Source organism: Streptomyces sp. NPDC051211 (assembly GCF_040689505.1).
GTDB lineage: Bacteria > Actinomycetota > Actinomycetes > Streptomycetales > Streptomycetaceae > Streptomyces.
The window spans coordinates 171,127-214,898 of the sequence record NZ_JBFBAV010000009.1 but is presented as its reverse complement, the minus strand read 5'-3'; the positions used below and the strand labels follow the sequence as shown (position 1 = coordinate 214,898).

Annotated in this window: 37 protein-coding genes (1 of these 37 running past the window's edge); 17 read left to right on the top strand and 20 right to left on the bottom strand. The window is 72.4% G+C overall.

The window, feature by feature from the left end; all coding sequences use genetic code 11:
• Positions 1-91: 91 nt before the first annotated feature.
• Entirely contained in the window at positions 92-937 is an 846-nt protein-coding gene (locus AB0447_RS12580) for an aldo/keto reductase (protein ID WP_366476577.1), read from the bottom strand.
• 44 nt (positions 938-981) lie between these two features.
• Between AB0447_RS12580 and AB0447_RS12575 the strand changes: the two genes are divergently transcribed.
• On the top strand, positions 982-1,983 hold the full coding sequence (locus AB0447_RS12575; RefSeq protein WP_366476576.1) for a 2-dehydropantoate 2-reductase N-terminal domain-containing protein: 1,002 nt from the start codon (positions 982-984) through the stop codon (positions 1,981-1,983).
• A 154-nt stretch (positions 1,984-2,137) separates the two neighbouring features.
• Here AB0447_RS12575 and AB0447_RS12570 read toward each other — a convergent pair whose 3' ends face one another.
• The 13 genes from AB0447_RS12570 to AB0447_RS12510 all read right to left on the bottom strand — a co-directional run bounded on the left by AB0447_RS12570 (position 2,138) and on the right by AB0447_RS12510 (position 15,750).
• Positions 2,138-2,899 carry a sirohydrochlorin chelatase gene (locus AB0447_RS12570; RefSeq protein WP_366476575.1) on the bottom strand — a complete coding sequence of 254 codons (762 nt, stop codon included), beginning with the start codon at positions 2,897-2,899 and terminating at the stop codon, positions 2,138-2,140.
• A 2-nt stretch (positions 2,900-2,901) separates the two neighbouring features.
• Entirely contained in the window at positions 2,902-3,786 is an 885-nt protein-coding gene (locus tag AB0447_RS12565) for an ABC transporter permease (protein WP_366476574.1), read from the bottom strand.
• Positions 3,773-4,567 carry an ABC transporter ATP-binding protein gene (locus AB0447_RS12560; RefSeq protein ID WP_366476573.1) on the bottom strand — a complete coding sequence of 265 codons (795 nt, stop codon included), beginning with the start codon at positions 4,565-4,567 and terminating at the stop codon, positions 3,773-3,775. Before AB0447_RS12560 ends, AB0447_RS12565 begins: the two co-directional genes overlap by 14 nt.
• Before the next feature lie 33 nt (positions 4,568-4,600).
• A complete protein-coding gene (locus AB0447_RS12555; protein WP_366476572.1) occupies positions 4,601-5,719 on the bottom strand; it encodes an aliphatic sulfonate ABC transporter substrate-binding protein in 1,119 nt (372 codons plus the stop codon).
• 214 nt (positions 5,720-5,933) lie between these two features.
• Positions 5,934-7,265: a GTP-binding protein gene (locus tag AB0447_RS12550; RefSeq protein ID WP_366476571.1), complete on the bottom strand. Its 1,332-nt coding sequence runs from the start codon at positions 7,263-7,265 to the stop codon at positions 5,934-5,936.
• 2 nt (positions 7,266-7,267) lie between these two features.
• Positions 7,268-8,209, bottom strand: a complete 942-nt coding sequence (gene cysD / locus AB0447_RS12545; RefSeq protein ID WP_366476570.1) for a sulfate adenylyltransferase subunit CysD — start codon at positions 8,207-8,209, stop codon at positions 7,268-7,270.
• Positions 8,206-8,808 carry an adenylyl-sulfate kinase gene (gene cysC / locus AB0447_RS12540; protein WP_366476569.1) on the bottom strand — a complete coding sequence of 201 codons (603 nt, stop codon included), beginning with the start codon at positions 8,806-8,808 and terminating at the stop codon, positions 8,206-8,208. The genes cysD and cysC overlap by 4 nt, the downstream gene beginning before the upstream one ends.
• Complete coding sequence (locus tag AB0447_RS12535) at positions 8,808-9,515, bottom strand: phosphoadenylyl-sulfate reductase (protein WP_366476568.1); 708 nt, start codon at positions 9,513-9,515, stop codon at positions 8,808-8,810. The genes cysC and AB0447_RS12535 overlap by 1 nt, the downstream gene beginning before the upstream one ends.
• Positions 9,512-9,691 (bottom strand): hypothetical protein, encoded by a 180-nt coding sequence (locus AB0447_RS12530; protein ID WP_150206678.1) that lies wholly within the window; start codon positions 9,689-9,691, stop codon positions 9,512-9,514. Before AB0447_RS12530 ends, AB0447_RS12535 begins: the two co-directional genes overlap by 4 nt.
• Positions 9,688-11,391, bottom strand: coding sequence for a nitrite/sulfite reductase (locus tag AB0447_RS12525; RefSeq protein ID WP_366476567.1), 1,704 nt, complete (start codon positions 11,389-11,391; stop codon positions 9,688-9,690). Before AB0447_RS12525 ends, AB0447_RS12530 begins: the two co-directional genes overlap by 4 nt.
• 504 nt (positions 11,392-11,895) lie before the next feature.
• Positions 11,896-12,471 carry a GNAT family N-acetyltransferase gene (locus tag AB0447_RS12520; RefSeq protein ID WP_366476566.1) on the bottom strand — a complete coding sequence of 192 codons (576 nt, stop codon included), beginning with the start codon at positions 12,469-12,471 and terminating at the stop codon, positions 11,896-11,898.
• Between the two features lie 4 nt (positions 12,472-12,475).
• Positions 12,476-13,777 carry a GAF domain-containing protein gene (locus tag AB0447_RS12515; protein WP_366476565.1) on the bottom strand — a complete coding sequence of 434 codons (1,302 nt, stop codon included), beginning with the start codon at positions 13,775-13,777 and terminating at the stop codon, positions 12,476-12,478.
• Positions 13,778-14,100: 323 nt separating this feature from the next.
• On the bottom strand, positions 14,101-15,750 hold the full coding sequence (locus AB0447_RS12510; RefSeq protein ID WP_366476564.1) for an acyl-CoA dehydrogenase family protein: 1,650 nt from the start codon (positions 15,748-15,750) through the stop codon (positions 14,101-14,103).
• Between the two features lie 17 nt (positions 15,751-15,767).
• Between AB0447_RS12510 and AB0447_RS12505 the strand changes: the two genes are divergently transcribed.
• From AB0447_RS12505 to AB0447_RS12495, 3 genes are read left to right on the top strand one after another with little or no spacing between them, the layout of a single operon-like run.
• Positions 15,768-16,901: a YihY/virulence factor BrkB family protein gene (locus tag AB0447_RS12505; RefSeq protein WP_366476563.1), complete on the top strand. Its 1,134-nt coding sequence runs from the start codon at positions 15,768-15,770 to the stop codon at positions 16,899-16,901.
• Between the two features lie 45 nt (positions 16,902-16,946).
• Entirely contained in the window at positions 16,947-18,182 is a 1,236-nt protein-coding gene (locus AB0447_RS12500; protein WP_366476562.1) for a glycosyltransferase, read from the top strand.
• Positions 18,183-18,186: 4 nt separating this feature from the next.
• Positions 18,187-18,924: a helix-turn-helix transcriptional regulator gene (locus AB0447_RS12495; protein WP_366476561.1), complete on the top strand. Its 738-nt coding sequence runs from the start codon at positions 18,187-18,189 to the stop codon at positions 18,922-18,924.
• Here AB0447_RS12495 and AB0447_RS12490 read toward each other — a convergent pair.
• Positions 18,864-19,268, bottom strand: a complete 405-nt coding sequence (locus AB0447_RS12490) for a VOC family protein (RefSeq protein ID WP_366476560.1) — start codon at positions 19,266-19,268, stop codon at positions 18,864-18,866. The two genes, AB0447_RS12495 and AB0447_RS12490, sit on opposite strands and share 61 nt — an antisense overlap.
• Positions 19,269-19,561: 293 nt before the next feature.
• Between AB0447_RS12490 and rsgA the strand changes: the two genes are divergently transcribed.
• A complete protein-coding gene (rsgA, locus tag AB0447_RS12485) occupies positions 19,562-20,665 on the top strand; it encodes a ribosome small subunit-dependent GTPase A (protein ID WP_366476559.1) in 1,104 nt (367 codons plus the stop codon).
• 151 nt (positions 20,666-20,816) lie between these two features.
• Here the strand turns inward: rsgA and AB0447_RS12480 are convergent, their stop codons facing one another.
• A complete protein-coding gene (locus tag AB0447_RS12480) occupies positions 20,817-21,794 on the bottom strand; it encodes a helix-turn-helix domain-containing protein (protein WP_366476558.1) in 978 nt (325 codons plus the stop codon).
• A 201-nt stretch (positions 21,795-21,995) separates the two neighbouring features.
• Between AB0447_RS12480 and AB0447_RS12475 the strand changes: the two genes are divergently transcribed.
• The 5 genes from AB0447_RS12475 to AB0447_RS12455 all read left to right on the top strand — a co-directional run bounded on the left by AB0447_RS12475 (position 21,996) and on the right by AB0447_RS12455 (position 30,091).
• Positions 21,996-25,784 carry a S8 family serine peptidase gene (locus AB0447_RS12475; protein ID WP_366476557.1) on the top strand — a complete coding sequence of 1,263 codons (3,789 nt, stop codon included), beginning with the start codon at positions 21,996-21,998 and terminating at the stop codon, positions 25,782-25,784.
• Between the two features lie 66 nt (positions 25,785-25,850).
• The gene (locus AB0447_RS12470; RefSeq protein WP_366476556.1) at positions 25,851-26,003 is read left to right on the top strand and encodes a hypothetical protein; all 153 of its coding nucleotides are present in this window, start codon (positions 25,851-25,853) and stop codon (positions 26,001-26,003) included.
• 105 nt (positions 26,004-26,108) lie between these two features.
• Positions 26,109-27,692: a protein phosphatase 2C domain-containing protein gene (locus AB0447_RS12465; RefSeq protein WP_366476555.1), complete on the top strand. Its 1,584-nt coding sequence runs from the start codon at positions 26,109-26,111 to the stop codon at positions 27,690-27,692.
• 108 nt (positions 27,693-27,800) lie between these two features.
• Entirely contained in the window at positions 27,801-29,543 is a 1,743-nt protein-coding gene (locus tag AB0447_RS12460; protein ID WP_366476554.1) for a pyruvate dehydrogenase, read from the top strand.
• A gap of 131 nt (positions 29,544-29,674) precedes the next feature.
• On the top strand, positions 29,675-30,091 hold the full coding sequence (locus AB0447_RS12455; protein WP_366476590.1) for an ATP-binding protein: 417 nt from the start codon (positions 29,675-29,677) through the stop codon (positions 30,089-30,091).
• Positions 30,092-30,131: 40 nt separating this feature from the next.
• On the opposite strand, the gene AB0447_RS12450 is transcribed toward AB0447_RS12455, so the two are convergent.
• Complete coding sequence (locus AB0447_RS12450; RefSeq protein ID WP_366476553.1) at positions 30,132-31,187, bottom strand: DUF2637 domain-containing protein; 1,056 nt, start codon at positions 31,185-31,187, stop codon at positions 30,132-30,134.
• A 215-nt stretch (positions 31,188-31,402) separates the two neighbouring features.
• Positions 31,403-32,269, bottom strand: coding sequence for a (2Fe-2S)-binding protein (locus AB0447_RS12445; protein ID WP_366476552.1), 867 nt, complete (start codon positions 32,267-32,269; stop codon positions 31,403-31,405).
• A 139-nt stretch (positions 32,270-32,408) separates the two neighbouring features.
• Between AB0447_RS12445 and AB0447_RS12440 the strand changes: the two genes are divergently transcribed.
• Positions 32,409-33,062: a GntR family transcriptional regulator gene (locus tag AB0447_RS12440; RefSeq protein ID WP_366476551.1), complete on the top strand. Its 654-nt coding sequence runs from the start codon at positions 32,409-32,411 to the stop codon at positions 33,060-33,062.
• A 98-nt stretch (positions 33,063-33,160) separates the two neighbouring features.
• Here the strand turns inward: AB0447_RS12440 and AB0447_RS12435 are convergent, their stop codons facing one another.
• Both AB0447_RS12435 and AB0447_RS12430 read right to left on the bottom strand, forming a co-directional pair.
• Entirely contained in the window at positions 33,161-33,922 is a 762-nt protein-coding gene (locus AB0447_RS12435) for a hypothetical protein (RefSeq protein ID WP_366476589.1), read from the bottom strand.
• 182 nt (positions 33,923-34,104) lie between these two features.
• Positions 34,105-35,781, bottom strand: coding sequence for a PucR family transcriptional regulator ligand-binding domain-containing protein (locus tag AB0447_RS12430; RefSeq protein WP_366476550.1), 1,677 nt, complete (start codon positions 35,779-35,781; stop codon positions 34,105-34,107).
• Between the two features lie 253 nt (positions 35,782-36,034).
• Between AB0447_RS12430 and AB0447_RS12425 the strand changes: the two genes are divergently transcribed.
• From AB0447_RS12425 to AB0447_RS12400, 6 genes are all read left to right on the top strand, one after another.
• On the top strand, positions 36,035-36,928 hold the full coding sequence (locus tag AB0447_RS12425; RefSeq protein ID WP_366476549.1) for a xanthine dehydrogenase family protein subunit M: 894 nt from the start codon (positions 36,035-36,037) through the stop codon (positions 36,926-36,928).
• A gap of 2 nt (positions 36,929-36,930) precedes the next feature.
• Complete coding sequence (locus tag AB0447_RS12420; protein ID WP_366476548.1) at positions 36,931-37,557, top strand: (2Fe-2S)-binding protein; 627 nt, start codon at positions 36,931-36,933, stop codon at positions 37,555-37,557.
• A gap of 2 nt (positions 37,558-37,559) precedes the next feature.
• Entirely contained in the window at positions 37,560-39,959 is a 2,400-nt protein-coding gene (pucD, locus tag AB0447_RS12415) for a xanthine dehydrogenase subunit D (RefSeq protein ID WP_366476547.1), read from the top strand.
• A gap of 264 nt (positions 39,960-40,223) precedes the next feature.
• Positions 40,224-41,687 carry an NCS2 family permease gene (locus AB0447_RS12410; protein WP_366476546.1) on the top strand — a complete coding sequence of 488 codons (1,464 nt, stop codon included), beginning with the start codon at positions 40,224-40,226 and terminating at the stop codon, positions 41,685-41,687.
• Positions 41,688-41,760: 73 nt separating this feature from the next.
• Positions 41,761-42,912: an XdhC/CoxI family protein gene (locus tag AB0447_RS12405; RefSeq protein ID WP_366476545.1), complete on the top strand. Its 1,152-nt coding sequence runs from the start codon at positions 41,761-41,763 to the stop codon at positions 42,910-42,912.
• Positions 42,913-43,051: 139 nt separating this feature from the next.
• On the top strand, positions 43,052-43,772 hold the 5' portion of the coding sequence (locus AB0447_RS12400) for a YncE family protein (RefSeq protein ID WP_366476544.1). The gene runs 518 nt beyond the window's last position; 721 of the gene's 1,239 nt are visible here — the first part of the coding sequence; it begins with the start codon at positions 43,052-43,054; its stop codon lies beyond the right edge, outside the window.

The window sequence follows — 43,772 nt, the reverse complement described above, 5'->3', positions numbered from 1 at the left end:
ACGATGCGACAAACCCGCCATCGCCTACCAGGCCGCACTCCACCTCGCCGCCATCCTCATCCGGGCACGACGCTGACCAAAGAGACAGAACCTAGGCGAGGACGTCGAGGAGCTCCAGCTCCCGCGGCGACAGGTGCACCGTGGCCGCGTCCAGGTTCTCCGCCAGGTGGGTGAGCGAGCCGGTGCCGGGCGTGGGGCAGAGCACCGGGGAGTGGTGCAGGAGCCAGGCCAGCGCGATCTGGCCCGGGCCCGCGCCGTGCGCCGCGGCCACCGCCGCCAGGCCCGCCGGGCTCTCCCGGCTGAACGAGCCCCGACCCAGCGGGTAATAGGGCAGGAAGGCGATCCCGCGCGCCTCGCACACCGCGAGCAACGCCTCCGAGGACCGGTCCAGGATGTTGTACGCGTTCTGGACCGACGCGACCGGCACCGTCCGCAGGGCGAGCTCCAGCTCCTCCACGGTGACCGTGTCCAGCCCGATGTGCCGGATCTTCCCCTCCGCCCGCAACTCCGCCAGCGCGCCCAGCTGTTCGGCCATCGGCACGTCCGGGTCGAAGCGGTGCAGCTGGTACAGGCCGATGCTGTCCACCCGCAGCCGCCGCAGGCTCGCCTCGCACATCGCCCGCAGCTGCTCCGGGCGGCCCGCCACGTGCCACTGGTCCGGGCCGGTGCGCACCACCCCGCCCTTCGTGGCGACGACCAGCCCCTCCGGGTACGGGTACAGGGCCTCGGCGATCAGCTCCTCCGCGAGGTCCGGCCCGTAGTTGTCGGCGGTGTCGATGAGCGTCACCCCGCGCTCGACCGCGGCGCACAGCAGCGCACGGGCCTCCGCGAGATCCCCGCGCGGCCCCCAGTACCCCTCTCCGACCAGGCCGCCCGTACCGAACCCGAGTCGCCGGACCGGAAGATCCCCACCGATGTGGAACGTCGAAGTAGCCATGCCCCGACCGTAACCCAGGCCGCAGGATGTGCCAGGCTCCCCCTATGCGGTACATCATCATCGGCGCGGGCGCGGTCGGCGCCACCATCGGCGGACGGCTCGCGCAGTCCGGCAACGAGGTCGTCCTGGTCGCGCGCGGCGCGCACGCGGAAGCCCTGCGGACCGACGGCCTGCGGCTCACCACCGCGGACGGCACCCGGGTCCACCGGCTGCCGGTCGTGACCGGCCCCGCGGAACTGGGCGAGCTGCGCCCGGACGACGTCCTGCTGCTCGGGGTGAAGACCCAGGACGCCATCGCCGCGCTCGACGCGTGGGGCGACGCCGAGGTCGCGGGCGGCGGCACGGCCGCACAGCGGCTGCCGGTGTTCTGCCTGCAGAACGGGGTGGAGGGCGAACGGCTGGCCCTGCGCCGGTTCGCCCGGGTGTACGGGGTGTGCGTGTGGCTGCCGTCCACCTTCCTGGAACCGGGCACCGTGTCGGCCCTGTGCGCTCCCCTCACCGGCATCCTCCACCTGGGCCGCGCGGCCGGCGGCACCGACGAGCGGGCGGGGCAGGTCGCCGCGGACCTGGCGAAGTCCGGGTTCGAGGCGCCCGTCGTCGAGGACGTGATGCGCTGGAAGTACGCGAAGCTGCTGGGCAACCTGGGCAACGCGATCCAGGCGACCACCGGCCCCGAACCGGCCCCGGCCAAGGCGGCGCTGCTGCTGCGGGCGATCCGGGAGGCGAAGGCGGCCTTTGCCGCGGCCGGGATCGCGTACGCGTCGGAGGCGGAGCAGGCCGCGGCGCGCGACGGCAAGGTGGACCAGCCGGCCAGTGTGCGCGGCGGCTCGTCCTGGCAGAGCCTGGCGCGGGGGACGGGATCGATCGAGGCGGACTACCTGAACGGGGAGATCTGCCTGCTCGGGCGGCTGCACGGGGTCCCGACCCCGGTCAACGAGGTTCTGCGGCACGCCGCGAACATCTTCGCCCGGGAGGGCCTGCCTCCGGGCGCCATGTCCATTGCGGACCTGACCGCCCTGGCGGACGAGGCCACCGCCCGCGCGTAGCCGCTGCGCGGGCTTTTCCCCTACCCGCCCCTTCCCGAACTGGGGCTCCGCCCCAGACCCCGCGCCTCAAACGCCGGCGGGGCTGGATGCCGCGCAGCGGCATTTCCAGCCCCGCCGGCGTTGAACGCACGGGCGCGAAGCGCAAGCCCCGCCGCTACGCCGACAGGGCCGGGAGGAGGGCCGGGGTTCGGAGGGACTCGTCGTAGCGGGTGAGGAGGAGGTGGGCCAGTTCCGGGGACGGGCCCAGGACGGGGGCCAGGATGTCCGCGCCGGCGGCTTCGGCGCCCGCCGCGATGCGGTCCGGGAGGCGCCCGGGGGCTATGACGTACGGGGCGACGGCGACACGCCGTACCCCCTCCGCCCGCAGCGCCCGCACCGCGGACGCCACGTCGGGCAGGGCAGCGGAGGCGAACGCAGGCCGCACGGCGCACCAACCGGTGTGCCGCCACTCCCGCGCGATTTCAGCGATCACTGCGATCGCCTCCGGGTCTGTGGAACCGGCGGATGCGAGCACCACGCCGGTGGTGGAACGGGAGGAGGGCTCCAGCCCTGCCTCCGCCAGCCGCCGCTCCAGCGCGGAGACCAGCAGCGGGGACGGGCCGAGGACCTCCGTCACCCGGACCGAGAGCCCGGGCAGTCGGGCCGTGGACTCGGCCAGGACCGCCGGGATGTCGGCCTTCGCGTGGAAGGCGCGGGTGAGGAGGAGGGGGAGGGCGATGACCTCCCGGACCCCGGACGCGTACAGCGAGGACAGCAACTGCGGCACCGACGGGGCGTTGAAGTCCAGGTACGCCGTCTCCACCCGCAGCCCGGGCCGCAGCGCCCGCACCCGCCCGGTGAGGGCGTGCACGGTCGCCGCGTGCCGCGGGTCGCGGCTGCCGTGGGCGATGACCACCAGGACGGGACGCGCAGTCATGGTCAGCTCTTGACCAGCAGGCCGCGCGAGCGCAGCACCCACCGCTCGAGCGGGCTGAAGATCAGCAGGTCGATGGCGATGCCGACGACCAGGATCAGCAGGATCGCGAGGAACACGCCCGGCAGGTCGATGTTGTTGCGGCCGTTCTCCAGGAGCTGGCCCAGGCCCAGACCCAGGTCGGGGGAGGAAGCGATGATCTCCGCGGCCATCAGCGAGCGCCAGGAGAACGCCCAGCCCTGCTTGAGGCCGGCCAGGTAGCCGGGCAGCGCGGCCGGCATGACCACGTGCCACACGCCCCTGATGCCCGTCGCACCCAGCGTGCGCCCGGCCCGCAGGAACAGCGGCGGCACCTGGTCCACGCCGGAGACGAGGCCGTTGGCGATCGACGGGACGGCGCCCAGCAGGATCACCGTGTACATCATCGCGTCGTTCAGGCCGAACCACAGGACGGCCGGCGGCACCCAGGCCACCGACGGCAGGGACTGCAGACCGGACAGGATCGGGCCGATCGCCGCGCGCACGAACTTCACCCGGGCGACCAGCAGGCCGAGCGGGGTGCCGATGGCCAGGGCCATCAGGAAGCCCAGCAGGCCTCGCGAGACGGAAGTCCAGATGACCTCCAGCAGCGTGCCCTGGAGCCACATGTCGGCCAGGCTGTCCCATACGGCGGACAGCGCGGGCAGCTTCGCCTCGTCGGTGACCTCGGCCGAGACCAGGATCTGCCAGACGGAGAGGACGAGGGTGACGGCGACGACCGGCGGGAGCACCTTCTTGAGGAGGACCTCCCGGACCGGCGTGCGGCGGATCTCGATCGCGTCCAGCGCGTCGAGGCCGGCCTCCAGGCCCGCGAGGTCGTCCGTCTTCGCCCGAGTTTCAGTGCTGGCCATGGCGGCGGATCTCCCCACGCAGTTCTTCGGTGATCTCAAGGGACAGCTCGGCGACGTCCGCGTCCTCGATGCGGCGCGGCTGCGGGATGTCCACGGTCCACTCCTTCGCCACCCGGCCGGGCCGGGAGGAGAGCAGGACCACGCGCTGGGCGAGGCGCACGGCCTCGCGCACGTTGTGGGTGACGAACAGGACGGAGAGGCTGGTCTCTTCCCAGATTCGGGTGAGCTCGCCGTGCAGTACGTCACGGGTGATGGCGTCCAGGGCCGCGAACGGCTCGTCCATCAGCAGCAGTTCGCTGTCCTGGGCCAGGGCGCGGGCCAGGGCGACGCGCTGCCGCATGCCGCCGGACAGTTCGTGCACCCGCTTGCCGTACGCGCCGCCGAGCCGGACCAGCTCCAGCAGCCGCTCGGCCTCCGGCTTGCGCTCGGACTTGGGCAGCCCGCGCAGCCGCAGGGCCAGTTCGATGTTCTTGCCCGCGGTCAGCCAGGGGAACAGGGCGTGCTCCTGGAACATCAGCGCCGGGCGGCCGCCCGGGGTCTCGATGGACCCCTGGGTCGGCTTGTCCAGTCCGGCGACCAGGTTCAGCAGCGTGGACTTTCCACACCCCGAGGCCCCCAGGATGGTGACGAACTCTCCGGGCGCGACATCGAGGCTGATGTCGTCCAGGACGAGCTGCGTACCGGCCGGGCCGGAGAAGGACTTCGAGACGTGCTCGATCCGGGCGGCGTGCGTCGCCGCCGCTACGGTGCCCTCGGCAGCCTTGGCAAGCGTGGTGGCCATGGTCGTCACCTCCTGGGGTTGGTTACCGGGTACTTACTTGGCGCCGAGACCGGCGTCGGAGACCTCGGGCTTGCCGGCGGCCTTCAGCACCTTGTTGAGGAGCGTCAGGTCGTAGATGCCGGACAGGTCGGGCTGGTCGATGAGCTTCGCCTTGACCGCGTAGTCGGCCTGCGTCTTCAGCGTGGCGGCCAGTGGGTCGTCGGTGATCGCGATGCTCGGCCAGGCCGGGTCGATGACCGCCGGGGCCAGCGCCTTGCCGGTCTCCGCCTTCAGCGCCGCGTTGGCGGACGCCTTCGCCTTGTCGGGGTTGGCGTTGATCCACTCGTTGGTCTTCACCGTGCCCGCCAGCACGGCCTCCACCACGTCCGGGTGCTCCTTGAGGAACTTCTGCGACACGATGACGTTCGTGATCACGAACTTCTTGTCGGGCCACAGGGTGGTCTCGTCCAGGAGGACCGATCCGCCCTCGGAGACCAGCTTGGAGGCCGTCGGCTCCGGTACCCAGGCGCCGTCGATGGAGCCCTGCTTGAAGGCGTCCGGGGTGACCTTGTTGTCCGTGCGGACGACGGAGACGTCACCCTTGCCGGACTCGGGGTCGACCTTCCAGCCCTTCTCGGCGATCCAGTTGAGGAACGCCACGTCCTGGGTGTTCCCCTTCTGCGGGGTGGCGATCTTCTTGCCCTTGAGGTCGTCCAGGGTCTTGATCTTGTCCGGGTTCACGACCAGCTTCACGCCGCCGGAGGCGGAGCCGGAAATGATCCGCAGGTTCTGGCCCTTGGACTTCACGAAGCCGTTGATCGCGGGCGAGGGGCCGATGAAGCCGATGTCGAGGGAGCCACCGTTGAGCGCCTCGATCTCGGAGGGGCCGGCGTTGAACGCCTGCGGCTTGATCTTGGTGCCGCCGAGTTCCTTCGCGATCAGGCCTTCCTGGAGGCCGACCAGCGCGGTGGCGTGCGTCAGGTTCGGGAAGTAGCCGATCCGGACCTCGGAGGCGGAGAGCTTCTCGCCGGTCGCGGCGACGTTGGACTTCTCGTCCTTCTCGGCCTCGGAGCCGTAGCCGCAGGAGGCGAGGGCGCCGATCAGGAGCGGCAGGGCGGCAGCGGTGGCGATGCTGCGGCGCAGAGTGTTTCGCGTGGTACCGGTGGCAGGCACGGGAGGTGTTCCTCTCGTCGTGTCGTCAGCTCATGACGCACGTCTTCGTCTGTGGAGCAGGGGCAGGTACAGCTCGTGGGGGGTGTGGGCGCGCATGCGGTGCGCGTACGTCATCGCGCACATCGCGCCACCCCTCCCTGGCCGCTGCCGAGGGCGCCGCTGCCGATGCGGCCGCCCTCCTTCGCGAAGGTGGAGTACACGTCGTCCGGCATGATCAGAAGTCCCACCCTTCTTCGTCCGCCTGCACGGTGGTCCGGGCCTGGGAGGCGAAGGACTCGCCCGCCATGCCCGCCGCCAGAGTGGTTCCGTCGGCCGGGTCGATCAGCAGGAAGGAACCGGTGCGGCGCGAGTCGGCGTACGCGTCGAGCGCCAGCGGCTCGGCGGTACGGACGACCACGCGGCCGATGTCGTTGGCCACCAGCTGCCCGGGGCTCGGGTGCTGGGACAGGTCGTCGAGGGTCAGCCGCGAGGGGATCTCCTTGACGATCGCCTTGACCGTGCGGGTCGTGTGCTTGAGCAGCACCCGGGCGCCGACGGAGAGGGGCTGGTCGGCCACGTGGCAGACCGTCGCCTCGATGTCCTGGGTGGTGGCCGGGGCACTCGCGGACGGCGCGATCAGGTCGCCGCGCGAGATGTCGATGTCGTCCGCCAGCCGGACCGTCACGGACTGCGGCGCCCAGGCGATGTCCACGCTCTCGCCGAGCGCGTCGATGCCCTCGATGACGGAGGTGCGGCCGGAGGGCAGCACGGTGACGGCCTCGCCGACGCGCAGCACGCCGGAGGCGATCTGGCCGGCGTAGCCCCGGTAGTCGGGGTGCTCGGCGGTCTGCGGACGGATCACGTACTGCACCGGGAAACGGGCCGGGCAGGAGGTGAGGTCGTGGCTGACCGGGACGGTCTCCAGGTGCTCCAGCACCGTCGGGCCGCCGTACCAGTCCATGTTGGCGGAGGGTTCCACCACGTTGTCGCCGGCCAGCGCCGAGATCGGGATCGCGGTGATCTCGGGGACGCCCAGCTCGGAGGCGTACGTGGTGAACTCCTCGGCGATGGCCGCGAAGACCGGCTCCCGGTAGCCCACCAGGTCCATCTTGTTGACGGCGAGGACCACGTGCGGGACGCGGAGCAGCGCGGCGACGGCCGCGTGCCGGCGGGTCTGCTCGACCACGCCGTTGCGGGCGTCGACCAGGACCACGGCCAGCTCGGCGGTGGAGGCGCCGGTGACCATGTTCCGGGTGTACTGCACGTGCCCGGGGGTGTCGGCGAGGATGAACCGGCGCCGCGCGGTGGCGAAGTAGCGGTAGGCCACGTCGATGGTGATGCCCTGCTCCCGCTCGGCCCGCAGGCCGTCGGTGAGCAGCGCGAGGTCGGGGGTGTCCTGGCCGCGGGCCTGGGAGACCGCCTCGACGTGCTCCAGCTGGTCCTCCAGGACCGACTTGGAGTCGTGCAGCAGACGGCCGACCAGGGTGGACTTGCCGTCGTCGACGGAGCCGGCGGTCGCGAAGCGCAGCAGCGTGGTGGCGCTGAGCTGCTCGGTGGTGGTGGTCATGTCTAGAAGTACCCTTCGCGCTTGCGGTCTTCCATCGCGGCCTCGGACAGCTTGTCGTCGGCGCGGGTCGCACCCCGCTCGGTGAGACGGGACACGGCGATCTCGGCGATCACGGCGTCCAGGGTGGTGGCGTCGGAGTCGACGGCACCGGTGCAGGACATGTCACCGACGGTGCGGTAGCGGATGAGCCGGGTCTCGACGGACTCGGTCTCCTTCGGGCCGCCCCACTCGCCGGCGGTCAGCCACATGCCGTTCCGCTGGAACACCTCGCGCTCGTGGGCGAAGTAGATCTCCGGCAGTTCGATGCCCTCCCGGTCGATGTACTGCCACACGTCCAGCTCGGTCCAGTTGGACAGCGGGAAGACGCGCACGTGCTCGCCGGGGGCGTGCCGGCCGTTGTACAGCTGCCACAGCTCGGGGCGCTGGCGGCGCGGGTCCCACTGGGAGAACTCGTCGCGCAGGGAGAACACCCGCTCCTTGGCGCGGGCCTTCTCCTCGTCGCGGCGGCCGCCGCCGAAGACGGCGTCGAAGCGGTGCTGCTGGATCGCCTCGGTCAGCGGGACGGTCTGCAGCGGGTTGCGGGTGCCGTCGGGGCGCTCGCGCAGCTTGCCGGCGTCGATGTAGTCCTGGACGGAGGCCACGTGCAGCCGCAGTCCGTGCTTGGCCACCGTGCGGTCGCGGTACTCGATGACCTCGGGGAAGTTGTGGCCCGTGTCGACGTGCAGCAGCGTGAACGGCACCGGCGCCGGCGCGAACGCCTTCAGCGCCAGGTGCAGCATGACGATGGAGTCCTTGCCGCCGGAGAAGAGGATCACCGGCTTCTCGAACTCGCCGGCCACCTCACGGAAGATGTGCACGGCCTCGGACTCGAGGGCGTCGAGGTGCGAGAGCGCGTAGGGCGCGTCGGAGTCCGACTCGGTGTGCAGGTGAGCGGCGGTGGTCATGCCAGACCCCTCTCGGTGAGCAGTGCGTGCAGGGAGTCGGCAGACTCCTGCACGGACTGGGTGTGCGACTCGATACGGAGGTCCGGGGACTCCGGGGCCTCGTACGGGTCGTCGACCCCGGTCAGCCCGGAGATCTCGCCCGCGGCCTGCTTGGCGTACAGGCCCTTCACATCACGCTCGGAGCACACCTCGACCGGGGTGGCCACGTGCACTTCGAGGTACGTCGTACCGGCGGCGGCGTGCCGCTTGGCGACCGCCTCCCGGCTGTCCGAGAACGGGGCGATCACCGGCACCAGCGCCTTCACGCCGTTGCTCGCGAGCAGTTCGGCGACGAAGCCGATCCGCTGCACGTTGGTGTGGCGGTCCTCGCGGGTGAAGCCCAGTCCGGCGGAGAGGAACTCGCGGATCTCGTCGCCGTCGAGGACCTCCACCCGGTGGCCCTCGCCGCGCAGCCGCTCGGCGAGCGCGTAGGCGATCGTGGTCTTGCCCGCGCTGGGCAGACCGGTCAGCCACACGGTGGCTCCCTGGCCGGTCACGCTCATCCGCTTCTCCGTAGGTTCCGTGTTGTCCGTGTTGTCCGTGGGTGTTGTGGTGGCCATCAGCCGTGCAGCCCGCACTCGGTCTTGGCCCGGCCGGCCCAGCGGCCGGCCCGCGCGTCCTCGCCCTCCGCCACGCGGCGGGTGCAGGGGGCGCAGCCGACGGAGGCGTAGCCGTCCATCAGCAGCGGGTTGGTGAGGACGCCGTGCTCGGTGACGTACGCGTCCACGTCGTCCTGGGTCCAGCGGGCGATCGGCGAGATCTTGACCTTCTGCCGCTTCTCGTCCCAGCCGACCACCGGGGTGTTCGCCCGGGTCGGGGACTCGTCGCGGCGCAGGCCGGTCGCCCATGCGTCGTACGCGGTCAGGCCCTCTTCCAGGGGCTTGACCTTGCGCAGGGCGCAGCACAGGTCGGGGTCGCGGTCGTGCAGCTTCGGGCCGTACTCGGCGTCCTGCTCGGCGACCGTTCGGCGCGGGGTCAGCGTGATGACGTTGACGTCCATCACGGCCTCGACGGCGTCGCGGGTGCCGATGGTCTCCTCGAAGTGGTAGCCGGTGTCGAGGAAGACCACGTCCACGCCGGGGAAGGCGCGGGACGCCAGGTGGGCGACGACCGCGTCCTCCATGGAGGAGGTCACGGCGAACTTCCGGCCGAAGGTCTCGGCCGCCCAGGTGAGGATCTCCAGCGGGGACGCGTCCTCCAGGTCGCGGCCGGCCTGCTCGGCCAGCGCCTTGAGGTCGCGCGTCCCGGTGTCCTGAACGGTGGTCATATCTCTTCCCCTCCAGCGGTGTTGGACTGAAGACCGCGGGCCAGCAGCCCGAGGTACTTCAGCTGGAAGGCTCGATTGCATGACCTGCATTCCCAGGCGCCGTGGCCCTGTTCGTTGGGGAACAGGTCCTCGTCGCCGCAGTACGGGCAGTAGAACGGGGCTGCGCGCTCGCTCACGAGAGGCTCTCGTCGCTCGCGCGGCCGACCCAGGCGGCGAAGCGCTCGCCGTCCTCGCGCTCCTCCTCGAAGCGCTTGACGACCCGCTCGACGTAGTCCGGCAGGCCGGCCGAGGTGACCTTGAGGCCGCGGACCTTGCGGCCGAAGCCGGCCTCCAGGCCGAGGGCGCCGCCCAGGTGGACCTGGTAGCCCTCCACCTGGTTGCCGTCGTCGTCCAGGACCAGCTGCCCCTTGAGACCGATGTCCGCCACCTGGATACGGGCGCAGGCGTTCGGGCAGCCGTTGATGTTGATGGTGAGCGGCTGCTCGAACTGCGGCAGGCGGCGCTCCAGCTCGTCGATCAGCGAGGCGCCGCGCGCCTTGGTCTCGACGATGGCCAGCTTGCAGAACTCGATGCCGGTGCAGGCCATCGTGCCGCGCCGGAACGGGGACGGCTTGACCCGCAGGTCCAGCGCCTCCAGGGCGGCGACCACCGAGTCGACCTGGGTCTCCTCGATGTCGAGCACGATCATCTTCTGCTCGGCGGTGGTGCGCAGGCGGCCGGAGCCGTGCTGCTCGGCGACGTCCGCGATCTTGGTGAGGGTGGCGCCGTCGACGCGGCCGACGCGCGGGGCGAAGCCGACGTAGAAGCGGCCGTCCTTCTGCCGGTGCACGCCGACGTGGTCGCGCCACTGGCCGGAGGGCTGCTCCGGGGCCGGGCCGTCGGTCAGCTTCCGCTTCAGGTACTCGTCTTCCAGGACCCGGCGGAACTTCTCCGGGCCCCAGTCGGCGACGAGGAACTTCAGGCGGGCGCGGGTGCGCAGCCGCCGGTAGCCGTAGTCGCGGAAGATCGAGATGACGCCCTCGTAGACGTCCGGGACCTCGTCGAGCGAGACCCAGGTGCCCAGGCGGACGCCCAGCTTGGGGTTGGTGGACAGGCCGCCGCCGACCCAGACGTCGAAGCCCGGGCCGTGCTCGGGGTGGTTCACGCCGACGAAGGCGATGTCGTTGATCTCGTGCGCCACGTCGAGCAGCGGCGAGCCGGAGATCGCGGACTTGAACTTGCGGGGCAGGTTGGAGAAGTCCTTGTTGCCCACGATCCGGCGGTAGATCTCGTCGATGGCGGAGGTGCCGTCGATGATCTCGTCCTCGGCGATGCCGGCGACCGGGGAGCCGAGGATGACGCGGGGCGTGTCACCGCATGCCTCGGTGGTGGACAGGCCGACGGCCTCCAGGCGGCGCCAGATCTCCGGGACGTCCTCGATCCGGATCCAGTGGTACTGCACGTTCTGCCGGTCGGTGAGGTCGGCGGTGCCGCGGGCGAACTCCTGGGAGATCTCGCCGATCACGCGGAGCTGCTCGGTGGTCAGCCGGCCGCCGTCGATCCGGACGCGCAGCATGAAGTACTTGTCGTCCAGCTCCTCCGGCTCCAGGATCGCGGTCTTGCCGCCGTCGATCCCGGGCTTGCGCTGGGTGTAGAGGCCCCACCAGCGCATGCGGCCGCGCAGGTCGTTGGGGTCGATCGAGTCGAAACCGGTCTTGGAGTAGATCGTCTCAATGCGTGTCCGCACATTGAGACCGTCGTCGTCCTTCTTGAACTGCTCGTTGCCGTTGAGGGGCGTGTGGTGTCCGACGGCCCACTGACCCTCACCGCGGTGACGGCCGGTCTTGCGGCGCGCGGCAGCGGGAGCGGCTGCGGGCTTTTCGGGGGTGGCGGCCATGGCGGTACGTCCTTCTTCGGCGGCTCAAGGCAAGGGCAGGTGACCTGCGGAAACGGGGGCAGGTGTGGCTCAACGGGCCCGTTGCCTGTGGGCATGGACCGATCGGCTTTCAAGGGTTCGACGCGTCCGCTACGGCGGGGACGGCGAGCGATGTGCGGCGGTGCTGGTTCCGTCAGCTCGCCGGACAGATGGCGCTGGACATGCGGCCGAGGTCGACGTGCCGCCGACTCACCAAGGCAATCCCAGCTCCATTCATGGGGGGAAGCGTGGCATGCAGGTCTTGGAGGAGTCCACTACTGTCCATAATCCGGACGGATCCGTCTCGAATCATGGGACGTGTGGCCCGTGTCACGCACGGGTCGGCTCCGCCGGGGCTCACCGGGGAGGGCGGGTACCGCCCGCGGGCCGCGCTGCCGCGGCGCGGCCCGTGCGGCCCGCGCGGCGTTCGGGACTCGTGCCCTGCCGGAGCCGCGCCGGGCCGCGGGCGGAGTCCCGCAGGAGAGGTTACGCGCCAGGCCAGGGGCCCGGCGTCGGGGTAAGCGGAGCCTGCTCGGACTCCGTGCGGAAGAGCTTGAAGCCGCGGCGGAGGTAGTTGTCCATCGCCGTCGGCCCGTCCTGGCTGCACGTGTGGAGCCACACCCGCCGGGTGGGCTCGCGGTCCGGCCAGCGGGTGGCCAGGTCCCATGCCCGGCGAATGCCCTCCGTCAGCAGGTGGCCCCCGATCCGCCGCCCCCGGAAGTCCGGCAGCAGGCCGAAGTAGACGATCTCCACCACACCGTCGGGCTGCGGGTCGAACTCCACGTACCCGGCCGGCGTGCCCCGGTCGTACGCGACCCAGGTCTCCACGCCCGGCCGGCCCAGCTGCGCGACCCACTCCGCGCGGGTCAGCGCCAGCCGGTCCGTCCAGTGGATGTCGCCGCCCACCGAGGCGTAGAGGAAGCGGCTGAACTCGGGGGAGGGCACCTCGGCGCGGACGATCCGGATGTCGTCGCCCGGCGGGGCCGCGGCCGGGACCAGGTCCTCCGGGGAGGTCATCTCCAGGGACCAGGTGGTGAGGGTGAAGGTGGTGGGCTCGCTCATGCTGTCAGGGAATCATGCCGGTCCCCGGCCGGCCCAGGCGGGCCCGGACCACCGCCGGCGCCGTGGAGTGGGGGAGCAGCCGGGCCGGATCGGCGGGGCGGATCAGCTCCACCTCCACGTCCTCCGCGAACCGGTACGGCCGGTGCGCCAGCACCCCCGCCAGGTTGCGCCGGACCCGCGACATCTCCGCCCGCACCGTGACCGTGCGGGTCGCGTCCCCGAACAGCTCCTCCGCCAGCTCCGCCGCCGACCGCCCGCGCGGACTCTCCGCCAGCAGGAACAGCAGCTCCGCATGGCGCGGGCTGAGCTCCTGCGACCAGCTGCCGGCCGCCCCGTACACGGTCGCCGACCAGGATCCGGGCCGGCTGAGGTCCAGCACCACCCGGCTCGCCGCCGCACCGGTGCGGGCCTCGTCGATCCGCAGCAGCCAGCCGCCCGGCAGCGGCTCCACCAGGCAGTCGCCCAGCTGCGGCAACCACATCCGGCCGGGCCCGAACGACTTCGGCAGCGGGATCCGGTCCGCGGGGGCCAGCCCGGTCACCGCCGCCGTCCAGCCGTGCGGGTCCACCGCCAGGGCCCGCCCCGGCAGCCGGGCCAGCAGCGGCGCCGCCACCGCCCGCAGCCGCTCCAGCGACTCCAGGTGCCGGATCCGCAGCTCCCGCTCCGCCAGCCTGGCCACCGAGCTCACCCAGGTCAGGGTCGCCGGGTGCATGGTGGCCAGCGGCCCGCTGACGTCCACCACCCCCAGCAGCCGCCCGTCCCGCGGGTCGTGCACCGGCGCGCCCGCGCAGGTCCAGTCGTGGTGCGAGGAGACGAAGTGCTCCGCGGAGAACACCTGAACCGGGCGCCGGGTCACCAGCGCGGTGCCCACCCCGTTGGTGCCGACCACCGCCTCGTCCCAGTCCGCGCCCACCCCGAACCCCAGCCGGTCCGCCTTCCGCAGGATCGAGGAGGCCCCTTCCCGCCACAGCAGCCGCCCGTCCGCGTCGGCGACCACCATGATGTGCAGGGCCTCGTCCAGGGCGGGCAGCAGCCCTTCCCGCAGTACCGGCAGGAGCTGCCGCAGGGGCGACAGCTGCCGCCGCTCCTCCATCTCCGCGGCCGACAGCATCCGCGAGCGGGTGTCCCGGTCGGGGTGCACCCCGCCTGCCAGCATCCGCCGCCAGGACTCGGCGATCTCCGGCCGCGGCGCGGCCGGCGGCCGGTCCCCGGCCAGCGCGGCCGCCCGTACCCCCTTGAGCAGGCGCGCCGCCTCGCGCGCGTCCATGGCCGAGAGCCGGGCCAGATCCACTGCGGTGTCGGCCACCGAAGCCTCCCCGTATGACAGGACTCAACCCCCGGACCACCGCCCGACGGGCCCGCCCGCCGTGCCGCTACCCCGCGGCGCGTCCGCGGCCGGATCCGGGACCTGCGATCCGGGACCGGCGATCCGGGACTACAGGTTGCAACGGTATGCAACTCTCGCCAAGCCCCGGTCGCCCGACCGAAACTGTGCGCAACGCCGCCGGGGGGCGGCGTTCGGCTCCTCCTCGGGGCTTTTCAGGAACAGGGGTGGTGCCGAGTCGGCGCGGCGCCACCCCGTTCCCGTAACGGGCCCGGATCCGGGCTCGGCGGGGTTTGGGGACTCCCCTAACCCGCGATCCGCGCCCGTTCCACCACTGCCCCCAGGTCGAGGCTGTGCGGCAGCGTCCCGAAGGCCGTGCCCCAGTCACCGCCCAGCCGGGAGGCGCAGAAGGCGTCCGCCACCGCCGGCGGAGCCCACCGGACCAGCAGCGAACCCTGGAGCACCAGGGCCATCCGCTCCACCAGCCGGCGGGCCCGGGCCTCGATGCCGTTCAGGTCGGCCAGCTCCGTCAGCAGGTCCTTGATGGCCGAATCCAGCCGGTGGTCCGCGCCGCGGGCCAGCCCGACCTCCTGGAGGAACGCGTTCAGCGCCTGCGGCTCCCGCTGCAGCGCCCGCAACACGTCCAGGGCCTGTACGTTGCCCGAGCCCTCCCAGATCGAGTTCAGCGGGGACTCGCGCAGCAGCCTCGGCAGCCCGGATTCCTCGACGTAGCCGTTGCCGCCCAGGCACTCCAGGGCCTCCGCGACAGTGGGCGTACAGCGTTTGGTCACCCAGTACTTCGCGGCGGGCACGGCGAGCCGCAGAAAGGCCCGCTCCTGCTCGGTACCGGCGTCGTACGCCGCGGCCAGCCGCAGCATCAGGACCGTCGCCGCCTCCGACTCCAGCGCCAGATCGGCCAGCACGTTCCGCATCAGCGGCTGGTCGATGAGCTTCGCTCCGAAAGCAGAGCGGTGCTCTGCGTGGTGCACGGCCTGCGACAGGGCCTGCCGCATCAGCGCGGCCGAGCCGATCACGCAGTCCAGCCGGGTCGCCGCGACCATCTCGATGATGGTCCGCACCCCGCGGCCCTCCTCACCGACCCTCCGCGCCCACGTCCCGTCGAACTCCACCTCGCTCGACGCGTTCGACTTGTTGCCCAGCTTGTCCTTCAACCGCTGGATCGCGAAGACGTTGCGCGTACCGTCCTCCAGCACCCGCGGCACCAGGAAGCAGGTCAGCCGCTCCGCCCCGGCAGGGGACGCCGCCTGCGCCAGCACCAGGAACCCGTCCGACATCGGCGCCGAGCAGAACCACTTGTGCCCGGTCAGCAGGTACTCCCCGGCCGCGTCCAGCGGCTTCGCCACCGTCGTGTTCGCCCGGACGTCGCTGCCGCCCTGCTTCTCGGTCATCCCCATGCCGAACAGCACCCCGGCCTTCTGCGCCGCCGGCCGCAGCCCCTCCTCGTACACGTGCGAGGTCAGCCGGGGCTCCCACTCGGCGGCCAGCTCCGGGTCCGTCCGCAGGGCCGGCACCGCCGCGTGCGTCATCGAGACCGGGCAGCCGTGCCCCGCCTCGGCCTGCGACCACACGAAGAACCCGGCGGCCCGCCGCAGGTGCCCGCCCGGACGCCCCCAGGCGTCGGTCAGCCCCGACGTCACGGCCTTGCCGAGCAGCCGGTGCCAGGCCGGGTGGAACTCCACCTCGTCGATCCGGTTCCCGTACCGGTCGTGCGTGCGCAGCTTCGGCGGATTTTCGTTCGCCTGGGTACCCCACTCCTGGGCCTGCGCGGAACCCGCGGCGTGCCCGAGGATTCCGAGCTCTTCCCGTACCTCGCCGAGCAGTTCGGGGGCCAGGTGCCGTTCCACGCCCTCGGTGAGGGCCCGGTCACCGCCGTAGACGTCGTACCCCACAAGGGGTGGGGCCTGGTTGCTGACTGTGTGGGTGGTGGCTGCCATGCCGATACCGTAAAGAGGTGCAGCCAGCAAAAGAAACACCTGAGCAGCCCCCGTGGGGGCGGCTCCACCGGGCACGTGCCCTCTACCGCAACGTCTCCAAGCGCAAGATGGCCTGGCTGCTGCTGAAGGACACCGTCAATTCGTGCATCGAGTACCGGATCCTGGGGCTCGCGGCCGAGGCGGCGTTCTTCACGCTGCTCTCGCTGCCGCCCCTCTTCCTCGGCCTGCTCGGGCTGCTCGGCTACGTGGACAACTGGACCGACACCCGGACCGTCGCCAGCATCGAGGAGAACATCCTGCAGGCCGTCGGCACGGTCCTGTCCGACCGGGGCGTCAACGACATCGCCAGGCCGCTCCTCGACGACGTCACCAGCCGGGGCCGGCCCGACCTCATCTCGCTCGGTTTCGCCTTCGCCCTCTGGTCCGGCTCGCGGGCCGTCAACGTCTTCATCGACACCATCACCGTCATGTACGGGCTCGACGGACACCGCGGCATCGTCAAGACCCGCCTGCTGGCCTTCCTGCTGTACCTGATCGCCCTGCTCATCGGCGCGATCGTGCTGCCGCTGATGGTGGTGGGTCCGGACGCGGTGGTGCGGCTGGTGCCGTGGGGGACCAGCCTGATCGCGGTGCTGTACTGGCCGACCGTCACCCTGCTCTCGATCGCCTTCCTGACCACCCTGTACCACGTGTCGGTACCGGTGCGCTCGCCGTGGATCGAGGACGTGCCCGGGGCCCTGGTCGCCCTCGCCATGTGGGTGCTCGGCTCCTTCCTGCTGCGCATCTACCTCACCAACACGGTGGAGGGGCCGACCATCTACGGCTCCCTGGCCGCCCCCGTGGCCGTCCTGCTGTGGATCGGCATCTCGGCCTTCGCGGTGCTGGTGGGCGCGGCCGTGAACGCGGCGATCGACCGGGTCTGGCCCTCGGTGGCCACGGCCGCCGCCCGCGAGGCCAACGAACGGGCCAGGGAGGCCGAGGCGGCCCAGCTGATCGCCCGCGCGGCGGCCTGGCGGGCCCTCGCCGAAGGCGAATCCGAGGACGACGAGGACGCCGGAATGCCCTCCGAATTCCCCGAACGCTGGTCCCGGTTCCTGCCCCCGGACGACTACACGGCCCGCCTCCGCAAGGAACGCCACCCGCACCCCTGATCCGCGCTTCGACGTACGCGCACGGCTCCCTGACAGAATGGAGGTGTGCGCGTACTGATCGTGACGGCAGGATCCTGGGGCGACGTCGCCCCCTACATCGGGCTGGGCGTGCGCCTGGCCGCCGCCGGCCACCGGGTGGCCCTCGCCACCCACGCCCGGTTCGAGACGCAGACGGCCGCCCACGGCCTCGAATTCCGGCCGCTCCCGGTGGACCCGCGCGACGAACTCGCCTCCGCCGCCGGGCAGGGTCTCGCCCGCGCCGTCAGCCCGCCGGTGGCCATGGCCCGCGTCGTCCGCATGGCCCGCACCTTCATGCCGCAGCTGACCGACGGGGTGCTGGCGGCCGTCCGGGCCGGCGCGGACGTCATGCTCGCCTCCACCCTCACCGAACCCATGTGCGCGGCCCTCGGCGAAGCCCTCCGCATCCCCTGCCTCGGCGTCCACCTCCAACCGATCGCGCCGACCGGCGAGTTCCCGCCCCTGGTCACCGGCGCCCGCTCCTACGGCGCCCCCGTCAACCGGCTGGCCGGGCACGCCCTGTGGGCCGGCGCCGAGCGGCTGTTCGCCCCCGCCGTCGGCGACCTCCGCCGCGAACTCGGCCTGCCGGTGCGCCGCTTCACCGGCCCGCTGGGACTCCCGCCCGAGCGCGTGGTCCTGCACGGCTTCAGCCCGTACGTGGTCCCGCGCCCGGCGGACTGGCCGGCCGGCCACCGGGTCACCGGTTACTGGTGGCCGCAGCCGCCGCCGTCCTGGCAGCCCGACCCCCGGCTCCTCGACTACCTCGACGCCGGTCCGCCACCGGTCCTCGCCGGCTTCGGCAGCTTCGTCGCGGCCGACCCCGCCCGGCTGTCCGCCCTGCTGGCCCGCGCCTTCCGGCTGGCCGGGGTCCGCGGCCTCGTCCAGTCCGGCTGGACCGGCCTGCACGCCGCCGGCGAGGACCTCCTCACCATCGGCGACACCCCGCACTCCTGGCTGCTCCCGCGCACCGCCGCCGTGATCCACCACGCCGGGGCGGGCACCACCGCCGCCGGACTGCGCGCCGGCATCCCCGCCGTTCCCGTCCCGGTCCAGCTCGACCAGCACTTCTGGGCCGCCCGCCTGCACCGGCTGGGGGTCGCCCCGCGCCCCCTGCGCTACCAGCGGCTGACCGCCGAAGCCCTGGCCGCCTCGATCCGCGCCGCCCTCGCCGTCCCCGCCCAGCGCCCCCGGGCCCTGGCCGCCGCCCTCGCCACCGAGGACGGCGCCGCCCCGGTCCTGGCCGCCCTGGCCCGGCTAGCCTGAGGACGTGTACACCGAACGGTCCTCCCGGCTCGTCCCCGGCGCGGTGCTCTGGCAGGCCGGGGCACCGGGCGGGGCCGTGCTGCCCGACGGCTGCATGGACCTGCTCTGGGTGGAGGGGCGGCTGCTCGTGGCCGGCCCCGACACCGGTCCGCACCCCGCCGGGGAAGTGCCCGGCTCCGGCTTCGCCGGGATCCGCTTCGCGCCCGGCACCGCGCCCGCGCTGCTCGGCGTACCGGCGTACGAACTCCGCGACCGGCGGGTGGAACTCGCCGACCTGTGGCCGGCCCGCACCGTCCGCGCCCTGGCCGGCACGGTCGCCTCGTACGCCGACCCGTCGGCCGGCCTCGAAGAGCTCGCCCGGCGCCACGCCCCGGCCCCCGACCCGCTCACCGCCGAGGTGGTGGCCCGGCTGCGGGCCGGCGAGACCGTCGCCCGCATCGCGGACGCCCTGGGCATGGGCCCGCGCCGGCTGCACCGGCGCTCGCTGACCGCGTTCGGCTACGGCCCGAAGACCCTGGCCCGGGTGCTGCGGCTGCAGCGGGCGCTGGCCGGGGTGCGCGCCGGCCGCCCGTACCCGGAGGTGGCCCACACCACCGGCTACGCCGACCAGGCCCACCTCGCCCGCGAGGTCCGGTCCCTGGCCGGCACCACCCTGACCGCCTACTCGGCCGGCCTGGCCGGCTACCCGGCCGCGGCGAACAGCGACACCCCGCAGCCGTCCGGGTCGAGCACCACCGCGTAACGCTGCCCCCATTCGGCGTCCCAGGGCTTCAGTCGGCCCGCGTACCCGGCCTCGGTCAACTCGGCGTACAGCGCGTCCACTTCGGAGGGGGAGCCGCACAGGAACGCCAGCCCGATCCGGTCGCCGCCGGCCGCGGGCCGGCTCCAGCCCGGATCGAAGGACCGCATCACCTCCTCGGTGTCCCAGCCGACCCGCATCCCGCCGGGCAGCACCACCTCCACGTGCGGCTGCGCCTCGGCCCCGGCCGGGATGTCCAGGCCGAGCCGGCGGTAGAAGGCGAGCGAGGCGGCCATGTCGGAGACGACGAGGCCGATCATGTCGAGTCGAGGAGTCGTGTCGGTCATACCGGCAGGCTAAGAGGGCCCCGGCGGCCCGGTCTTGAAGGAATCGGACAGCGCGGGAAAAGAACTGGCGCGGCCGATGGATCACCGGTTACCGTGATGCCGTTCACGTCGCCGCACGTACGACATGCGAAAGAGCCAGGAGGTGAGTCTTGATGACTGCCGTTGCGCAGGGCGCTGCCCGCACTCAGACGACCATCAACCTCATTCCTGTGGTCTCCGGCTGACCTGACACTCCGTCTGCTTGACCGCGCGCATCGGACGCGCCGCCGGGGCCACCCTGTGAAGGGCTCCCCTTGTCTCTCGCTTCTTCTTCCGCTTTCTCCTCTCTCGCCTCCCTCGGCTGGGACGACGCCTGGGCCGAGGAGTTCGCCCCGTACGCCGCGCAGGGCCTGGTGCCCGGCCGGGTCGTCCGGGTCGACCGCGGGCAGTGCGACGTGCTCACCGCGGACGGCATCGTCCGCGCCGACACGGCCTTCGTCACCCCGCACGACCCGCTGCGGGTCATCTGCACCGGCGACTGGGCCGTGGTCGACCCCGACGGGGCCGGCGATCCGCGCTACGTACGTACCTACCTGCCGCGGCGGACCTCCTTCGTCCGCTCCACCTCCTCGAAGCGGTCCGACGGGCAGATCCTCGCCGCGAACGTCGACCACGCCGTCATCGCGGTCTCCCTCGCCGTCGAGCTCGACCTCGGGCGGATCGAACGGTTCCTGGCCCTGGGCTGGGAATCGGGCGCGCAGCCGCTGATCGTGCTGACCAAGGCGGACCTGGTGCCCGACCCGGTCACCCTGGCCCACCTCGTACAGGACGTGGAGACCACGGCGCCCGGCGTCCAGGTGCTCCCCGTCTCCTCCAGGACCGGAGAGGGCATGGACGTCCTCGGCGCGGTCGTCGCCGGCGGCACCAGCGTCCTGCTCGGCATCTCCGGCGCCGGCAAGTCCACACTGGCGAACGCGCTGCTCGGCGCGGACGTCATGGAGGTCCAGGAGATCCGCGACGTGGACGGCAAGGGCCGCCACACCACCACCACGCGGAACCTGCTGGCCCTCCCGGGCGGCGGCGTCCTCATCGACACGCCGGGCCTGCGTGGTGTCGGGCTGTTCGACGCGGAGTCGGGCGTCGGACAGGTGTTCTCGGAGATCGAGGACTACGCCCGCGAGTGCCGCTTCCACGACTGCGCCCACGAGGCCGAGCCGGGCTGCGCGGTACGCGAGGCCGTCGAGCGGGGCGAACTGCCCGAGCGGCGCCTGGACAGCTACCGGAAGCTGGTCCGGGAGAACCAGTGGATCGTGGCGAAGACGGACGCGCGGGTGCGGGCGGAGATCCGCCGCGACTGGCGCCTGAAGGGCGCGGAGGGCCGCGCCAACTACGCTGCCAAGCGCGGCGGCCGCGCCTGACCCACCCCGGGCCCCGGCCCGGCCCCGGGGTCTGACCCACCCCTGCCCGTGGCCCCGGCCCCGGGCCTGACCCCGGCCCCGGGCCCCGGCCCGGCCCCGGCTCGCGTCCGGGGCCGGGCCGGGGCCCTCGCGCACGTCCGCCGCCGGACGGTCAGCGGGTCACCCAGCCGCGCTCGTAGGCGTGCCAGCCCAGTTGGAGCCGGGTGGCCACGTCCGCCAGCTCCATCAGGCCCTTCACCCGGCGTTGCACCGTCCGCAGGCCCAGCTCCAGGTGCTTGGCCACGCTCGCGTCCGTCATGCCCGCCAGCAGCAGCGAGAGGATCTCCAGGTCCGTCTCGTCCGGGCCGGTCTCCGCCTCGGCCACCGAGCCGCCCGCGCCCAGCCGCAGCGGCAGGGACTCCCGCCATACCGCCTCGAACAGGCCGAGCAGGGACTCCAGCAGCCCCGACGCGTGCACCACCAGCGCCGCAGGCTCCGCGTTCCGCCCGGTCAGGGGCACCATCGCCAGGGTGCGGTCCGCGATCACCAGCTTGGTGGGGACCCGGGGGATCACCCGGACCTGTTCGCCCCGGCCCAGCGCCACCTGCGCCTCCCGCAGCCCGCCGGCCTGGGACAGGACCTCCCGTTCGATCACCACCCGGTAGCCCACCCCCCGGCCCGCCGCCCGGTCCTCGGCGTCGTTCTCGGTACCGGTCACCACCTGGGGCCGGCCGGTCACCAGCGCGCACACCTCCTCCACCGCCCCCAGCTGCAGCTGCACGAAGCGGTGCGCCACCGCGCTCGCCCCGGTGACCACCTCCACCAGGTCGTGCACGGCCGGCTCGGCCGCCTCCGCCCGGTACTCCTCGGCCAGCAGCGCCGCCGCCAGCTCCGCCTGCTCCAGCTCGTGCCGCTGCTGGGTGAGGAGGGCGCCCAGGGCCACCCCCGGCGGCGCCGCCACCCACCGGCCGGGCCGGGCCGAGGACTGCGCGGCCAGCCCCTGCCGCTCCAGGTGCCGCAGCGCCCGCTCCGTCTGCGGCACCGGCAGGGTCAGCCGGTGCGCCAGGTCAGGGACCTCCGCCGCCCCCAATGCCACCAGCGCCCGGTACGCCGACTCCTGGCCCTCGTCGAGGCCTATCGCACCCAGCAACCCGTCCACCCCACTCTCGACCCGCCCGACTGGCGGGAATCGGCCACGGCGCAAACCCGCCGCGGACATCATCACCGCACCCACCGCCTCTCTGCCAAGGTGACGCCACCGCAGCACCGACATCCACCGGCCGAAAAGTCATTCATGCGGCAACTTTGCCGCGCAATGCCGAAGTTGGCCGGATTTCACCTGGGGAGAGCGATGCGCCCGATATCGCGTACGGCAGTCGGGGCGGCCACCGCCGCCGTCCTGGCCGTCACCGCCGTCGGCCCGTGCTCGGCACAGCCGAGCGACGCCACCGGAAAGAGACCGCTGACCGGCAGCGAGGCCGCGGCGAGAACCCCCTCCGGCCCGGTCACCGTCACCCTGGTCACCGGTGACCGGATCCTGGTCTCCACCGACGCCGCGGGCCGCACCGCGGCCACCGCGATGCCCCGCGAGGACGGCTCACAGCCGATCGTCCAGACCCGCCAGTCCGGCAAGGACCTGTACGTCTACCCCGAGGGCGCGGTCAAGGCCCTCGCCGCCGGCCGCGTCGACGCCGAGCTGTTCAACGTCACCGCCCTCATCCGGCAGGGCTACGACGACGCGCACGCCAAGAAGATCCCGCTGATCGCGGTCTACGACGGCTCCGTCGACGTCGCCCGCAGCGCCCCCGCCACCCCGCGCGGCGCAGAACGCTCCCTGGTCCTCGACTCCATCGGCGCGGTCGCCCTCTCCGCCGACAAGCAGCAGGCCACCGCCTTCTGGGCCGACGTCACCGCCCCCCGCTCCCGCGCGGCCGGCGGACTGAAGAAGCTGTGGCTGGACGGCAGGGTCCAGGCGAACCTGGAACGCTCGACCCGGCAGGTGGGCGCCCCCGCGGCGTGGGCCGCCGGCTACGACGGCAAGGGCACCAGGGTCGCCGTGCTCGACACCGGCACCGACCTCGAACACCCCGACCTGAAGGGCCGCGTCAGCGGCTCGAAGAACTTCACCGACTCCGACACCGACGGAGACCGGCAGGGCCACGGCACGCACACCATCTCCACCGTCGGCGGCTCCGGCACCGCGAGCGGCGGCGCGAAGAAGGGCGTCGCCCCCGGCGCCGGCCTCCTCTCCGGCAAGGTCCTCAACGACCAGGGATACGGCCTGGACTCGTGGATCATCGCCGGTATGGAATGGGCCGTCGACAGCAAGGCCGACATCGTCTCCATGAGCCTCGGCGACCCCTCACAGACCGCCTGCGACGACCCGCTCGCCGCCGCCACCGAACGCCTCTCCCGGCAGGGAACCCTGTTCGTGATCGCGGCCGGCAACTCGGGCCCCGGCAACAACACCGTCTCCTCGCCCGGCTGCGCCCCCAGCGCGCTCACCGTCGGAGCGGTCGACCGGGACGACACCACCGCCTCCTTCTCCAGCCGCGGCCCGGCCGGCCTCCAGCACACCCTCAAGCCCGAGATCGCCGCCCCCGGCGTCGGGATCTCGGCCGCCGCCGCGGGCGGCCGCGGGGTGTACGCGTACCAGGGCATGTCCGGCACCTCGATGGCCACCCCACACGTCGCGGGCGCCGCCGCCCTCGTCAAGCAGCGCCACCCCGACTGGACCGGCGCCCGGATCAAGGCCGCGCTCGTCGGCTCGGCCGCCACCACCGTGCCCGGCGACGTACGGGAGACCGGCGGCGGCCGCCTCGACGTCCCGGCCGCGCTCGCCGCCACGGTCACCGGCGCCCCCACGGTCCAGGGCGGCACCCACCACTGGCCCCAGGACCGCAGCGACCGCACCACCGTCGAGGTCCCCTACACCAACACGGGCAGCGCGCCGGTCACCCTGAACCTCGCCCTGCAGAAGGTCACCGGCAACGACGGCTCCGCCGTCCGGTCGGCCGTGGCCCGCCTCGACCGGCGCACCGTCACCGTCCCGGCCGGCGCCACCGTCAAGGTCCCGCTCGCCCTCGACCCGGCCGCCCGCCTGGAGCGCGCCCAGTACGGCGACATCACCGGCCGGGTCACCGCCACCGGCCCCGGGGGGATCCGCATCTCCACCCCCTTCTCCCTGTACGTGGAGCCGGAGACGGTCACCCTGCGCGTCAAGCTCCTCGACCGCGCCGGCAAGCCCGCCGCCGGACCCTCCTCCCTCGACGTGATCGGCACCGACACCGCCACCGGCGAACGCCGCTTCAACGAGGGCGCCGCCGACCAGCTCTACCGGGTCCGCCCCGGCTCCTACTTCCTGTCCGCCTTCGTCGGCACCCCCGACGCGGGCGAGGGCGCCGAGCTCATCGACTCCCTCACCTACCTGGGCCGCCCCCAGGTCGAGGTGAAGAAGGACACCACCGTCGTGCTCGACGCCCGGAAGGCGGGCCGGCTCGGCATCGCCGCCGACCGGCCCACCGAGAGCCGCAGCACCACCCTGTCCTTCGCCCGCGGCTGGGACGACACCTGGCTGCACGCCGGCACCGCCATGGGCGGCCGCACCGTACGCGGCTTCTACGCCTCCGTCGAAGGCCGGGCCGGCGAGGGCAGTTTCGAGTTCGGCAGCTACTGGCGGGCCGGCGCCCCGTTGATCTCCGAGCTGAAGGTCACCGGCGGACCCGCCCTGCACCCGATCACCGCCTCGCTGGGCAGCGACAACCTCGACGGCACCGACAGCGCCCCGCTGGTGAACGCCGGCACCGGCACCCCCGAGGAACTCGCCGCGGCGGGCGCCAAGGACGCCATCGTGCTGGTCAGGGCCACCGAGGGCGGATCCCTCTACCAGCAGGCGCAGAACGCGAAGGCGGCCGGCGCCAAGGCGGTCCTCGCCCACCGGGACGCCCCCGGACGCTGGACGGGCTTCACCGGCTACGCCGGCGGATCCCTGCCCGCGCTGACCGTCGACAGCGGGGAGGCGAAGACACTGCTCGACCGGCTGGCGGGCGGCAAGGTCACCCTCTCCTGGAAGGCCACGGCCCGGAGCCCGTACATCTACAACCTGGCGCAGACCGAGACCGGCACCGTGCACGGGGACCGCACCTACCGGGTCCGCGACCGCGACCTGGGCACCGTGCAGTCCACCTACCGGGCCATGGGTGTGGCCGCCGACTACGTCGACCTCGTCGGCGCGTACCGGCCGCTGGGCCACGCGGTGTTCTTCGGCTCGCTGGAGACCGTCGCGGTGCCGGGCAGCCGTACCGAGTACTACTCGGCCGGAGACGGCGGAGACGGCGGAGACGGCGGCGGTACGGCCTGGGAGCACCTGCTCTCCAGCAGCTTCCCGTGGGGTGAGTTCATGACCGACCGGCACCGCACCTACACCAAGGGCTCCCGGCGCAGCGAGAGCTGGTACGACGGGGTGATCGGCCCGGTCGCGCCCCGCGACAGCGCGGGCAAGCCGGTCCTGGCCGCCGAACGGCAGGGCAACCTGATCGGTTTCGCCTCCGCGATGTGGGGCGACAGCGGGCACCACGCGCAGCCCGGCTCCTTCGGCGACGTCGGCAGCCTGACGCTGAAGCGGAACGGAGAGCCGATCGGAGACAGCTGGTACCCGTCCGGGGTCTTCGAGGTCCCGGCCGAGGCAGGCACGTACGAACTGACCCAGCACATCCAGAAGTTCGGCGCGCCGGCCCGGGTCTGGCAGCGGTCGCAGGGGGTGCAGACCTCTTGGACCTTCCGTTCGCAGCTGGACGAGGCCGCCTACTCGCAGGTCCTGCCCATCCTGTTCCCCTCCCTCTCGCTCCCGGAGGACGGCGCGAAGACCGTGCCGGCCGCCGACGGGATCCGCATCGGCCTGGCGGCCGCCGGCCACGCCGGATACACGCCGGGCGCGCTGAAGTCCGCCAAGCTGTCGTACTCCTACGACGGCGAGCACTGGACTCAAGCGGAGGTGACCCGGCAGGGCGGTGCATGGACGGCGGAGGTCGACCACACGGGCGCCGCCGGCAAGCCGGTCTCGCTCAAGGTGGAACTCACCGCGGCCGACGGCGCGGCGGTCACCCAGACGGTGGCGCGGGCGTACGACGTGCGCGGCTAGCGGCACGGTGATGCAGGCGGCGGCCGCCGGGGGTGCACCCGCCCCCGGCGGCCGCCGCACTGTGCCGTGCGGGCCAAGTTCACCGAGAACCAGGCCGCAGACACCGGGGGCGGCCTCAACAACGAGGAGGGTGGCGTCGTCGAGATCGAGAAGAGCGAGATCGAGGACAACGTCCCGAACAACTGCTCGGGCAACGTGCCGGACTGCAACTCGCACTGAGCCGCGTGACCGATGGTGGGGCGCTGACGTACAGCGCCCCACCATCGGGTCCAATTCCCCGGAATCGGTGCGCCCGGCCGCAGGGCGCGGCCGACAATACGGGGCATGACTCAGCAGGGGGACGCGGACCCGCAGGACTGGTGGCAGCGGCTGTACGAGGACCCGCGCGAGGGTCCGCCGGGTGGCGGGGTGCCGGCCCCCCGAGGCACCGAGGACACCCTGGAGTCCCGGTACAGCACGGCTTCGGCCATGCTCACCGGCCCTCCCGAGCCGCCTGCGTCGGCGCCGCCTGCGCCGGAACCGCCCGCGCCGGCTCCACCCGCGCCGGCTCCACCCGCGCCGGAACCGCCCGAGCCGACGCCGCCCGCGGCGGCCCCACCCGAGCTGGCCCCGCCCGCGGCGGAGCGGCGCGAGCCGGGCCCGCCCGCGCCGACGCCGCCCGCGGCGGCCCCACCCGCGCCGGGCCCACCCGCGCCGGAGCGGCGCGAGCCGGCCCCGCCTGCGCCGGAGCGGCGCGAGCCGGAGTGGTTCCCGCCGGAGCCGCCACGCCCCGCCCCGGACCCGCCCGACCCCCGGGCCGGTCTGCTCCCGCGGCCGCGCCCGGCCGAGGACGACCTTCCGGAGGCGCCCGCCGAGCGGAAGCGTCCGCAGGGCACGCCGGGGTCGCCCGGCGCGGCGCTGCCGTCCTTGCCGCCGCTGCCGGCCGGCCCGCCGCCCGGGTCGACCCGGTACGCGCTGGGGCACCTGGCCGTGCCACCGGCTCCGCCGGCGGGCGGAGACCGGACCGGGCCCGCGACGACGGGCGGCGCGGACGACGGGGCGGAACGCCGGCCGGAGGTGCGGTACCTCGGGGACCGGCCGCCGACCTACGCCGCCGAGCCCGGCGCCCTCCCCGTCGCCGACCCGGCGGCGCTGGACGGCCTGGTGCCCGACACCGTGCTGGAGGGCGCCCGGTACGGCGGCAGCGTCCTGCGCGCCGGATCCGTACGCGGGGACTCCGCCCGCTACCGCGGCGAGGCACGCCGCGACTTCCTGCTCACCGCCCGCTTCGGCACCGGCGACGACTCCCTGGTGCTGGTCGCCTTGGCCGGCGGGGACCGCGCCGCGGAGGGCGCCCGGGAGGCCGCCGCCGAACTGTGCCACTGGGTGGGCGCCGCCGTCGGCCGCAGCCAGGGCCGGCTCGGCGAGGACATCCGGGCCGGCCGCCGGGACGCCCTGCGGTCCGGACTCCAGCGGCTCACCGACCGCGGGTACGGGCGGCTCCGCGCCCGGGCCGCCGAACTCGGACTCGACGACCCCGAGTACACGGCCGGGCTGCGCTGCCTGCTGCTGCCCATCGACCCCGAATGCCGCACCCGGGTGAGCTTCGGGACCGGCCCGGGCGGACTGTTCCGGCTCCGGGCGGGGGAGTGGCAGGATCTCGAAGCCGCCCCCGCCCCGGCCGGCGAGGACGGGGCCGCCGGCGGGTTCCGGTTCCGCGCGAGCGTGGCCCGGCCGGGGGACACCCTGCTGCTCTGCACCGCCGGGCTGGCCGAGCCCATGCGCGAGGAGCCGCTGCTGCCGGCCGAGCTCGCGGCCCGCTGGACCGGCACCGAGCCGCCCGGCCTCGCCGGCTTCCTCGCCGACACCCAGCTCCGGCTCAAGGGGTACGCCGACGACCGTACGGCGGCCGCGGTCTGGGAGGCGTGACGCAGGGGCGCCATCCCGGGGGAGGTGCCGGGAGGCGCGATCGAACGGATCATGGGTTGATGGGAGGCGCACACCCGCAGCAGCCGGACCGGAAAGGGCGCCCCCTCCATGGCCAAGCAGAACGTGGCGGAGCAGTTCGTCGACATCCTCGTGCGCGCCGGAGTACGCCGGATGTACGGAGTCGTCGGCGACAGTCTCAACCCCGTGGTCGACGCGATCCGCCGAACGGCGGACATCGAGTGGATCCAGGTCCGGCACGAGGAGACGGCCGCCTTCGCGGCCGGCGCCGAAGCCCAGATCACCGGCCGGCTCGCCGCCTGCGCCGGCTCCTGCGGCCCCGGCAACCTGCACCTCATCAACGGCCTCTACGACGCCCACCGCTCCATGGCCCCGGTCCTCGCCCTCGCCTCGCACATCCCGTCCAGCGAGATCGGCCTCGGCTACTTCCAGGAGACCCACCCCGACCAGCTGTTCCGCGAATGCAGCCACTACAGCGAACTGATCTCCAACCCGCGCCAGATGCCCCGGCTGCTGCAGACCGCCGTCCAGCACGCCGTCGGCCGCAGCGGGGTCAGCGTGGTCGCCCTGCCCGGTGACATCGCCGACCAGCCCGCCCCCGAGAAGGCGGTGGAGCACGCACTCGTCACCGCCCGCCCCACCGTCCGGCCCGGCGAAGGCGAGATCGAGAAGCTCGTCCGGCTGATCGACGAGGCCGACAAGGTCACGCTGTTCTGCGGCAGCGGCACGGCCGGCGCGCACGCCGAGGTGATGGAGTTCGCCGGCCGGGTCAACGCCCCCGTCGGGCACGCCCTGCGCGGCAAGGAATGGATCCAGTACGACAATCCGTACGACGTCGGGATGAGCGGACTGCTCGGCTACGGCGCCGCCTACGAGGCCACCCACGAGTGCGACCTGCTGATCCTGCTCGGCACCGACTTCCCGTACAACGCCTTCCTGCCCGACGACGTCAAGATCGTCCAGGTGGACATCCGGCCGGAACACCTCGGCCGCCGCTCCCAGCTCGCCCTCGCGGTCTGGGGCGACGTCCGGGAGACCCTGCGCGCCCTGAACACCCGGGTGAAGGCCAAGACGGACCGGCGGTTCCTGGACCGGATGCTGAAGAAGCACGCCGACGCCCTGGAAGGGGTGGTCAAGGCCTACACCCGCAAGGTGGAGAAGCACACGCCGATCCACCCCGAGTACGTCGCCTCCGTACTCGACGAACTGGCCGACGAGAACGCCGTGTTCACCGTCGACACGGGCATGTGCAATGTCTGGGCGGCGCGCTATCTTTCCCCGAACGGCAAGCGGCGCATCATCGGCTCCTTCAGCCACGGCTCGATGGCCAACGCCCTCCCGCAGGCCATCGGCGCACAGTTCACCGACCGCAACCGTCAAGTGGTGTCGATGTCCGGTGACGGCGGCTTCTCGATGCTGATGGGAGATTTCCTCACCCTGGTGCAGTACGACCTCCCCGTCAAAGTGGTTCTCTTCAACAACTCCTCCCTCGGCATGGTCGAGTTGGAAATGCTGGTTTCCGGCCTTCCTTCGTACGGAACCACCAACCGGAATCCCGACTTCTCCGCGATCGCCCGCGCGGCGGGCGCCTACGGGGTCCGGGTGGAGAAGCCCAAGCAGCTCAGCGGGGCTCTGAAGGACGCATTCAGCCATCGTGGACCGGCCCTGGTGGATGTGGTCACCGACCCCAACGCGCTGTCCATTCCGCCGAGGATCAGCGCCGAAATGGTGACCGGATTCGCACTTTCCGCCAGCAAGATCGTGCTGGACGGCGGGGTGGGCCGGATGCTCCAGATGGCTCGATCCAACCTGCGCAACGTTCCCCGTCCGTAACCCCGTTACAGGCGCGGAGGAGTGCGTTTCCGTCCGGCGGGCATGCATCCCGTAGGCCTGTTCGAAGGAGAAACGCACACGGGAGGTACATCGCCGTGCGGGTGGGGGCGAAGACCGAGATCACACGGACGGTGCGCCGGGCGGATCTCAAGGCTGTGGGCGAAGTCCGCAGAGACCTGCGGGAGATGCTCCGGCACCGGTGTCGAACGGACACCGCAGAGGTGGCGGAGCTGCTGGCCACCGAGCTGGTGACCAATGCGCTGGTCCACACGGACCAGGGCGCCGAGGTGTGCGTCCGGCTCGCCGACACCCGATTACGGGTGGAGGTGCGGGACTGCACCGCACGGCGGCCCCGGCCGTACGTACCGATCGCCGACGACGGTACGCACGGCCGGGGGCTGATGCTGGTGCAGGCGCTCGCCGACGCGTGGGGGGTCGATCCGGCCGGGGCCGGCAAGGTGGTGTGGTTCGAACTGGAGGGGGCCCGGCGGGACGGTGGCCGGCCCGCGACGGACGGCCCGGCCCGACCGGCCGGACCGCCCGCCTGAGGGGTGCGGGCACGGGTCACGGACATCCCGGCCGAACATCTCAGCCGAACTGCTGCTCGAGATCCTTCAGTTTGCGCTCCAGGGAGTCCAGCCGGGGGATGGTCTGGGTGTCGTCCTCGGCGGTGAGGTCCACGGTGCGGGCCTCACTCGTCTCGGTTCCATGAACGGCCTGCAGGGAGGGCCGGCGGCGTACGGGCAGCTGTCCCTGTTCCGCTATGGCGGGCTCCGCGCCGACCGGCGCGGAGCCAGAACCCGGGGCGAGGCCGGGCACCTCGACCTGACGGCCGCGCGTACGGGGCAGGCCGAAGGCCCGGTTCTGCCTCCCCAGCGCTCTGATGTGCGCACGCTCCCGACGCTGCTGTTCGCGCCGGCGGAGCCGGTCCTGCTCCTTCTCCCGCTTGTCCTCCCGCACCTCGTCCACTGCCTCGTCGAGGGTGCGGACCCCCTCCAGCAGCATCAGCGACCAGGCGCCGAAGGTCTCCCGGGGTGCCCGCAGCCAGCGGACGATCCGGATCTGCGGCAACGGACGGGGCACCAGGCCCTGTTCGCGGAGCGCGGCCCGGCGGGTCTGCTTGAGCGCGCGGTCGAACAGGACGGCCGCGGAGAGCGACATCCCGGCGAAGAACTGCGGTGCCCCGTCATGGCCCAGGCCGCGCGGAGCGTGCACCCAGTTGAACCAGGCGGCCGCGCCCGCGAACAGCCAGACCAGCAGCCGTGAGCCGAGGGCCGCGTCGCCGTGGCTGGCCTCGCGGACGGCGAGCACCGAGCAGAACATGGCGGCGCCGTCGAGGCCGAAGGGCACCAGGTACTCCCAGCCCCCGGAGAGGTTGAGGTTCTGCCGGCCGAAGCCGACCAGTCCGTGGAAGGAGAGCGCGGCGGCCACCGCCGCGCAGCAGAACAGCAGGATGTACGAGGCGGTGCCGTAGATGGCCTCCTTGCGGCGCCGGCGTTCCTCGCTGCGTTCCCAGGTGTCCTCCGCCGCGGCCTTCTCGCTGTCGCGCCTGCCCCGGGCCAGCACCGCCACTGCCGCAAGCACGCCCAGGATCAGCAGGCTGCCGGGAAGCAGCCAGTCCAGCGATATGTCGGTCAGTCTCATCCGGTGTCCCTTGCCTGAAGACTCGCGTCGCGTGAGCGGCTTTCCGGGCGCCATAGTGGCGGAACCGGTCCGGCCCGCACGCGGGTTTCGGGGCAAGAGGACTCTGATGGGGTGAGCGGCCCTCCGGATAGGGTGTTGTCAGTCGAACTGTCATATGAGTCTTATGAGTTGAGTTCGAATACACCCCACTCCTGTGGGTGGGTTGGAAACCGGTTCTACGAACTCGCCGCTTCGGCGGCCAGACGGGTGACGCGATCGGTGTCACAGGTGCGCGGGCAGGTGACGCAGGTGTCCTCGGGGCGGATGGTGTAGAAGAGGCAGCAGCTGATCCGGTCGCGGGTGGGGAACTCCCGGCCGTCCGGTCCGACGAGGCTCCGGAAGCCGCTGCCGCCCGTGTACGGGGCGGTCGCGCCGGGCAGCAGCAGGTCCAGCTCGGCCAGCGCCCGCTGCTCCTCGCCGAGCAGCTCGCCGACGTACCAGAGGCCCTCGGCGATGTCGTCGGTGACCATCCCCCACAGGGCCCGCCGGCCCCGCCGCATCCGGGGACCGAATCCGGCCAGTACGGGTTCCAGGTGCTCGGCCACCGCAGCCCGCACCTCCGCCCGCAGCGCCTCCTCGCCGGCCACGACCCTCGCTCCCGGCAGCGCCGCCGCCGGATCGTCCGGCAGGCAGGCGAAGCCGGCCGTGCGCACGGCCATCCGGCCGCCGGTCCGGTGGAAGGCCACCCGGGCGGCGGGCAGCCGGGGGACCCGGCGGTGCAGGAACCAGGGCACCGTGAAGAGCAGGCAGGCGGGCCAGACGTACCGGTGCAGGCCGAAGCCCGCGACCACGTCCGGGCGGGCCCGCTGCCCGTAGTCCTCCAGGACCTGGGCGCCGTCCCGGGCGAGGAACCCGTCCAGGGCCGCCCCGCCCGCCGCCAGCTCGTCCGCGCCGATCCACCCCACACCGCGAGGGGCCGGTTCGTGCACGGTGAGTTCGGTCACCCGGAGTCCGGGGAACACCTCGGCCAAGCAGGCGTACGCTGCCGCCACCGGAGAGCCGGCCGGGGCGGTGACGACGGGGAGCAAAGCCGGGACGGCCATGGGACCACCGAATCACACGATCGTTAACAGGTAAGCCTTACCTTACTCGATCACGCAAGGTCTGTATCCGGCCGGTTCTCGTACGGCCGGATTTCGTCGCTATCCTCTGGGAAAAGCCCAGACCAGCCAGGAGGACCGAGTGCACGACGCGGCCCGGGCGCGGTTGCCCCGCCAGAAGGTATTGCGCCACTCGGTCCGCGGGCAGATCCTCGAGGCGCTGCGCGCCGCGCTGGTCGACGGCGACCTCGTTCCCGGTGAGATCTACTCCGGGCCGGTCCTGGGGGAGCGCTTCGGGGTGTCCGCCACCCCGGTCCGCGAGGCGATGCAGCAGTTGGCCCTGGAAGGGGCCGTGGAGTGCCTGCCGAACCGGGGCTTCCGGGTTCTCAGCCGTACGGTGCGGGAGCGCGCCGAGCTGGCCGAGGTACGGGCCCTGCTGGAGGTCCCGGTGATGCTGCGGCTGGCCCGCACGGTGCCGGCGGACACCTGGGCCGGCCTCCGCGCGGCGGCCACGGCCACCGGCGAGGCGGCCGCCGCCGGGGACGTCCCGCGCTACGCGGAGGCGGACCGGGCCTTCCACCGGGCGGTGCTGTCACTGGCGGGCAACCAGCAGCTGGTCCAGGTCGCGGACGACCTGCACCGGCGGGCGCAGTGGCCGCTGCCGGGGGCTCCGCGGGTGCGGCAGGCCGATCTGGTGGCGGACGCGGCGGAGCACTCGGCGCTGTTGGAGGCGTTGATCGCGGGGGACCTCGCGGTGGTCGAATCCCTGGTCCGCGAACACTTCTCGTCCACCTGACCGGTCGTCCACCCGACCCGTCGTCCACCTGACCGGTCGTACAGCTGACCCGTCGTCCACCCGGCCCGCGCCGCCGCACGGAGGTCGGGTGGCCCGGCTCAGGTGGCCGGGGACGAGTGGAGCTGGTCGGCGAGCCAGGTGGGGATGCCGCCCAGGAGGTGGAACAGGCGCCGTGCCTCCGCACGTAGACGGGAGGCCTCCGGCTCCGGTTCCGCTTCCGCGAGGGCCGCCAGCGCCGGTGCCGTCCCCACCAGGAACCCCAGCTCCTCCCGGATGCGGAGGGACTCCGCGAAGCCGTGCCGGGCCTCGGCGAGCTCTCCGTCGCGGAGGGCCAGTGCGGCCAGGTGCCGCCAGGTGAAGGAGAGCAGCAGCTCGTCCCCGTTGTTGGCCGCGCCGGAGTGGGCGCGCCGGTATGCGGGGCGGGCGGACTGCGGGTCGTCGGCCAGGTGCTCCGCCACCAGGCCGCGGCGGAAGTCCAGCAGGGGGCGGGTCCGGGACCCCGGCGAAAGGAGGGCCGCGGCGCGGCCGAGCGCCGAGCGGGCCTCGTCGGCCCGGTCCCGGATCCCGAGCACGGTCGCCGCGTACGCCAGCTGCCCGCGCTCACAGGCCGCGGCGCCCCGCGCGTCGTCGTCCCGGGCCACCGCCTCCGCGATGCGCAGCGCGTCCTCCGCCTCGGCCCAGCCCTGCCCGGTGAACAGGCAGCGCTCCACGAGCAGCGCGGTGCGCTGCACCGCCGGCCCGGCGTCGTCCATGTGCGGTGTCAGCAGCGCCGCCGCGTCGGTCCAACAGCCGCGCGAACGCAGCCGCCATATCGCCCGCTGGAGGGGGTCGTCTCCCCCGGTAGTTCCGGCACCCGACATGGCGGTGTCCGCCACATTGCCCTCCCCAAGCAACCGAGCAGCACGTCGTTGAGCCCTGGGGCGAAATGACAGCACGGATCTGCTTGATCGGCCAAGGGGTCGGGTGAACTCTTTCACAAAGTTCGGACATCGCGTCAGGCGTGTCCGCCCACTGGTCCGGTCCACCCGTCCGGGGCGTTCGCTCAGCTCATCCGCAGTGCCAGGAAGAAGTCGAGCTTGTCCTCCAGGCGCGACAGGTCCCGCCCCGTCAACTGCTCGATTCGCCCGACCCGGTAACGCAGCGTGTTGACGTGCAGGTGGAGCCGGGTGGCGCAGCGGGTCCAGGAGCCGTCGCAGTCCAGGAAGGCCTCCAGGGTCGGGATGAGCTCCGCCCGGTGCCGCCGGTCGTAGTCCCGCAGCGGATCCAGCAGCCGGGCGGTGAAGGCCCGGCGGACGTCGTCCGGGACGAAGGGCAGCAGCAGCACGTGCGAGGCGAGCTCGTGGTGGCCGGCGGCGCAGACCCGGCCGGGGCGGGCGGCGGCGACCCGGCGGGCGTGCCGGGCCTCCTCCAGGGCGCCCCGCAGGCCCTCCGCGGAGTGCACGGCGGCGCTGACGCCCAGGGTGAGCCGCCCGTCGTCGGCGAGGCCGGCGGCCAGCGGCTCCCGTACGGACGCCAGCAGCGCGTCGGCGTGCAGGGCGGTGTCCGGGCCGGTCTCCTCGCCGCCGTCGCCGGGCAGCGCGGGCAGCGGCACCAGGGCGATGGCCTCGTCGCCGGCGTGGGCGACCGCGATCCGGTCCGAGGGCTCCGGGCCGGACACCGAGGGGTCGACCAGGATCTCCTCCAGCAGCGACTGGGCGACCGGTCCGCCGGAGATGTCCCCGCCCTCCCAGTCCACCCGGGCCACCACGACCTGCCAGTGCGGGGCGGTGCCCAGCCCCGGTAGCAGGACCGGGGCCGCGACCCGCAGGCGCGCGGCGATCTCGGCGGGCGCGGCGCCCGTCTGGACCAGTTCGAGGACCTCCTGGGCCAGCCGGCGGCGCACCGTGCGGGCCGCGTCGCGCCGGTCCCGCTCGACCGCGATCAGCTGGGTGACGCCCTGGAGCAGGTCGAGCCGCTCGGCCGGCCAGTCGCCCGCGTCCGCCTCCACGGCCAGCAGCCAGTCCGAGAGCACGCTCTCGCGCACGTCCCGGCCGCCGGGCCCGGCACCCCTGGCCACGCCCCTGATCGGGAACAGGGAGTAGGTAATACCCTGGATGGAGATCCGGTGCGGGCCCCGGCGGCCGGTCCGGACCGCCGCGAGATGCTCGCTCGCCAGTGCCGCGCAGATGCCCGGCGCGAGCGGCTCACCGGCCCCGGCGATCTGCCTGCCCGTGGGCGAGAGCACCCACGCACGCAGATCGAGGTCCGTGGTGAGCAGATCCAGCACCACATCCGGTCCGCCGCCCGCGGGACCCGAGGTCATGAGGCGGCGGTGCCGGTCCACGACGGCCGCCAGGTCCCCGGCACGCTCTCCGGACACCTGCCGGACCACATACTCGGTGATCGTGGCGAATGCAACGTCTTCGTTCACGGCGAACAGCGGCAGCCGGTTGCGAAGACAGGCCGAGACCAGATCGTCCGGGATCGCTCCCAGCTCCGCCTCGCCGGCCGCCAGCCCCGCCACGCCGGCACTGGCAAGGATTCGTACGAACGGCTCGGAATCGGCCGAATTTCGTCTCCAGGCCAGTCCGGTCAGGACAAGTTCCCCTCCGGAGAGGTATCGGCTGGGATCTCTCAGGTCCGTGGTCATGACACCGCGGACCGTACGGTCGAGTTCTTCCTCGCCGCCCAGCAGCCGCAGCCCCAGCGCCTCGGTCTCCAGCAGTGCGCGCAGCCGCATGATGTCGCCGCCGATCTGTCTCGATGTTGCCGTTGGAAATCGGGCAGGTCGTCGCATCCTGCCTTTCATACGAATCTACAAGACGAGGGAGGCCGCCAGCCAACTCCTTCATGGTTTCGGTGACTGCACCCGGGGGACGCGCGGCTTGTGTACTGGCTCCACACCGCGTTAACAGCACGTGAACGACCAGTCGAGGGCCTCTTGGCCTCCTGGCTTGAAGTGAACGACACGATGAAGAAGAAGAGAGCCGCACATGGACTTCCTTCGCCCCGCCAGCTGGGAGGAGGCGCTCGCCGCTAAGGCCGAGTACCCCACAGCTGTGCCGATTGCGGGTGGCACCGACATCATGGTCGAGATCAACTTCGACCACCGCCGTCCGGAATACCTCCTGGACCTCAACCGCATCGAACTGCTGCGGGAGTGGGAGGTCGGCGAGGAGGTCACCAAGCTTGGCGCCTCCGTCCCGTACACCCAGATCATGGAGAACCTGCGCGAGACGCTGCCGGGTCTCGCGCTCGCCTCGCACACGGTCGCGTCCCCGCAGATCCGCAACCGCGGCGGCGTCGGCGGCAACCTCGGTTGCGCCTCGCCCGCCGGTGACTCCCACCCCGCCCTGCTCGCCGCCGGCGCCCAGGTCGAGGTCGAGTCGGTCCGCGGTTCGCGTCTGATCCCGATCGACGAGTTCTACACCGGCGTGAAGCGCAACGCGCTCGCCGCCGACGAGCTCATCAAGACGATCCACATCAAGAACGCGACCGGCGCGCAGCAGTACTCCAAGGTCGGCACCCGCAACGCGATGGTCATCGCGGTCTGCGCCTTCGGTCTTGCCCTGCACCCCGAGACCCGCACCGTGCGTACGGGCATCGGTTCGGCCGCCCCGACCCCGATCCGGGCGCAGGCTGCCGAGGAGTTCCTGAACGCCGCTCTCGAAGAGGGCAACTTCTGGGAGTCCGGCAAGGTCATCACCCCGTCGATCGCCAAGCAGTTCGGTGAGCTCGCCTCCGGCGCGTGCAACCCGATCGACGACGTCCGTGGCACGGCGAAGTACCGCCGTCACGCGGTCGGCATCATGGCTCGCCGCCAGCTCGTCTGGACGTGGGAGCAGTACCGCGGCACCAACGGCCGCTCGCTTGAAGGGGCTGCGTAACCATGCGCGTCAATTTCACTGTCAACGGTCGTCCGCAGGAAGCCGACGACGTGTGGGAGGGCGAGTCCCTTCTCTACGTGCTGCGTGAGCGTCTGGGCCTGCCCGGCTCCAAGAACGCCTGCGAGCAGGGCGAGTGCGGTTCCTGCACCGTCCGTCTCGACGGCGTGCCGGTCTGTTCCTGTCTGGTCGCGGCCGGTCAGGTCGAGGGCCGCGAGGTCGTGACGGTCGAGGGTCTGGCCGACTACGCCAAGCAGCGCGCGGAGCACGGCGGTGCCTGCGGCACCGGCGGCGGCTGCGGCAGCAAGGGCGTCACCACCGACGAGGCGAAGCAGTGGTCCGCGCACGGGTCTGACAGCGGGCTCCGCCCGCGGGCAGCCGACTCGCAGACCGGTGAGGGCGTCGAGCTCTCCAACATCCAGCAGGCGTTCATCGACGCCGGCGCCGTGCAGTGCGGTTTCTGCACCCCGGGTCTGCTGGTCCAGGCCGACGCGCTGCTGGAGAGCAACTCGTCCCCGTCCGACCAGGACATCCGTGAGGCCCTGTCCGGCAACCTCTGCCGCTGCACGGGCTACGAGAAGATCCTCGACGCGGTCCGCCTGGCGGCCGCCCGTCAGGGAGAGGCTGTCTGATCATGGCCAACACCCGCACCGCGCCTTCCGGCACCCCGACGAACGTCACCCAGAAGCACACCAAGGGCGGCATCGGCGAGTCCACGCTGCGCCCCGACGGCACCCTCAAGGTCACCGGCGAGTTCGCCTACTCCTCGGACATGTGGCACGAGGACATGCTGTGGGGCCAGACCCTGCGGTCCACCGTCGCCCACGCCGAGATCGTCTCCATCGACATCTCCGAGGCCCTGGCCATGCCGGGCGTCTACTCGGTCCTGACGTACGACGACCTGCCGGCCGAGATGAAGAACTACGGCCTGGAGATCCAGGACACCCCGGTTCTCGCCAACGGCCGGGTCCGTCACCACGGTGAGCCGGTCGCCCTCGTGGCCGCCGACCACCCGGAGACGGCCCGCCGCGCGGCCGCCAAGATCAAGATCGACTACCGTGAGCTGCCGCTCGTCACGGACGAGGCCTCCGCCCTCGCCGCCGACGCGCCGCTGATCCACGAGGGCCGCGACGACCACCACTCCGGTCACGTCCCGCACCCGAACATCGTGCACCGCCAGCCGATCATCCGCGGCAACGTGGAAGAGGCCCGCAAGCGCGCCGACGTCATCGTCGAGGGCGAGTACACCTTCGGCATGCAGGACCAGGCCTTCCTCGGCCCGGAGTCCGGCCTGGCCGTACCGAGCGAGGACGGCGGTGTCGACCTCTACGTCGCCACCCAGTGGCTGCACTCGGACCTCAAGCAGATCGCCCCCGTCCTCGGTCTCCCCGAGGAGAAGGTGCGCATGACGCTCTCCGGCGTCGGCGGTGCCTTCGGCGGTCGCGAGGACATCTCGATGCAGATCCACGCCTGCCTCCTGGCGCTGGCCACCAACAAGCCGGTCAAGATCGTCTACAACCGGTTCGAGTCCTTCTTCGGCCACGTGCACCGCCACCCGGCCAAGCTCTGGTACGAGCACGGCGCCACCAAGGACGGCAAGATCACGCACATGAAGTGCAAGATCGTGCTGGACGGCGGCGCCTACGCGTCCGCTTCCCCGGCGGTCGTCGGCAACGCCTCCTCCCTCTCCGTCGGCCCGTACGTCATCGACGACGTCGACATCGAGGCGATCGCCCTCTACACGAACAACCCGCCCTGCGGCGCGATGCGCGGCTTCGGCGCCGTCCAGGCCTGCTTCGCGTACGAGGCCCAGATGGACAAGCTCGCGGCGAAGCTGGGCATGGACCCGGTCGAGTTCCGCCAGCTGAACGCCATGGAGATGGGCACGATCATGCCCACCGGCCAGGTCGTGGACTCGCCGGCTCCGGTCGCCGAGCTGCTGCGCCGGGTCAAGGCCCGTCCGCTGCCGCCGGAGCGCCAGTGGGAGTCGGCCGGCGAGGGTGCGGACGTCCGCGCGCTGCCGGGCGGCCTCTCCAACACCACCCACGGCGAGGGCGTCGTCCGCGGCGTCGGCTACGCGGTCGGCATCAAGAACGTCGGCTTCTCCGAGGGCTTCGACGACTACTCCACCGCCCGCGTGCGCCTGGAGGTCATCAACGGCGAGCCCGTCGCGATGGTCCACACGGCCATGGCGGAGGTCGGTCAGGGCGGCGTCACCGTGCACGCCCAGATCGCCCGTACCGAGCTGGGTGTCACGCAGGTGACCATCCACCCGGCCGACACCCAGGTCGGCTCCGCCGGTTCCACGTCCGCCTCCCGGCAGACGTACATGACCGGTGGCGCGGTGAAGAACACCTGTGAGGCCGTCCGCGAGGCGCTGCTGGAGATGGGCCGCCGCAAGAACGGCTCCTACCACCCGGCCTGGGCGCACGCCGAGCTGCTCCTGGAGGGCGGCAAGGTCGTCACCGACGGCGGCGAGGTCCTCGCGGACATCGCCGACATCCTCGAGGACGAGGCGATCGACCTCGAGCTCGAGTTCCGTCACCGCCCGACGGTCCCCTTCGACCTGAAGACCGGCCAGGGCGACGGCCACGTCCAGTACACCTTCGCCGCGCACCGCGCGGTGGTCGAGGTGGACACCGAGCTCGGCCTGGTCAAGGTCGTCGAGCTGGCGACCGCCCAGGACGTCGGCAAGGCGCTGAACATGCTCTCCGTGGTCGGCCAGATCCAGGGTGGTACCACCCAGGGCCTCGGCGTGGCGGTCATGGAAGAGATCATCGTGGACCCGAAGACCGCGAAGGTGCGCAACCCCTCCTTCACGGACTACCTGATCCCGACCATCCTCGACACCCCGACCATCCCGGTCGACGTCCTGGAGCTCGCCGACCCGAACGCCCCCTACGGTCTGCGCGGTCTCGGTGAGGCCCCCACCCTGTCGTCCACCCCGGCCGTCCTCGCGGCGATCCGGCAGGCGACCGGTCTGGAGCTGAACAAGACCCCGATCCGTCCCGAGGCCCTCACCGGCACCCTCTAGGGACACCAAGCTCTCCGGGCGGTGTGACACGGGAACGTCACACTTCACCGTCACACCGCCCGGAGTACGAAGTACCGCACCGCTCGCGGACTCTTCACCCCCGCAGTAACCGGCACCACCCCCGCAGTAACCAGAAGTGCCAGCAGTAAACGAACGCTTCGTCTCGGGCCGTCCCCCGGGTCGTGCGGCCAAACGCACCATCCCAAATCCCGCAATCTCCAATCCCCATGCGGGTGCCCCTTTGAACCTTGGGAGTTAGGCACCATGACCCAGTCGTCTGTGGAGCCCAAGACCACCGCGGAAGACGCCGGCGAAGGCTCGCGTCCTCCGGCCGGCAAGTCTTGGCTCGACCGGTACTTTCACATCACCCACAGAGGATCCAACGTCGGCAACGAGGTTCGTGGCGGTATCACGACCTTCATGGCCATGGCGTACATCCTTCTGCTCAACCCCCTGCTGCTCTCCGGCAAGGACGTCGCCGGCGACACCATGAGCCAGAAGGCTCTGATCACGGCCACCGCCTTCGCGGCCGCCGCGACCACGCTCCTCATGGGCTTCGTCGGCAAGGTGCCGCTCGCCCTCGCGGCCGGCCTCTCCGTGTCCGGCGTGCTGGCCTCGCAGGTCGCCCCTCAGATGACCTGGCCGCAGGCCATGGGCATGTGTGTGGTCTACGGTGTCGTGATCTGTCTCTTGGTCGTCACCGGCCTCCGAGAGTTGATCATGAACGCGATCCCGCTCGCGCTCAAGCACGCGATCACCATGGGCATCGGCCTCTTCGTCGCCCTGATCGGCTTCGTGAAGGCCGGCTTCGTCGGCAACGGCGGGGAGTTCATGCCCCCCGTCCAGCTCGGCGCGACCGGTGAGCTCTCCGGCTGGCCCGTACTGCTCTTCGCCATCACCCTGCTCGGCATCTTCATGCTCCAGGCCCGCAAGGTTCCCGGCGCCATCCTGATCGGCATCGTCGGCGGCACCGTCGTGGCCGCGATCCTCAACGCCATCGTCGACATCGACCCCAAGGCGTGGAAGAACGGCCCGCCGGAGCTCTCGGGCTCCGCGATCTCGCTGCCCGACTTCTCGCTCTTCGGTGACGTCAGCTTCGGCGGCTGGGGCGACGTCGGCTACATGACGGTCGGCATGATCGTCTTCACCCTCGTCCTGGCCGGTTTCTTCGACGCGATGGCCACCATCATCGGCGTCGGCACCGAGGCCAAGCTCGCCGACGACAAGGGCCGCATGCCGGGCCTGTCCAAGGCGCTGTTCATCGACGGTGCCGGTGGCGCCATCGGTGGCGTCTCCGGCGGCTCCGGCCAGACCGTGTTCGTCGAGTCGGCCACCGGCGTCGGAGAGGGTGCCCGCACAGGTCTCGCCTCCGTCGTCACCGGCCTGTTCTTCGCCGCCTGCCTCTTCTTCACCCCGATCACGCAGATCGTCCCGGGTGAGGTCGCCTCCGCGGCCCTGGTCGTCATCGGCGCGATGATGATGCAGAACGCCCGCCACGTGGACTGGGCCGACAGCTCGACCTCGATCCCGGTCTTCCTGACCGTCGTGATCATGCCGTTCACGTACTCCATCACGGCCGGCGTCGCCGCCGGTGTGATCTCCTACGTCGCCATCAAGGTGGCGCAGGGCAAGGCGCGCGAGATCGGCGCCTTCATGTGGGCGCTGACCGGAATCTTCCTGGTCTTCTTCGCGCTCCACCCCATCGAGGGATGGCTCGGCGTCAGCTAGGCCGCGGCAGTGATCCGTACCTGATCCCTCCACGCATCCGATACTGGAAACCCGAACCTCCGAGGAGGCCGCAATGCTGGACATCGCCGAAGAGCTGAACCGGTGGGTCGAGCAGGGACGTGACTTCGCCGTCGCCACCGTGGTGGCGGTCGGCGGGAGCGCGCCCCGGCAGCCCGGAGCCGCGCTCGCCGTCGACGGCGAGGGCACGGCCATCGGCTCGGTCTCCGGCGGATGCGTGGAGGGTGCGGTGTACGAACTGTGCCGACAGGCCCTCGAGGACGGCGAGACCGTCCTGGAGCGCTTCGGCTACAGCGACGACGATGCCTTCGCCGTGGGTCTGACCTGCGGCGGAATCATCGACATCCTGGTCACCCCGGTCCTGGCCGGGTCCCAGGAGCGGGCCGTCTTCGAGGCCTCCCTGGCCGCGGCGGCGGCCGGCGAGCCCGCAGCCGTCGCCCGGATCGCCGCCGGCCCGGCCGAGCTGACGGGCCGCGCCGTACTCGTCCGCGGTGACAGCGGGTACGAGGGCGGATTCGGCGGACACCCCGAGCTGGACCGCGCCATCGCCGAGGAGGCCCGCGCCATGCTGGACGCGGGCAGGACCGGCGTCCTGGAGATGGGTGCCGACGGCCGGCTCTGCGGGGAACCGCTGAAGGTGCTGGTGGAATCCAGCGTCCCGGCCCCACGCATGATCGTCTTCGGAGCCATCGACTTCGCCTCCGCTCTCGTCCGGATCGGCAAGTTCCTCGGCTACCACGTCACGCTCTGTGACGCCCGGCCCGTGTTCGCGACCAAGGCCCGCTTTCCCGAGGCCGACGAGATCGTCGTGGACTGGCCGCACCGCTACCTGGAGAGCACCCAGGTCGACGGCCGCACCGTGCTGTGCGTCCTGACGCACGACGCCAAGTTCGACGTCCCGCTCCTCGAAATGGCCCTCAGGCTTCCCGTCGCCTACGTCGGCGCGATGGGCTCCCGCCGCACCCACGAGGACCGCAACAAGCGGCTGCGCGAGGTCGGCATCACCGAGATCGAGCTGGCCCGGCTGCGCTCCCCGATCGGCCTGGACCTCGGCGCCCGCTCCCCGGAGGAGACCGCGCTGTCCATCGCCGCCGAGATCGTCGCCAACCGGCGCGGCGGCACCGGGGCCGCCCTCACCGGCGCCCACACCCCGATCCACCACGACGGTTCGGACGGAGTGGCCGGCCGCATCGGCGTCGTCGCTTGAAGAGACGTATGACCCGGCACTCGTGAACGACAAGAGGGCGCAACCCGTGGGGGTTGCGCCCTTTCCTCATCCCCTCTATTTTACCCGCCGGTAACAGGAAGCACCCTCTCCAGCCCTTCCTCACCCCGGAGTTGACCGGATGTCACGACGCCCCCTGCGTACCGTGTGCGCCCTCGCCGCGGCCGCCCTCCTCGCCGCCCTCGCACCGGCGGCGGCCGACACCCCGCCGGCGGATCTGCGCGAGGTGCTGTTCGTCGGGAACAACTGGGAGGGCACCGCCGACGTCCTCGCCTCCACCGGCGACCTCGCCCGCATCGGCCGGATCAACGTGATCCCCGACAAGGTGGAACGCCTGCGGGAGATCCACCTCAACCCGGTCAAGCTCGCCTACTTCCTCGGCATCCGCACCACCGCCGGCGAGGGCCACGACCAGTTCGTGGACGACATGTACACCACCCCGGACGGGTCGGCGGTGGTCGTCTCCCGCCCCAGCTTCGCCGATGTGGTCTCCCTCGACCTGGCGTCCGGCCGCATCAACTGGCGCTTCCCGGTGTCCGGTTACCGCTCCGACCACATGGCGGTGTCCCCGGACGGCACCAAGGTCGCCGTCTCGGCCTCCACCTCCAACACCGTGCACGTGCTGGACATCGCCACCGGCCGCCAGCTCGGCTCCTTCGGCACCGGCGACAAGCCGCACGAGAACACCTTCTCCCGCGACGGCCGGCTGCTGTGGAACAGCTCCATCGGCGAGGTCAACACCGCCCTGGACGCGCCCTGGCTGGATTGGACGAAGGGCGACCGCCGGATCACCGTCGTCGACGCGCAGACCTTCCGCACCGTCAAGGTCATCGACATGCGGG

Excerpts from the sequence above, each read along its gene's own strand:
- AB0447_RS12580 (WP_366476577.1), bottom strand. The coding sequence starts at position 937 with ATGGCTACTTCGACGTTCCACATCGGTGGGGATCTTCCGGTCCGGCGA.
- AB0447_RS12575 (WP_366476576.1), top strand. The coding sequence starts at position 982 with ATGCGGTACATCATCATCGGCGCGGGCGCGGTCGGCGCCACCATCGGC.
- AB0447_RS12570 (WP_366476575.1), bottom strand. The coding sequence starts at position 2,899 with ATGACTGCGCGTCCCGTCCTGGTGGTCATCGCCCACGGCAGCCGCGAC.
- AB0447_RS12565 (WP_366476574.1), bottom strand. The coding sequence starts at position 3,786 with ATGGCCAGCACTGAAACTCGGGCGAAGACGGACGACCTCGCGGGCCTG.
- AB0447_RS12560 (WP_366476573.1), bottom strand. The coding sequence starts at position 4,567 with ATGGCCACCACGCTTGCCAAGGCTGCCGAGGGCACCGTAGCGGCGGCG.
- AB0447_RS12550 (WP_366476571.1), bottom strand. The coding sequence starts at position 7,265 with ATGACCACCACCACCGAGCAGCTCAGCGCCACCACGCTGCTGCGCTTC.
- cysD (WP_366476570.1), bottom strand. The coding sequence starts at position 8,209 with ATGACCACCGCCGCTCACCTGCACACCGAGTCGGACTCCGACGCGCCC.
- cysC (WP_366476569.1), bottom strand. The coding sequence starts at position 8,808 with ATGGCCACCACAACACCCACGGACAACACGGACAACACGGAACCTACG.
- AB0447_RS12535 (WP_366476568.1), bottom strand. The coding sequence starts at position 9,515 with ATGACCACCGTTCAGGACACCGGGACGCGCGACCTCAAGGCGCTGGCC.
- AB0447_RS12525 (WP_366476567.1), bottom strand. The coding sequence starts at position 11,391 with ATGGCCGCCACCCCCGAAAAGCCCGCAGCCGCTCCCGCTGCCGCGCGC.
- AB0447_RS12520 (WP_366476566.1), bottom strand. The coding sequence starts at position 12,471 with ATGAGCGAGCCCACCACCTTCACCCTCACCACCTGGTCCCTGGAGATG.
- AB0447_RS12510 (WP_366476564.1), bottom strand. The coding sequence starts at position 15,750 with ATGGCAGCCACCACCCACACAGTCAGCAACCAGGCCCCACCCCTTGTG.
- AB0447_RS12490 (WP_366476560.1), bottom strand. The coding sequence starts at position 19,268 with ATGACCGACACGACTCCTCGACTCGACATGATCGGCCTCGTCGTCTCC.
- AB0447_RS12475 (WP_366476557.1), top strand. The coding sequence starts at position 21,996 with ATGCGCCCGATATCGCGTACGGCAGTCGGGGCGGCCACCGCCGCCGTC.
- AB0447_RS12465 (WP_366476555.1), top strand. The coding sequence starts at position 26,109 with ATGACTCAGCAGGGGGACGCGGACCCGCAGGACTGGTGGCAGCGGCTG.
- AB0447_RS12460 (WP_366476554.1), top strand. The coding sequence starts at position 27,801 with ATGGCCAAGCAGAACGTGGCGGAGCAGTTCGTCGACATCCTCGTGCGC.
- AB0447_RS12450 (WP_366476553.1), bottom strand. The coding sequence starts at position 31,187 with ATGAGACTGACCGACATATCGCTGGACTGGCTGCTTCCCGGCAGCCTG.
- AB0447_RS12445 (WP_366476552.1), bottom strand. The coding sequence starts at position 32,269 with ATGGCCGTCCCGGCTTTGCTCCCCGTCGTCACCGCCCCGGCCGGCTCT.
- AB0447_RS12435 (WP_366476589.1), bottom strand. The coding sequence starts at position 33,922 with ATGTCGGGTGCCGGAACTACCGGGGGAGACGACCCCCTCCAGCGGGCG.
- AB0447_RS12430 (WP_366476550.1), bottom strand. The coding sequence starts at position 35,781 with ATGCGGCTGCGCGCACTGCTGGAGACCGAGGCGCTGGGGCTGCGGCTG.
- AB0447_RS12425 (WP_366476549.1), top strand. The coding sequence starts at position 36,035 with ATGGACTTCCTTCGCCCCGCCAGCTGGGAGGAGGCGCTCGCCGCTAAG.
- AB0447_RS12420 (WP_366476548.1), top strand. The coding sequence starts at position 36,931 with ATGCGCGTCAATTTCACTGTCAACGGTCGTCCGCAGGAAGCCGACGAC.
- pucD (WP_366476547.1), top strand. The coding sequence starts at position 37,560 with ATGGCCAACACCCGCACCGCGCCTTCCGGCACCCCGACGAACGTCACC.
- AB0447_RS12410 (WP_366476546.1), top strand. The coding sequence starts at position 40,224 with ATGACCCAGTCGTCTGTGGAGCCCAAGACCACCGCGGAAGACGCCGGC.
- AB0447_RS12405 (WP_366476545.1), top strand. The coding sequence starts at position 41,761 with ATGCTGGACATCGCCGAAGAGCTGAACCGGTGGGTCGAGCAGGGACGT.